This window comes from Pseudoalteromonas sp. L1 (assembly GCF_021728095.1).
Taxonomy (GTDB): Bacteria; Pseudomonadota; Gammaproteobacteria; order Enterobacterales; family Alteromonadaceae; genus Pseudoalteromonas.
This window is the reverse complement of record NZ_JAKKCT010000008.1, coordinates 56,195-112,727: the sequence shown is the minus strand read 5'-3', so window position 1 is coordinate 112,727 and position 56,533 is coordinate 56,195. Positions and strand designations below refer to the sequence as shown.

General features: G+C 42.0%; 59 protein-coding genes (2 of these 59 cut by a window edge). 37 read left to right on the top strand and 22 right to left on the bottom strand.

Features of this window, described 5'->3' with window-relative positions; translation table 11 throughout:
• Positions 1–1,421 carry the 5' portion of an ATP-binding cassette domain-containing protein gene (locus tag L3V38_RS18980; RefSeq protein ID WP_237120367.1) on the bottom strand. The gene continues 499 nt to the left of window position 1, outside the view, so 1,421 of the gene's 1,920 nt are visible here — the first part of the coding sequence; the start codon lies at positions 1,419–1,421; the stop codon falls past the left edge of the window.
• A gap of 129 nt (positions 1,422–1,550) precedes the next feature.
• Here L3V38_RS18980 and L3V38_RS18975 point away from each other — a divergent pair, with 129 nt between their 5' ends.
• Entirely contained in the window at positions 1,551–1,754 is a 204-nt protein-coding gene (locus tag L3V38_RS18975) for a YheV family putative zinc ribbon protein (protein ID WP_062568377.1), read from the top strand.
• 19 nt (positions 1,755–1,773) lie between these two features.
• On the opposite strand, the gene L3V38_RS18970 is transcribed toward L3V38_RS18975, so the two are convergent.
• A complete protein-coding gene (locus L3V38_RS18970; protein ID WP_062568376.1) occupies positions 1,774–1,986 on the bottom strand; it encodes a SlyX family protein in 213 nt (70 codons plus the stop codon).
• The gene (locus tag L3V38_RS18965; protein WP_062568375.1) at positions 1,973–2,971 is read right to left on the bottom strand and encodes a hypothetical protein; all 999 of its coding nucleotides are present in this window, start codon (positions 2,969–2,971) and stop codon (positions 1,973–1,975) included. Before L3V38_RS18965 ends, L3V38_RS18970 begins: the two co-directional genes overlap by 14 nt.
• A 203-nt stretch (positions 2,972–3,174) precedes the next feature.
• On the opposite strand from L3V38_RS18965, the gene fkpA reads away from it, so the two are divergent.
• Entirely contained in the window at positions 3,175–3,930 is a 756-nt protein-coding gene (gene fkpA, locus L3V38_RS18960; protein ID WP_062568374.1) for an FKBP-type peptidyl-prolyl cis-trans isomerase, read from the top strand.
• Between the two features lie 58 nt (positions 3,931–3,988).
• Here fkpA and L3V38_RS18955 read toward each other — a convergent pair whose 3' ends face one another.
• Both L3V38_RS18955 and L3V38_RS18950 read right to left on the bottom strand, forming a co-directional pair.
• Positions 3,989–5,035, bottom strand: coding sequence for an LD-carboxypeptidase (locus tag L3V38_RS18955; protein WP_237120365.1), 1,047 nt, complete (start codon positions 5,033–5,035; stop codon positions 3,989–3,991).
• A gap of 146 nt (positions 5,036–5,181) precedes the next feature.
• Complete coding sequence (locus tag L3V38_RS18950) at positions 5,182–5,652, bottom strand: Rsd/AlgQ family anti-sigma factor (protein ID WP_062568372.1); 471 nt, start codon at positions 5,650–5,652, stop codon at positions 5,182–5,184.
• 608 nt (positions 5,653–6,260) lie between these two features.
• On the opposite strand from L3V38_RS18950, the gene hemE reads away from it, so the two are divergent.
• Positions 6,261–7,325 (top strand): uroporphyrinogen decarboxylase, encoded by a 1,065-nt coding sequence (gene hemE, locus L3V38_RS18945; protein ID WP_054562901.1) that lies wholly within the window; start codon positions 6,261–6,263, stop codon positions 7,323–7,325.
• A 50-nt stretch (positions 7,326–7,375) separates the two neighbouring features.
• Here the strand turns inward: hemE and sthA are convergent, their stop codons facing one another.
• Together sthA and L3V38_RS18935 are read right to left on the bottom strand one after the other, a co-directional pair.
• Entirely contained in the window at positions 7,376–8,806 is a 1,431-nt protein-coding gene (sthA, locus tag L3V38_RS18940) for a Si-specific NAD(P)(+) transhydrogenase (RefSeq protein ID WP_237120363.1), read from the bottom strand.
• Between the two features lie 13 nt (positions 8,807–8,819).
• Positions 8,820–9,953, bottom strand: a complete 1,134-nt coding sequence (locus tag L3V38_RS18935; RefSeq protein WP_062568369.1) for a fatty acid desaturase — start codon at positions 9,951–9,953, stop codon at positions 8,820–8,822.
• 116 nt (positions 9,954–10,069) lie between these two features.
• Between L3V38_RS18935 and fabR the strand changes: the two genes are divergently transcribed.
• The 5 genes from fabR (at position 10,070) to leuD (ending at position 15,738) form a co-directional block, all read left to right on the top strand.
• Positions 10,070–10,696 carry an HTH-type transcriptional repressor FabR gene (fabR, locus tag L3V38_RS18930; protein WP_062568368.1) on the top strand — a complete coding sequence of 209 codons (627 nt, stop codon included), beginning with the start codon at positions 10,070–10,072 and terminating at the stop codon, positions 10,694–10,696.
• Positions 10,697–11,058: 362 nt separating this feature from the next.
• Positions 11,059–12,606, top strand: a complete 1,548-nt coding sequence (gene leuA / locus L3V38_RS18925) for a 2-isopropylmalate synthase (protein WP_130149199.1) — start codon at positions 11,059–11,061, stop codon at positions 12,604–12,606.
• On the top strand, positions 12,603–13,679 hold the full coding sequence (gene leuB, locus L3V38_RS18920) for a 3-isopropylmalate dehydrogenase (protein ID WP_063702500.1): 1,077 nt from the start codon (positions 12,603–12,605) through the stop codon (positions 13,677–13,679). Before leuA ends, leuB begins: the two co-directional genes overlap by 4 nt.
• Before the next feature lie 59 nt (positions 13,680–13,738).
• The gene (gene leuC, locus L3V38_RS18915; RefSeq protein WP_237120362.1) at positions 13,739–15,139 is read left to right on the top strand and encodes a 3-isopropylmalate dehydratase large subunit; all 1,401 of its coding nucleotides are present in this window, start codon (positions 13,739–13,741) and stop codon (positions 15,137–15,139) included.
• Positions 15,139–15,738 (top strand): 3-isopropylmalate dehydratase small subunit, encoded by a 600-nt coding sequence (gene leuD / locus L3V38_RS18910; RefSeq protein ID WP_237120361.1) that lies wholly within the window; start codon positions 15,139–15,141, stop codon positions 15,736–15,738. Before leuC ends, leuD begins: the two co-directional genes overlap by 1 nt.
• A 48-nt stretch (positions 15,739–15,786) precedes the next feature.
• Here the strand turns inward: leuD and L3V38_RS18905 are convergent, their stop codons facing one another.
• Positions 15,787–16,215 carry a hypothetical protein gene (locus L3V38_RS18905; protein ID WP_237120360.1) on the bottom strand — a complete coding sequence of 143 codons (429 nt, stop codon included), beginning with the start codon at positions 16,213–16,215 and terminating at the stop codon, positions 15,787–15,789.
• A gap of 206 nt (positions 16,216–16,421) precedes the next feature.
• Between L3V38_RS18905 and L3V38_RS18900 the strand changes: the two genes are divergently transcribed.
• A complete protein-coding gene (locus L3V38_RS18900; RefSeq protein WP_237120359.1) occupies positions 16,422–17,015 on the top strand; it encodes a hypothetical protein in 594 nt (197 codons plus the stop codon).
• Between the two features lie 2 nt (positions 17,016–17,017).
• Here L3V38_RS18900 and L3V38_RS18895 read toward each other — a convergent pair whose 3' ends face one another.
• On the bottom strand, positions 17,018–17,383 hold the full coding sequence (locus tag L3V38_RS18895) for a hypothetical protein (RefSeq protein ID WP_237120358.1): 366 nt from the start codon (positions 17,381–17,383) through the stop codon (positions 17,018–17,020).
• A 136-nt stretch (positions 17,384–17,519) separates the two neighbouring features.
• On the opposite strand from L3V38_RS18895, the gene L3V38_RS18890 reads away from it, so the two are divergent.
• On the top strand, positions 17,520–17,966 hold the full coding sequence (locus tag L3V38_RS18890) for a TerB family tellurite resistance protein (RefSeq protein ID WP_130149208.1): 447 nt from the start codon (positions 17,520–17,522) through the stop codon (positions 17,964–17,966).
• A 17-nt stretch (positions 17,967–17,983) separates the two neighbouring features.
• On the opposite strand, the gene L3V38_RS18885 is transcribed toward L3V38_RS18890, so the two are convergent.
• Entirely contained in the window at positions 17,984–18,553 is a 570-nt protein-coding gene (locus L3V38_RS18885) for an NAD(P)H-dependent oxidoreductase (RefSeq protein WP_237120357.1), read from the bottom strand.
• Positions 18,554–18,668: 115 nt separating this feature from the next.
• On the opposite strand from L3V38_RS18885, the gene L3V38_RS18880 reads away from it, so the two are divergent.
• A complete protein-coding gene (locus tag L3V38_RS18880; RefSeq protein WP_237120356.1) occupies positions 18,669–19,562 on the top strand; it encodes a LysR family transcriptional regulator in 894 nt (297 codons plus the stop codon).
• Here the strand turns inward: L3V38_RS18880 and norR are convergent, their stop codons facing one another.
• Positions 19,563–21,125 (bottom strand): nitric oxide reductase transcriptional regulator NorR, encoded by a 1,563-nt coding sequence (gene norR / locus L3V38_RS18875; RefSeq protein WP_237120354.1) that lies wholly within the window; start codon positions 21,123–21,125, stop codon positions 19,563–19,565.
• Positions 21,126–21,281: 156 nt separating this feature from the next.
• Between norR and L3V38_RS18870 the strand changes: the two genes are divergently transcribed.
• Both L3V38_RS18870 and hmpA read left to right on the top strand, forming a co-directional pair.
• On the top strand, positions 21,282–22,514 hold the full coding sequence (locus L3V38_RS18870) for an NnrS family protein (protein WP_237120352.1): 1,233 nt from the start codon (positions 21,282–21,284) through the stop codon (positions 22,512–22,514).
• 29 nt (positions 22,515–22,543) lie between these two features.
• Positions 22,544–23,707, top strand: coding sequence for an NO-inducible flavohemoprotein (gene hmpA / locus L3V38_RS18865; RefSeq protein WP_237120351.1), 1,164 nt, complete (start codon positions 22,544–22,546; stop codon positions 23,705–23,707).
• A gap of 33 nt (positions 23,708–23,740) precedes the next feature.
• Here the strand turns inward: hmpA and L3V38_RS18860 are convergent, their stop codons facing one another.
• The 4 genes from L3V38_RS18860 to L3V38_RS18845 form a co-directional block, all read right to left on the bottom strand.
• On the bottom strand, positions 23,741–24,115 hold the full coding sequence (locus L3V38_RS18860) for a hypothetical protein (RefSeq protein WP_237120350.1): 375 nt from the start codon (positions 24,113–24,115) through the stop codon (positions 23,741–23,743).
• Positions 24,108–25,733 carry a S41 family peptidase gene (locus tag L3V38_RS18855; RefSeq protein ID WP_237120349.1) on the bottom strand — a complete coding sequence of 542 codons (1,626 nt, stop codon included), beginning with the start codon at positions 25,731–25,733 and terminating at the stop codon, positions 24,108–24,110. Before L3V38_RS18855 ends, L3V38_RS18860 begins: the two co-directional genes overlap by 8 nt.
• Before the next feature lie 112 nt (positions 25,734–25,845).
• A complete protein-coding gene (locus L3V38_RS18850; protein WP_237120348.1) occupies positions 25,846–26,478 on the bottom strand; it encodes an endonuclease in 633 nt (210 codons plus the stop codon).
• Positions 26,479–26,634: 156 nt separating this feature from the next.
• A complete protein-coding gene (locus L3V38_RS18845) occupies positions 26,635–27,354 on the bottom strand; it encodes a hypothetical protein (RefSeq protein WP_237120347.1) in 720 nt (239 codons plus the stop codon).
• Positions 27,355–27,511: 157 nt separating this feature from the next.
• Between L3V38_RS18845 and L3V38_RS18840 the strand changes: the two genes are divergently transcribed.
• Positions 27,512–27,892, top strand: coding sequence for a hypothetical protein (locus L3V38_RS18840; RefSeq protein ID WP_062568350.1), 381 nt, complete (start codon positions 27,512–27,514; stop codon positions 27,890–27,892).
• Between the two features lie 5 nt (positions 27,893–27,897).
• Here the strand turns inward: L3V38_RS18840 and L3V38_RS18835 are convergent, their stop codons facing one another.
• Positions 27,898–28,338, bottom strand: a complete 441-nt coding sequence (locus L3V38_RS18835) for a hotdog fold thioesterase (protein ID WP_062568349.1) — start codon at positions 28,336–28,338, stop codon at positions 27,898–27,900.
• Between the two features lie 161 nt (positions 28,339–28,499).
• Here L3V38_RS18835 and lexA point away from each other — a divergent pair, with 161 nt between their 5' ends.
• The 5 genes from lexA (at position 28,500) to L3V38_RS18810 (ending at position 33,806) form a co-directional block, all read left to right on the top strand.
• Positions 28,500–29,117 carry a transcriptional repressor LexA gene (lexA, locus tag L3V38_RS18830; protein WP_062568348.1) on the top strand — a complete coding sequence of 206 codons (618 nt, stop codon included), beginning with the start codon at positions 28,500–28,502 and terminating at the stop codon, positions 29,115–29,117.
• A 513-nt stretch (positions 29,118–29,630) separates the two neighbouring features.
• Complete coding sequence (coxB, locus tag L3V38_RS18825; protein ID WP_237120345.1) at positions 29,631–30,773, top strand: cytochrome c oxidase subunit II; 1,143 nt, start codon at positions 29,631–29,633, stop codon at positions 30,771–30,773.
• Positions 30,773–32,365, top strand: coding sequence for a cytochrome c oxidase subunit I (gene ctaD, locus L3V38_RS18820; protein WP_130149182.1), 1,593 nt, complete (start codon positions 30,773–30,775; stop codon positions 32,363–32,365). Before coxB ends, ctaD begins: the two co-directional genes overlap by 1 nt.
• A complete protein-coding gene (locus L3V38_RS18815; RefSeq protein ID WP_237120344.1) occupies positions 32,365–32,919 on the top strand; it encodes a cytochrome c oxidase assembly protein in 555 nt (184 codons plus the stop codon). Before ctaD ends, L3V38_RS18815 begins: the two co-directional genes overlap by 1 nt.
• 11 nt (positions 32,920–32,930) lie before the next feature.
• A complete protein-coding gene (locus L3V38_RS18810; RefSeq protein ID WP_130149180.1) occupies positions 32,931–33,806 on the top strand; it encodes a cytochrome c oxidase subunit 3 in 876 nt (291 codons plus the stop codon).
• Here the strand turns inward: L3V38_RS18810 and L3V38_RS20285 are convergent.
• Positions 33,706–34,017 carry a DUF2909 domain-containing protein gene (locus tag L3V38_RS20285; protein ID WP_341803478.1) on the bottom strand — a complete coding sequence of 104 codons (312 nt, stop codon included), beginning with the start codon at positions 34,015–34,017 and terminating at the stop codon, positions 33,706–33,708. The two genes, L3V38_RS18810 and L3V38_RS20285, sit on opposite strands and share 101 nt — an antisense overlap.
• 14 nt (positions 34,018–34,031) lie before the next feature.
• Here L3V38_RS20285 and L3V38_RS18800 point away from each other — a divergent pair, with 14 nt between their 5' ends.
• The 13 genes from L3V38_RS18800 (at position 34,032) to L3V38_RS18740 (ending at position 46,088) form a co-directional block, all read left to right on the top strand.
• Positions 34,032–34,781 (top strand): SURF1 family protein, encoded by a 750-nt coding sequence (locus L3V38_RS18800; protein ID WP_237120343.1) that lies wholly within the window; start codon positions 34,032–34,034, stop codon positions 34,779–34,781.
• Positions 34,762–35,256 carry a transmembrane cytochrome oxidase associated protein gene (locus L3V38_RS18795; protein ID WP_130149177.1) on the top strand — a complete coding sequence of 165 codons (495 nt, stop codon included), beginning with the start codon at positions 34,762–34,764 and terminating at the stop codon, positions 35,254–35,256. Before L3V38_RS18800 ends, L3V38_RS18795 begins: the two co-directional genes overlap by 20 nt.
• Before the next feature lie 19 nt (positions 35,257–35,275).
• Positions 35,276–36,265 carry a COX15/CtaA family protein gene (locus L3V38_RS18790; protein ID WP_062568341.1) on the top strand — a complete coding sequence of 330 codons (990 nt, stop codon included), beginning with the start codon at positions 35,276–35,278 and terminating at the stop codon, positions 36,263–36,265.
• A 9-nt stretch (positions 36,266–36,274) separates the two neighbouring features.
• Entirely contained in the window at positions 36,275–37,183 is a 909-nt protein-coding gene (gene cyoE, locus L3V38_RS18785) for a heme o synthase (protein ID WP_237120342.1), read from the top strand.
• The gene (locus tag L3V38_RS18780) at positions 37,180–37,797 is read left to right on the top strand and encodes an SCO family protein (RefSeq protein WP_237120341.1); all 618 of its coding nucleotides are present in this window, start codon (positions 37,180–37,182) and stop codon (positions 37,795–37,797) included. Before cyoE ends, L3V38_RS18780 begins: the two co-directional genes overlap by 4 nt.
• Before the next feature lie 169 nt (positions 37,798–37,966).
• A complete protein-coding gene (locus L3V38_RS18775; protein WP_237120339.1) occupies positions 37,967–38,239 on the top strand; it encodes an STAS domain-containing protein in 273 nt (90 codons plus the stop codon).
• 9 nt (positions 38,240–38,248) lie between these two features.
• Complete coding sequence (locus L3V38_RS18770; protein ID WP_130149168.1) at positions 38,249–38,611, top strand: response regulator; 363 nt, start codon at positions 38,249–38,251, stop codon at positions 38,609–38,611.
• A 15-nt stretch (positions 38,612–38,626) separates the two neighbouring features.
• Positions 38,627–40,714 (top strand): chemotaxis protein CheA, encoded by a 2,088-nt coding sequence (locus L3V38_RS18765; RefSeq protein WP_130149167.1) that lies wholly within the window; start codon positions 38,627–38,629, stop codon positions 40,712–40,714.
• Positions 40,711–41,196, top strand: coding sequence for a chemotaxis protein CheW (locus tag L3V38_RS18760; protein ID WP_130149166.1), 486 nt, complete (start codon positions 40,711–40,713; stop codon positions 41,194–41,196). Before L3V38_RS18765 ends, L3V38_RS18760 begins: the two co-directional genes overlap by 4 nt.
• Before the next feature lie 29 nt (positions 41,197–41,225).
• Positions 41,226–43,553, top strand: coding sequence for a methyl-accepting chemotaxis protein (locus tag L3V38_RS18755; protein WP_237120337.1), 2,328 nt, complete (start codon positions 41,226–41,228; stop codon positions 43,551–43,553).
• Between the two features lie 63 nt (positions 43,554–43,616).
• On the top strand, positions 43,617–44,438 hold the full coding sequence (locus tag L3V38_RS18750; RefSeq protein ID WP_237120336.1) for a protein-glutamate O-methyltransferase CheR: 822 nt from the start codon (positions 43,617–43,619) through the stop codon (positions 44,436–44,438).
• Positions 44,431–45,048, top strand: coding sequence for a chemoreceptor glutamine deamidase CheD (gene cheD / locus L3V38_RS18745; protein ID WP_237120335.1), 618 nt, complete (start codon positions 44,431–44,433; stop codon positions 45,046–45,048). Before L3V38_RS18750 ends, cheD begins: the two co-directional genes overlap by 8 nt.
• An 8-nt stretch (positions 45,049–45,056) precedes the next feature.
• Entirely contained in the window at positions 45,057–46,088 is a 1,032-nt protein-coding gene (locus L3V38_RS18740) for a chemotaxis response regulator protein-glutamate methylesterase (RefSeq protein WP_237120334.1), read from the top strand.
• On the opposite strand, the gene L3V38_RS18735 is transcribed toward L3V38_RS18740, so the two are convergent.
• Complete coding sequence (locus L3V38_RS18735; RefSeq protein ID WP_237120333.1) at positions 46,078–47,109, bottom strand: polysaccharide deacetylase family protein; 1,032 nt, start codon at positions 47,107–47,109, stop codon at positions 46,078–46,080. The genes L3V38_RS18740 and L3V38_RS18735 overlap by 11 nt on opposite strands.
• Between L3V38_RS18735 and dinF the strand changes: the two genes are divergently transcribed.
• Positions 47,086–48,420, top strand: a complete 1,335-nt coding sequence (dinF, locus tag L3V38_RS18730; RefSeq protein ID WP_237120332.1) for an MATE family efflux transporter DinF — start codon at positions 47,086–47,088, stop codon at positions 48,418–48,420. The genes L3V38_RS18735 and dinF overlap by 24 nt on opposite strands.
• Before the next feature lie 4 nt (positions 48,421–48,424).
• On the opposite strand, the gene L3V38_RS18725 is transcribed toward dinF, so the two are convergent.
• Entirely contained in the window at positions 48,425–48,694 is a 270-nt protein-coding gene (locus tag L3V38_RS18725) for a hypothetical protein (protein ID WP_237120331.1), read from the bottom strand.
• A 14-nt stretch (positions 48,695–48,708) separates the two neighbouring features.
• Entirely contained in the window at positions 48,709–49,284 is a 576-nt protein-coding gene (gene nfuA, locus L3V38_RS18720) for a Fe-S biogenesis protein NfuA (RefSeq protein ID WP_062568328.1), read from the bottom strand.
• A 144-nt stretch (positions 49,285–49,428) separates the two neighbouring features.
• Here nfuA and L3V38_RS18715 point away from each other — a divergent pair, with 144 nt between their 5' ends.
• Positions 49,429–51,978 (top strand): M14 metallopeptidase family protein, encoded by a 2,550-nt coding sequence (locus L3V38_RS18715; protein WP_237120330.1) that lies wholly within the window; start codon positions 49,429–49,431, stop codon positions 51,976–51,978.
• 6 nt (positions 51,979–51,984) lie between these two features.
• On the opposite strand, the gene L3V38_RS18710 is transcribed toward L3V38_RS18715, so the two are convergent.
• The gene (locus L3V38_RS18710; RefSeq protein WP_237120329.1) at positions 51,985–52,692 is read right to left on the bottom strand and encodes a phosphoribosyltransferase family protein; all 708 of its coding nucleotides are present in this window, start codon (positions 52,690–52,692) and stop codon (positions 51,985–51,987) included.
• A 58-nt stretch (positions 52,693–52,750) separates the two neighbouring features.
• Between L3V38_RS18710 and bioH the strand changes: the two genes are divergently transcribed.
• From bioH to L3V38_RS18695, 3 genes are all read left to right on the top strand, one after another.
• Positions 52,751–53,488, top strand: coding sequence for a pimeloyl-ACP methyl ester esterase BioH (bioH, locus tag L3V38_RS18705; protein WP_237120328.1), 738 nt, complete (start codon positions 52,751–52,753; stop codon positions 53,486–53,488).
• Positions 53,489–53,590: 102 nt separating this feature from the next.
• Positions 53,591–53,899, top strand: a complete 309-nt coding sequence (locus L3V38_RS18700) for a hypothetical protein (RefSeq protein WP_062568324.1) — start codon at positions 53,591–53,593, stop codon at positions 53,897–53,899.
• A 2-nt stretch (positions 53,900–53,901) separates the two neighbouring features.
• Positions 53,902–54,765: a putative metalloprotease CJM1_0395 family protein gene (locus L3V38_RS18695; RefSeq protein WP_237120326.1), complete on the top strand. Its 864-nt coding sequence runs from the start codon at positions 53,902–53,904 to the stop codon at positions 54,763–54,765.
• Between the two features lie 60 nt (positions 54,766–54,825).
• Here L3V38_RS18695 and L3V38_RS18690 read toward each other — a convergent pair whose 3' ends face one another.
• Positions 54,826–56,533 carry the 3' portion of a Tex family protein gene (locus L3V38_RS18690; protein WP_237120325.1) on the bottom strand. It continues 608 nt past the right edge of the window, so only the last 1,708 of its 2,316 coding nucleotides appear in the window; its start codon lies beyond the right edge, outside the window; its stop codon occupies positions 54,826–54,828.

Here is a 56,533-nt window from a genome sequence, read left to right as displayed (position 1 = left end):
TGCAGTGCCATGACAAGAGCATGTCGCATTTCTAAATCAAGGTGGTTGGTAGGCTCATCCAGTAAGAGTAAGTTGGGTTTTTGATATACCAACATCGCCAGCACTAAACGTGCTTTTTCACCCCCCGAAAATGGAGCAACTGGCTCAAGGGCTTTATCACCAATGAAGGCAAAGCCTCCTAAAAAGTCGCGCAGTGATTGCTCTGTTGCTTGCGGATTTAAACGTTGTAAATGCGTAACAGCACTGGCTGTTAAATCAAGAGACTCCAGTTGGTGCTGCGCAAAGTAACCAATATTTAAGCCTTGATGCTGGAACACTTCGCCCGCTTGTGGGTCAAGTTCACCTGCTAACAGCTTGATAAGTGTAGACTTACCTGCACCATTTCGGCCAAGCAGGGCAATACGGCTACCAGGTACTAGGTTTAGCTTAATACTATGTAAAATAGTGATGTCGCCATAGCCCGCTTTGGCTTGGTCGAGTGTCATTAACGGGTTTGGCAGCGCAGTGGGTTCTGCAAATTCAAAATCGAAAGGAGAATCGGCATGCGCAGGCGCTAGTTTTTCCATTCGCTCTAAGGCTTTTACGCGGCTTTGTGCTTGTTTTGCTTTACTGGCTTTGGCCTTAAAGCGTGTAATAAATTTTTCTAGATGGGCTATTTGTTCTTGTTGCTTTTCGAACATAGCTTGCTGTTGCAGTAAACGCTCCGCTTTTTGGCGTTCGAATTGCGAGTAGTGGCCCTTGTAAACATTAATTTTTTGCTGATCGATGTGCCAAATTTGATCAACCACCGCGTCTAAGAATTCACGGTCGTGAGAAATCAGTACTAGGGTGCCAGTATAGGCGCGTAAAAAGCGCTCTAACCAGTATACGGCATCGAGATCTAAGTGGTTGGTTGGTTCATCTAACAGCAATAAGTCAGCGTCACGAATAAGCGCTTGAGCCAAGTTTAGGCGCATACGCCACCCACCTGAAAAGGCACTGACAGGGTTGTCTATTTGCTCATTACTAAAGCCTAAGCCATGTAGCAGTTCACCAGCTTTGGCTTCGATGCTATAACCTTGAATATGTTCAAGGCCGATATGCGCTTTGGCTTGTGCTGCGCCATCGTCATTTTTTTCAGCTTCGCGGAGTGCGATTCTGAGCGCATAATACTCAGGGTGGCCTTGCAAAACATAATCAAGCGCACTTATTTCCAGTGCCGGTGTTTCTTGTTTAACAGAGGCGATGGACCAATCTTTAGGGATGCTGCACTCACCCGCATCGAGCTGCAACTCAGACTTTAGCAAACTAAACAGTGTTGATTTACCACAACCATTAGCCCCAACAAGACCAACTTTATGTTCAGGGAAAAGTGTGGCGCTGGCTCCTTTAAGGAGTGCTTTACCACCACGAAGTAGTTCGATTTCTGAGATTTGGATCATTGAAAAATACTATGCTGAGTCCTAGTTAAGTTGCGTTATCATAACACGGATCCTATAAGGCTTCGCAATCGTATCAAACAGAGAATTATTAGGCTAAAATAGCGGCCTACATGCCACGGGAGATCACTTATGAGACAAAAAAAACGCTTTATTGCTGGTGCGTCATGCCCAGAATGTGGGGCTATGGATACCATGATGCTTTATAAAGAGCATGATGTCGAAAAAGTGGAGTGCGTACAGTGTGGCCATAAAATGACCCAGCCAGAGAAGGCTGTGCAAGCTTCAACACGTCAATTTGAGCAGGTAATTGGGGTATTTAAGCCGGGTGATTAACCCGGCCATTATTGTATGCTTAGTAATGTGGCGGAGGTGGCTCTTGTAACTGTGACATAAGAGAAGGCTGTTGCGCCTCTTTAATTTTTTCTGCGAGCAACTCGGTTTGGCGCTTCATTTTTGCCAATTGCTGTTGGTGCGCTTTAAGCTCATCATTCAATATTTCAATTGTTTCATCTTGAAACGCGACTTTCGCTTCAAGTTCCATGAGACGATCTTCAATTGTATTCATTCGATTCTCTTAAATTAAAACTTTCAGCGAATCCGCTGGAGCTTTCGGTTAATAACGCTTGGTTGTTATCAGTAAACGCAACATCTAACACCACGGCTGATTTCGGGCGACTTCCTTCACGAGGGAGTACTTGCCACGTTTGTAATTTTTTACCTGAGTCCAGTTGCCATAAATCCACGAGTCGATTCGGTGAACCGGTTGCAATTAAGGTGCCTTGATCATTAAAACGCACAGCGGTAAAAATTTTCTGACGCGCAATATACGCCAGTTTGCTAACAAGATCACCTGTAGTCAGTTGCCATACATTTGCTTGCTTCATACTATCTGCTGTAAATGCATATCGACCCTGTGGATCAAGCGCAACCTGAGTGACACGAGTTGGGTGATTAAAGCGGTGGATTACTTGCCCTGTGCGAGTATCCCAAAAGTAAGCTACGTAATCATTTGAGCCACTAATTGCATAGTGGCCATTGGGAGATAGATCAACAACGTTGACTTTTTCTTGATGACCGAGGAACTCTATACGCCTTCCGGTTTCTAAGTCGAGGTAAACGACTACACCGTCGGCGCGGCCATATAAAACGCTACGCCCTTGGTTACTTATGGCGATATCTCTAATAGTTGAGGCATGTATCTTATAGTAGCCCGTGTTTTCACCAGTGCTAATGTCCCACACTGCAAATGTGGACTTTTCAGCGGTGACTGCATGGCTATTGTCGTAAGAGATTGCCACTGTATGCACAAGACTATCTTGAGCTTGTTGTTGAAACCATTGGTATTTTAATACCTGCTGTTGATTATCCCACAGCGCGACCCCATGGTGTATTGATGAGATCAAGCTGTATTTGCCATCATGCGAAAGAGCAGATGCAAACGCACCTTTAGCCGCATGTTCATATCGTTCAGCGGATTGCTCATGTTGCTCAGTGCACGCAACAACTAAGCCAAAGCTTAGTAGATATAAAAAAGTACGAAATATCGACATATTACAGGTATTTCCCCTTAACTCTTAGTGATTGAGAGGTTAGACTAGGGCTCGTTAAAAGCCAAGGTTGTTAGTCTAATCACTAGATTATGCGTTTGCATAAAGTTTAGTTATTAGACAAGCAGCCTACCATAATAGGTCGTTAACCTTTAACTAGTAATAATACAATAATTGACAACTGCAAAGTGTGTCGGAGATATAAAATGAGAAAGACGATTAAATTGTCATTGATTGCAGCGTCAGTTTTAGCGCTAACAGCTTGTAATCAAGAAGCAAAAAAAGAACAGCAAGCTGAAGTTAAACTAGAGACTGAAGCACAACAACAAGCCTACGGTATCGGTGCATCTGTTGGTAACTTCTTAAACCAAGATTTAGCTGATAAAAAAGAGCTAGGTATTGAGTTAGACGAAGCGCTATTAAAGCGTGGCTTTGAAGATGCCCTTGCTGGTAACGCTAAACTAGACGATGAAAAAATTCGTGAAGTGTTAACTGCACTTGATCAAAGCATGCGTACTAAGCAAGAAGAAAAAGCAAAAGTAGAAGCTGAAAAAAGCAAAGCTGAAGGTGAAAAGTTCTTAGCTGAAAACGCGAAGAAAGAAGGTGTTACTGTTACTGAGTCTGGCTTACAGTACGAAGTGATCACCGAAGGTGAAGGCGAAAAGCCAGTAGCAACTGACGTTGTAAAAGTACATTACAAAGGTACTTTACTTGATGGCACTGAGTTCGATAGCTCATACTCACGTAACGAACCAACAACTTTCCCACTTAATCGTGTGATCCCAGGTTGGACTGAAGGTTTACAATTAATGCCAGTTGGCTCTAAGTACAAGTTCACAATCCCATCTGAACTTGCATACGGCGAGCGTGATCTTGGTAAGATTCCTGCTAATTCAACATTGGTTTTTGAAGTAGAATTACTTGAAATCCAAGACGAAGAAAAAGCAGCTGCTGCAGAGTAATTTATTACTCAGAAGAAAGAAAAGGGCCTCATGGCCCTTTTTTTGTACTTTCACTCATCTAGCTAAATGCAGTTTCCCTCATTTTAAGCGTACCTTTGTTAGCATCAAGTTCAATTAACGCACCCACAGGTAAAATAAATTGGCGTTTAATATGGCCTATCATTGCACCGCGATAAGCGGGAATGCCTAATGGTTTAATATAATCTGCAAAAATATCACCAAGTGTTAACGAGCCATAACCACGACCAGGCTTGCACTCATTACAATCACCAAATACAAAACCCGCAATCTTATCAAGTGCACCCATGAGCTTTAATGTGCTCATCATACGGTCAATTCGATACGGTGCTTCATCAATATCTTCTAAAAACAAAATGGCCCCGTTAAAGTCGGGAAGGTAATCAGAACCCGCCAAAGCGGTGAGTACTGTCAAGTTTCCACCGATTAAGCGACCCGTCGCCTTACCTGCTGTGATAGTTTGAGTCAGGTACTTGGTATTTACTAGCTCATCGTCTGCTTTGGGTAAATTTTGATAATGCATGCGCTTTCGTGCTTCGAACAGGCTTTTAAATTGCTCTACATGAAATGGATTCCATTCACTAGATGCGTTTGGACCATGAAAACTAATCATGCCAGTTTTGGCAAGCAGTGCGTTATGTAAAGCGGTGATATCTGAGTAGCCCATGAGTGGCTTAGGGTTGTTGCGGATCATGGTGTAGTCGAGCAAAGGTAAAATACGGGCTGCGCCTGAACCACCACGCAAACAAAAAATAGCACCGATATCCGTATCGCTAAACAAGTTATTTAGATCGTTGGCTCGCATAGCATCTGTTCCAGCTAAATGCCCTCGTCTTGCTAGAATATTAGGTGCCAGCCTTGCTTTATAACCCAGTGCTTCAATCACCCCTTTTGCTAGTATGATATCAGTATGTTCGGCGGTTGCCGCAGAAGGACTACAGACACCGATAGTGCCTCCCTTTGTGAGTGCTTTTGGCTTAATTAAAGTGTGGCCACTGTTATTCTGTGCGGCAATTAAGGGAGCTGATGTTAGGCTTGCACCTGCTGCAAGAATTGAAAGTGACTTTAAAAATGACCGTTTATGCATGGCGAACCTCATGTTTTTATAGTATGAGTATCGCATCTAAATATTTATTTCAAATATTTTTATTTGAATGGAATAATTGATTCTTTAAAGAAAGGCAAAAAGTGGCATTCAGCAGAGAATTTACTCTCTGCTGCTATGAAGTTGCACTAGCTAGTATGATTTGAATATAAGTTATCGATTAACTCATCTTCTAATTCAAAGCGTAGCTCAAGTGCTTCGCCTAGGGCAGATAAGTCTTTATCAAACTCATCCAGTAAATCATCTTTATCTACTTCAGCATATTTATCGTTAAAGTCGAGAGCAATGTCAGTTGTTTCTGAAATACGTGGGTAAAGTGCACTGGCAAGCTTTTGGCTTTCTGGGCCTTTCTCTTCACATGCTTTTGCAATGTCATCGTAAATTTCAAAATGACCAGCAGATAAATAGTCCATTAAAATTTGACAAAAATTTTGGATTTGTAGTTGATCTGGAAGGGCATGATCTTTCTTTTCATACGGTGAAAAGCCCGCTATACGGCAGAACAGCACAAGTAGCTCTTGGCGCTCTGTGAGCCACTTATCGATAACAGAGTGGCTTCCACCCCATTTTTGTTGAGCTTTTTCCAAACGCGTCAGCATATTTCATCTCCTCGCTGAGTTGGTTTCCTTTCTATATAAAAAGGAAATATGACACAAAGATCAACTAATTCTTCGTGTTTAGTTACAACAAACTGTTAAAAGCCAACCTAGAAACATAAGGCAGCATGTTGCTATATGAAATGCGTGCCGTAATAGGTTAGGTTAATTTTTACTTTAACAGCAGTGTATGGGAAATAATTAAAAACTACTAGTGTTAATTTTTAACGTTGAAAATACTGAGGTGATTGTATAAATCAATGATTAAGAAAAGAAAAAACCACCAAAATTGGTGGTTTAATTCTTTTTCTAGACTTGTTAAAACAAGCTTTCTTATTGTTATGGGAAGATTTTTGTTCTTATTGTTATAAGATTTTTATTATTGTTTTTGTTAACGCGGGATAAGTTATACCAAGCTTTTTTCTTTGTTGCAAATTTATTAATGAAAAGTTTTAAAAATATTTTGTTTTCGTATAAAACCTGCTCTATTTGTTGGGCAGAGCCTAAAAATCGTGATCTATATCTAGGCTTGGTTATCTATCCATAGTGGGGCGCGTAATATGGTGATACAATCACCAGCAAAATTTCATTCAGTTCTAGGATCTATACGCATGAGCGAATTAAAAAACGACCGTTATTTACGTGCATTACAAAAACAACCTGTTGATGTCACTCCGGTATGGATGATGCGCCAAGCTGGCCGTTATTTACCTGAGTACCGTGCTACACGTGCCCAAGCAGGCGACTTTATGAGTTTATGTAAAAACGCTGAACTTGCTTGTGAAGTAACGTTACAGCCTTTACGTCGTTATCCGCTTGATGCTGCAATTCTATTTAGTGATATTTTAACTATTCCAGATGCAATGGGTTTAGGTCTGTATTTTGAAACGGGTGAAGGTCCTAAATTTGAACGTCCGATCTCTTCATTAGCTGATGTTAAAAAAATCCCAAATATCGATCCAACTGATGAGCTTGGTTATGTGATGAATGCGGTAAGTACGATTCGTCGCGAATTAAAAGGTGAAGTACCGCTAATTGGTTTCTCTGGGTCACCTTGGACACTTGCCACTTACATGGTTGAAGGTGGAAGCAGCAAAACATTCGGTAAAATCAAAAAAATGGCGTTTGCTGAGCCACAAACACTGCACCTATTACTTGATAAATTAGCTGACTCAGTCATTGACTATTTAAACGCGCAAGTTAAAGCGGGTGCGCAATCGTTAATGGTATTTGACTCATGGGGTGGAGTATTAAGCCCACGTGATTACAATGAGTTTTCATTACAATACATGCACAAGATTGTTGATGGCTTAATTCGCGAGCATGATGGTCGCAAAGTACCTGTAACACTGTTTACTAAAAATGGCGGTCAGTGGATTGAAGCAATCGCGGCGACGGGCTGTGATGCTGTAGGTCTAGATTGGACAATTAATATTGGTGATGCAAAGCGTCGTGTTGGTGATAAAGTAGCACTACAAGGTAACATGGACCCTGCCATGCTACATGGTACGCCTGAGCGTATTCGCCAAGAAGTAGCGACTATTCTTGAAGACTTTGGTACAGGCTCTGGCCATGTATTTAACCTAGGTCATGGTATTACACCTGATGTTGACCCAGAAAACGCAGGTGTATTTATCAACGCGGTTCATGAATTCAGTGGTAAATACCACAAATAAGCAAAAGCTAATGACGAAAAAGCCCGCGTTATTAAGCGGGCTTTTTTTATTTACTTAAACAAACGATTTAAACCATTTAATGCAGCTACGCGATAGGCTTCAGCCATAGTTGGGTAGTTAAACGTGGTATTCACAAAGTAATCAATGTTATTGCCGCCGTTCTTTTGCTCCATAATCGCTTGGCCGATGTGAACAATTTCAGAGGCACGCTCGCCAAAGCAATGCACACCGAGCACTTCTTTGGTATCAACATGGAATAAAATCTTTAAACTACCTACCTCAGTGCCTGCTATTTGTGCCCGCGCTAAATGTTTAAATTGGGCACGACCCACTTCGTATGGAATTTTAGCTGCGGTGAGCTCTTGCTCGGTTTTACCCACTGAGCTCATTTCAGGAATAGTATAAATCCCTGCCGGTATATCAATAATCAATTTTTCTTCGCAGTTACCACAGGCAATAGCATCAGCGGCGATTCGCCCTTGATCAAATGCCGCACTAGCAAGGCTTGGATAGCCAATAACATCACCAACAGCATAAATGTTATCGACTTCTGTTTGGTAAGTTTCATTCACTTTAAGCTGGCCACGACCATCTGCTTTTAGGCCAACAGCATCAAGGTTTAATGTATCGGTGTTACCCGTACGACCATTAGCAAACAAAATACAGTCTGCTTTAACTCGCTTGCCTGATTTTAAGTGCATCACAACACAATCATCGCGAGTTTCTACTCTATCAAATTCTTCGTTATGACGAATAACAATACCGCTGTTCCAAAAGTGATAGCTTAGTGCATCTGAAATTTCTGCATCCATAAAGGCAAGTAGGCGGTCGCGGGTATTTACTAGATCAACTTTTGCGCCTAAGCCTTTAAAAATAGAAGCGTATTCACAGCCAATCACACCTGCACCATAAATCAGTACGCGATGTGGGTCATGTTCAAGGCCTAAAATCGTGTCACTGTCGTAAATACGTGCATGATTAAAGTCAACGCCAGGTGGACGATATGGGCGAGAGCCTGTAGCAATGACAATTGTTTGCGCGGTGAGTGTTTCGTGCGAACCATCAAGGTGTGTAATTTTAATTGTGTGCTTGTCAACAAACTCAGCATCACCCTGATACATATGAATGCGGTTACGGTCATAAAAGCTACTACGTAAACTTGACTGCTTAGATATGACATTACTAGCGTGACGCAAAATATCAGGGAAAGTTAAGCGGTTCGGACGTTCGCTAATATTAAATAGCGGGTTTGCTTTATATTCAATGTAACGGCTTACAGAATGACGTAATGCTTTTGACGGAATAGTGCCCCAGTGCACACAGCCGCCGCCTACTGCTTCTTGGCGCTCAATGACAGCGACTTTCTTATTACTTTTAGATAGGTTCATGGCGGTACCTTCACCGCCAGGACCTGTCCCTATGATGATCGCATCATATTGATAAGATGGAGTATCTTTTTGCTTTACTTGTTGTTTGGCCACAGCCGCTCCTATATTAACTAAAAGAGGCTTTTAATAACCTCGCATTTAGTGCAAGCCAAGCCTGCTTTTGGTTTTCCCAAGCGGCTTCAAGCTCATGATATTGTGTCATTAATGCTGATTTTTCGCATTGTTTCATCATGTTATTCTTTTTGATTTCTAACACGCGTTTTTGCAGGGCACAGAAGTGTTGCAGTTTTTTCAGCAGTAAATCGTACTCAGATTGTAATAATGTAAGCTTATCTTGCGCTAAAGGCAATTTTGCAAGGCGGCCTTGGGTTTTATTCATCAAGGTTTCTGCTTTGGCTTTTTCAATGCGCTCGACTGGTGTACGTTTTAATTTTGATGCAAGACCGACAGATGCGAGCGTGCGGATCATCCATTTGGTTGGATCATAGTGATACCATTTAATACCATTACGATAGTCACTGGCAAAAATATGGTGGAAATTATGATAGCCCTCACCATAAGTGAATAACGCTAAAAAACCATTATCGCGTGCGGTATTTTTTTCGGTGTATGGACGAGACCCCCATATATGGGCAACTGAATTTATAAAAAAGGTAAAATGCTGGCTTAATACTAAACGTAACAACCCTGCAAGTAGTAACATCCCCCACACATCACCGACCATTAACCCAAGTAAAAGAGGAATACCAATATTGGTCGCTAATACTAATTTCATGTAGTGGCGGTGTTGCCACATAACGACTTTATTTTTCTGTAAGTCACGGCAATTACTATAATTTCCGTATTCCTCTCCTTGATAGTCTCGCAGCATCCAACCTATATGGCTGTACCAAAAGCCATTTGTTGCGGCATAAGGGTCTTTGATTGGATCATCAACTTGACCATGATGAATACGGTGGTCGCTACTCCAGTGAAGCGCACTATTTTGCAGCGCAAATGCACCACCAAGGGCGAATATAAATTCAATCACAGGGTGTGCATCATAGGCTTTGTGTGCCCATAAGCGGTGGTAACCTGCGGTGATAGATAATCCTGCGTAAAACATGCAAGCAACAAAAGCTATCCATTGCACAGTGGTGTATCCGTAACTAAATCCATACCAAGGAACAAGTGTAATTGCGGCCAAAAATGTCAGGCTAAAAAATAACACATTGGTCCAAATAATCGGTGGTTTCTTCATCATAATAAATCTCGGCGTACAGTTGTACGCTAAAATAGTGTTTCAAACTCTTCGCGTCAAGTATTAGACTGTCTCATTAACTTAAAAATCATTAAAAGTTCACCTTGGGAGTTTTCATGTCGGGTGTTAGAGCGCAACAGAAACAAAAAACACGACAAGCACTAATCGAAGCTGCATTTAATCAATTGAGTGCCGATCATAGCTTTTCTAATTTAAGTTTACGTGAAGTTGCTCGTGAAGCAGGGATTGCGCCAACCTCTTTTTATCGCCATTTTAAAGATATGAATGAACTTGGCTTGACCATGGTTGATGAAGCGGGGTTAACGCTTCGCCAGTTAATGCGCCAAGCCCGTCGGCGTATCGAAAGTGGTGGCAGTGTCATTACTACATCGATTGTCACTTTCATGGAATTTATTGATAACTCAAGTAATCAATTCAGGTTGTTATTGCGTGAACGCTCAGGTACTTCAAAAGCGTTTCGTGCCGCTGTTGCTCGCGAGATAAAACATTTCATCTTGGAGCTTGCACATTACCTTGAAAGTGAAACGCCATGCGATGCCACCCATGCCTATATACAAGCGGAAGCGATGGTCACTTTAGTATTTAACGCAGGGGCAGAGGCGCTTGATATTGAAGGGCAGCAACGTGAAGAGTTGGTAGAACGTGTTATTTGGCAATTACGTTATATAGCGCGTGGTGCATTATTGTATGTTAGGGATAACGGTGGAAATGAAAAAAGTTAATCTAAGCAGGCCGTAAGCGTTAAGTACTTTTTCTAACGACAACTAACCATTAAATTGTCATTTTTATCCTTTTTTTGTTTGTTTTGTGAATTTTTATTTCTATATTTGCGTCTTTATATTGTGCTTAGTGAAAAAAATATGCTTGCAAGAGTGTGTGCTGGGTGTTAAAAATACAGCTCACTGAACACACATTTAGAAAATTAAGATGCAAATGACACGTTTAATTACATTAACACTGAACCTCTTACTGCTTAAGCAAGTAGGTGGGGCTTAGTGTATTTGCATTTGTAAATATTATAAAACCCCGCAAACGCGGGGTTTTTTTTATCTCGCTAATGGGTCATTGGGAACGAGGACAATTTATGAAAGATAAAGTTTGGATTTTTGATACAACGTTACGCGATGGTGAGCAAGCATTAAAAGCAAGCCTAACCGAAGATGACAAAATTCAGCTTGCGCATACCATTAGCCGCTTAAATGTGGATGTAATGGAAGTCGGTTTTCCGGTATCTAGCCCCGCAGACTTTCGCTCAGTACAGCGTATTGCAACTGAGGTGAAAGGGCCGATTATTTGTGGTTTAGCACGTGCTGTAGCAAAAGATATTGAAGCCTGTGGTGAGGCACTTCGCCCTGCTGAGCAAGGCCGTATTCACACCTTTATCGCAACTAGTCCATTACACCTTGAACACAAATTACGAATGAGCTTAGACGATGCAACAGCGATGGCTGTTAAGTCGATTAAGCTTGCGCGTAACTACACGGATGACGTTGAGTTTTCGTGTGAAGATGCTGGTCGTACACCGCATTGGGATTTATGCCGTATCGTTGAAAGTGCTATTGATGCGGGTGCATCAACAATTAACTTACCTGACACCGTAGGTTATGTAACGCCAGACGAATACGCTGCGATGATCCATCACTTAATGAATAATGTGCCAAACATCGACAAGGCACGTTTAAGTGTGCATTGCCACAACGATTTAGGTTTAGCGGTTGCTAACTCAATCGCTGCGGTACAAGCCGGTGCTCGCCAAATCGAATGTACCATTAATGGTATTGGTGAGCGCGCAGGTAACTGTTCGCTTGAAGAAGTGTCGATGATCATGAAGATGCGTGAAGACCACTTAAAAGTGCATACCGATATTCGCAGTGAAGAAATTTACCGTGCTTCGCGTCAAGTCGCGAAGATTTGTAATATGCCAGTACAACCAAACAAAGCAATCGTTGGTGAAAATGCCTTTGCACACAGCTCAGGGATCCACCAAGACGGCGTATTAAAAGCGCAAAACACTTACGAGATTATGTCGCCAGAAAGTGTCGGTGTACCCAATAACCAATTAAACATGACTTCGCGTTCAGGTCGTCATGTTATTGAGCACCGTTTAGAAGAGTTAGGCTATCAAAAATCTGATTACGATATGGATAGCTTGTACACCAGCTTCTTAGCATTAGCAGACCAAAAAGGCACTGTGTATGACTACGACTTAGAAGCGATGATTTACTTTAATCAAATCAAAGATAAAGACGAGAAGTACCAACTTGAGTTTGTTAACTCTACGTCTAACTCGCAATCAGTGGCGAGCTCAACAATCGGCATGACAATTGATGGCGAGTCTAAGCAGGAGGCAGCAACAGGTAATGGCCCTGTAGAAGCATCTTTCTTAGCAATTGAGCGCTTAACGGGTATGTCGGTTGAGATGATTGAATACAACCTAGAAGCAACAGGACAAGGTGCCAGCTCGCTAGGGCAAGTGAATATTATCGCTAAATACGATGGTCGCCCATATCACGGCGCGGGCATTGCAGCGGATGTGGTAGAAGCGTCAGTACGCGCCATGATCCGCGTTTATAACTTAATTTATCGTGCACAAAAAGTGTCTGATTTAAAACAACAGAGGAAAGCAGGATGAGTCAATCGAATTACAGTATCGCAGTATTAGCAGGCGACGGGATTGGTCCAGAAGTTATGGCAGCAGCAGAAACCGTCTTGGATGCTGTAAGCGAAAAATTTGGTTTTACTTTGACTCGTCATCACCACGCGATTGGTGGTGCTGCCATTGATGAGTTTGGTCAGGCGTTGCCGCAAAGCACACTGAGTGCCTGCGAAAATGCCGATGCGATTTTATTTGGCTCTGTTGGTGGCCCTAAGTGGGAAAACTTACCACCGAACGAACAGCCAGAGCGAGCGTCTTTGTTGCCATTGCGTAAGCATTTTGGTTTGTTCTGTAATTTACGCCCAGCACAATTATTACCTGCACTAAGTGCTGCGTCACCGCTGCGTGCAGATATCAGCGCACAAGGCTTTGATATCTTATGTGTGCGTGAGCTAACAGGCGGTATTTATTTCGGTGAAAAAGGTCGTAGTGGCGAAGGTGAGCAAGAAGTTGCTTTCGATACCCAAACATATTCACGTAAAGAAATTGAGCGTATCGCTCGTTTTGCCTTTGAAGCCGCTAAGCTGCGTAGTAATCATGTTACCTCGGTTGATAAAGCGAATGTGTTAGCGTCAAGTGTACTTTGGCGAGAGGTAGTCACTGAAGTCAGTAAAGACTACCCAGAAGTAAGCCTAGACTACATTTATGTTGATAACGCGGCAATGCAGTTAGTGAAACAGCCAAGTCAGTTTGATGTATTACTTTGCGATAATTTATTTGGCGACATTTTGTCTGATGAGTGCGCGATGATCACAGGCTCTATGGGCTTATTACCATCAGCGAGTTTAAATCAGTCTGGCTTTGGCTTATATGAGCCAGCTGGTGGCTCAGCACCTGATATCGCCGGTAAAGGGGTTGCAAACCCGATCGCGCAAATTTTAAGTGCTGCGCTTATGCTGCGTTACTCACTAGGTCAAGATGAAGCGGCGCGTACTATTGAAAAAGCGGTAGCAGAAGCGGTTGAAGCCGGTGTTGGTACGCCAGATATCTACCCAAATGCAGGGTACACCACCAGTGATGTTGCTGCGGCAATTGTGGCACGTATTTAATTAAAAAGTTGTTTGCGCTGAGCTCGTCACTCAGCGTAACTAAAATGAGGGAATAGCAAGTGGCCCAAACCTTATACGATAAAATCTGGCAAGCTCATGTAGTCGCCAACATTAACGATCAAACCGATTTACTTTATATCGACCGTCATCTAGTTCATGAAGTTACCTCACCGCAAGCCTTTGCTGGTTTACGTGAGAAAAACCGTAAAGTACGTTGCCCAGAAAAAACCTTTGCGACCATGGACCATAACGTTTCAACGAAAAGTCGCTCATTAGATGCTGCGAGTGAAGTGTCGAAAAATCAATTAATGGCACTGGATGCAAACTGTAAAGAGTTTGGTATTCAACTTTATGATTTAAATTCGATTAATCAAGGTATTGTGCATGTAATGGGGCCTGAGCAGGGCATTACCTTACCGGGCACAACCATAGTGTGTGGTGACAGCCACACCTCTACCCATGGCGCATTTGGTGCACTAGCGCACGGTATTGGTACGTCAGAAGTTGAGCATGTTCTAGCCACTCAAACGCTACAGCAGAAAAAAGCCAAGTCGTTAAAAATTCAAATTAATGGTCGCCTACGCCCAACTGTTACTGCAAAAGATTTAATCATGGCGGTGATTGGTAAATTAGGCACTGCGGGTGGTACTGGCTATGTTGCTGAATTTTGTGGTGAAGGAATTGAAGCGCTGTCTATGGAAGCGCGTATGACGCTTTGTAATATGAGTATTGAAATGGGCGCAAAAGCGGGTTTAATCGCGCCAGATCAAACAACTTATGATTATTTAAAAGGTCGCCCATTTGCACCACAAGGTGCTGACTTTGATGATGCCGTTGCCTACTGGCAAACACTAAAAACTGATGAAGGCGCGCAGTTTGATCATGTTGTTGAATTGGAGGCTGCTGATATTCAACCGCAAATTACTTGGGGTACCAGCCCAGAGCAAGTGATTGGCGTCGATGAATTCATTCCAGACCCTGAGCAAGAACCAGATCTAATCAAAGCTGATGCGATTCGTAGCGCACTAAAATATATGGGCTTAAAAGCCGGTGATAAATTGTCTTCAGCAACTGTTGATACCGTGTTTATTGGCTCATGTACCAATAGCCGAATTGAAGACTTACGTGCTGCCGCGCAGATTGTCGAAGGTAAGCAGGTTGCCGCGGGTGTTGAAGCACTGATTGTTCCAGGTTCTGGCCTTGTTAAAAAACAAGCCGAAGACGAAGGCCTTGCAGATATCTTCAAAGCAGCTGGTTTTGAATGGCGTGAGCCAGGTTGTTCAATGTGCTTAGCAATGAATGACGACAGATTAGAAGCCGGTAAACGCTGTGCGTCGACATCAAATCGTAACTTTGAAGGACGCCAAGGTCGCGGTGGTCGCACTCACTTAGTGAGCCCTGCAATGGCAGCTGCAGCGGCAATTCATGGTCGTTTTGTTGATATCAGAGGAGAAGCCTAATGAGTGTATTTTTTAGTGGCTTAATGGCCCCATTAGATAAAAACAATGTTGATACTGACCAAATTATTCCAAAGCAGTTTTTAACGTCGACCAGCCGTGATGGTTTTGATGCGGCGCTTTTTTACGATTGGCGTTATTTAGATAACGGCGAGCCAAACCCTGAATTTATTTTGAACCGCCCTTGTTACCAAGGTGCGCAAATTCTGTTAACTCGCGACAACTTTGGTTGTGGTTCATCGCGTGAGCACGCGCCATGGGCATTAAAGCAATATGGTTTTGAAGTTATCTTAGCACAAAGCTTTGCCGATATTTTCTTTAATAACTGCGGCAATAACCAAATGCTTGCTATCGCATTACCAGCAGAAACGCTTGAGCAATTATTTGTGTTGAGTGAACAGCATGACGATATTCATATCGAAGTTGATTTAGAAAACCAACAACTTCGTAGCGATAAGTTTGACACTATTGACTTTGATATTCGTCATGACATTAAAGAGCGTTTATTAAGCGGCTTGGACTTTATCGGTGTGACTGAAACACTTAACAGCCAAATTGATGCCTTTGAGCAGCAACTTGCAGCAGAACGCCCTTGGCAATAACCTGTTTTTTCCATGTGAACCTAAACGCGGCCAAGGCCGCGTTTTTATTTATTTTTTGCAGGATATGATTGCTTGTTTGAGCTCATGTCCATCATCACATCTAAAAACATCATATTTTTTACCATGTTCACATATAATAGTTTCACGATAATATAAATGTTTACGACAGACTCTTTGTCGTGAAGGAAGCTTGAAACTACAGAGTTTTGTTGTTCCTCTTGAAGCCTTAGCTCCTTTATTTACGAGTCTATTATTAATCCAAACTCCTGTAACGAAGGGCACAACGACTTTGCCCATTTCATAAAGAGCTTGGATCTCTTCAGGCCCAAATAAAAGACTAGCCCCACGATACGGACCTCTTTTAAATCGACCCTCATTGCCTTTTAATACAATATTTTTTCTGCTAACAGTAAGTCGAAAGTTATTTTCAGCCTTTTTAGGAGCGGAACTAATTTTATTTGGATTAATCTTTTTCATGTAATTTTTATTTTAGATTTGGATAAATGAATATTTATTCTGCTTGATGGCGTTTGAACTTATAAAAAAGACAATATTAGCATGAAGCAGTAATTTTACTAATATTGCGAGTGTTCTGACATGAAAGCTCAATATTCATCTATTTTATTTTCTTTCTAAGCTTTAAACCATTAGCCTAAACTGAAATTTTATTTAGGGAACACACCATGAAATACTTAGTGGCATCGATGCTCGTAGCAGCATCATCAGTAGCGGCTGCGCGTCCAGCGCCGTTAGTATCTATTCCAAGCCATGATGGCTTTTTTGATAATATTGCTGCCCATTGTGGTAAAGCTTACGAAGGTAAAGTTAGCGTTGATAATGCGACAGGCCCCAGTTCATTTGCGGGTAAAAAGTTAGTGATGCATGTGCGTCGTTGTAATGAACGTGAATTGCAAGTGCCATTTCATGTAGGTGACGATGCGTCTCGTACTTGGATCATCACAAAAACAGGCAGTGGACTGAGTTTAAAGCACGATCATCGCCATAAAGATGGTAGCGATGATAAATCAACCATGTATGGGGGCCATACCCTTGATGCTGGTTTTGCTAATGCGCAGTCGTTCCCAGCTGATCAATATTCAAAAGAGTTGTTTGTGAACCAAGGTATTCCACAATCAATGGGTAATACGTGGCAAATGTATATTTATCCAAAGCAATTTACGTATCGTTTAGTGCGTGAAGGGCGTGAATTTCGCGTTGATTTTGATTTAACCAAACCTATTACGCCGCCAAGCGCACCTTGGGGGTATGAGGACTAATACTATTTAGTATCGTCTTCGCACTGTAAAACAACCGTTAAAGGTGGCTGATAGGCACGTGGTTTAGTGGGAAAGCGTTCATACTCCTGTACGCCATCAGTCACTCTAAGCATAAACGGTTTATCTCTACACAAGCGACTTGCATGGCGCAGTAAGAATACGCTTTGATTGCGAAAGTGCTTATAGTCATCAGACTGAATTTCGAGGTGGTAGCGGCCATCGGCTAATTTAGTTTGGTAGTAGTGGACTTCTTCATCAAAGTCGAAAAGTTTTTCTGTTTTGGTTTCTTCGGCGTATGCAGCGGGAAAACCAGCGGTAAGTAAAAGGGCGCTGATTGATAATGCGAATATCGAACGGGGTTTGTTCATAAACACCTAACTCCATGTGATTGATGCAATAATTCTAGCGCGTGTTGTTGAACCATGAATTAGCTTCGACAGTCAAACTAGGGTAACGTTAGTTTATATCTTATACCTAGTCTAACACTCAAAAGGTAAAAATGTGATGCTCAATAAAATAAAACAGCTATTTTCAGCGATGGACGATACTCAATCAAATATTAGTGAGCATGACCTAAAAACAGCGGTTGCCGCTTTATTAATCGAGGTTATGCGCGCCGACAGTGAGCTACAAGATGATGAGCAACAAACACTGAATGACACCTTAAAGAAGTATTTTTCTTTAACAGATGATGAAGTTCAGGAGCTCGTTGATAGTGCTGCTAAGAATTTAGATGAAGCGATTGATTATTTTCAGTTTTCTAAGCAAATAAATGCGCAGTGTAGTGCCGAGCAGCGTATTGATATTATCGAGCTGTTATGGCGCTTAGCCTATGCTGATGGCGAATTAGATAAACATGAAGAGGTTGTGATTCGCCGTGTCGCTAGCCTCTTGTATGTGACTCATGAAGATTTTATCGCTGCGAAACTGGCAGCGACAAAACTCAACTAAGGGCTATTAAATTAGGCTTACTTATTTAATTTACTTGCCACACTAACAAGTTGTTGAGCTAGGCTGGCAACTTGTTCGGCTGTATCGGCATCATTAATGCGGCCTTGTTCATCTAATTTAGTGTGGATGGCAGGTACGGCTAACTGATCCGCAAGTACTAAGCTGCCAATACCTGATAAAATATCACGCACGTGGTTTAGACCGCGTAAGCCACCTAACCCACCTGGCGAAGAAGCATACAAAGCGGTTACTTTATTACGAAATGCCGGTACTGCACCTTGCTCAGTGCGAGATGCCCAATCGATAGCGTTTTTAAGTGGTGCCGTAATTGAGCCATTATATTCTGGGCTTGCTAATAAAATACCATTAGCAGCACGAAGCTTATCTTTTAACAATTGTGCGCCAGTAGGCGTACCTTGCGCTTCAATATCTTCATCAAATAAAGGTAAGTCTAAATCACTTAATTTAATCACTTCTACTTCAGCACCACTTTCGAGGGCGAAGCGTGCAGCTTCATTAATCAGTTTTTGATTAAAGCTGTCTTTACGTAGGCTGCCTGCTAGGGCAATAATTTTTGGTGCTGTCATGATGGCTTCCTTTTTTAAGCTTCACTGTTGATATACTCACTGTAGCAAAAAACAGCTTGCAGAAAAGCCAAATAAACGCAAAACTTATGTGCGTATATGCACACAAGGAGCTGTTATGGCAATTCAATTTGGTGATTGGCAAGATGTAAAAGTCGCTTATGAGGTGGCAAGGCTCGGCACGTTAACCGCTGCTGCCGAATCGTTAGGTGTTCACCACAGCACAGTACTAAGAAGAATCAACAATTTAGAAGATAACCTTGATGCACGGTTATTTCACCGCCATGCCCGTGGTTATACAGTGACAGAAATTGGCGCTAAGTTGTTTGCGACTGCAAAATCGATTAACGCTGAACTTGAAAAACTTCACAACGATATCATTGCTGCTGATAGCCAACTGCGAGGCAGCTTATTATTAACTACGGTGAGTGGTTTTATTGATGTGCTCAGTGATGTTTGTGAGCAGTTCCAAAGTTTACACCCACAAGTGCAGCTTGAGGTTATTCTTGACCAAAATCGTCTACGACTCGACCATGGTCAAGCGCATATTGCTGTCAGAGCGGGCCCGCGCCCTGATGAAGGTGACTATATTGCCCAGCACTTAGCGGAGCTATCATCTGGGTTTTATGCCTCAAAAAGCTATATTGAAAAATATGGTATGCCAAAGAGTATTCAGCAGCTAGAGCAGCATAGTTTTGTTTCTGGGGTGGCTGGCTACAACGGTAAAGTGCCTTATTTTGCTTGGGTCGATGAGCACATAGCATCAGCACAAATCAAACTTAGAGTATCAGAAACATCAGAAGCAACCCGGGCTATTGTTAGGGGGCTTGGTATTGGTGGTTTGCAGCACGAAGTGGCAGAGCAGTACTCTGATTTAGTGCCAGTGCTTCATAAAGAACTAAACTGGCCAACAGATCTTTGGCTGGTGACACATCATTTGGTGCACCGTACTGCCAAAGTGCAAGCTTTTAGTCAGCTACTAAAAGCGTACTTTAAAAAGACAACAGGCTAGCTAGAGTGACTTTTTAACACTAATGCCTAGCCGTTTGGCTAGGCGCACAAGGTTGGCCCTATCAACACTTAAGCTGCGTGCTGTGGCTGCCCAGTTTAGGTTGTGTAGTTCAAGTTGTTGCATTATCAACTGATAACTAAAAGCGTCAGTTGCCTCTTTGAGTGATAAGCGAGAGGCTTTTTGTTCGTTAACTGCAACAGGGCTTGGTGCCGCAACGGCCGTTTTAGCAATATCACAATGCTCAGGCTCGATTGTGACAATGCTTTGTTGCCATTGCTGCTGCTTGGCTTTGAGTGCTGCGCGACTAATAACGTGTTCAAGCTCTCTCACATTGCCAGGCCAATTATATTGACGCAGTAGTAATTGTGTATCGCTACTAAGCTTAAGTTGTTTAATTGCCAATTTTTTAGATGTTTGCTCAATAAAAAAGCCTGCCAATAAAATAACATCGTTATCGCGCTCTTTTAACGGTGCAACATGCAATGGGTAAACGCTTAAGCGGTGATAAAGGTCTGCACGAAAGCGCCCCGCAGCGACTTCTTGTTTTAAATCGCGGTTGGTTGCTGCAATCACTCTGACATCAACATAACGGCTTTGATCTTCCCCCACCGTTTGTACTTCACCACTTTGTAATACGCGTAGTAGTTTACTTTGCATCGCAAGGGGTAACTCGCCAATCTCATCTAAAAATAGCGTACCACCATCGGCGAGTTGAAACTTACCCTGGCGCGCAGTATGTGCGCCAGTAAATGCGCCTTTACTGTGGCCGAAAAACTCGCTCTCAGCCAAGTTCTCTGGTAATGAAGCACAGTTGAGATGGATAAGAGGCTGTTCGCGGCGTTTTGAGTTTAAATGGATATTGCGCGCAACAAGCTCTTTACCCACGCCGGTTTCACCTTGGATCAATACGCTGAATTCTGAGGCAGCCACCAGCTGGATATCATTTTTAAGGGTCAGCATTGCTTGGCTATTACCAATAATTTCGACACCTTCTCGCGTCAGCGCTTCAAGATTAAGCTGTTGTGCAACTTGATGGCTGTGCTGTGCATGTTGCATAAGATGCTGCAAGGTTAGGGCATGCTCAACATAACCTGCTGCTAGCTGTTTTAGTTGATTGAGCTCGTTCATTGCTAAAGCGTCAAAGGCATGTTCATCTAAACTATCAAAGGTTAAAACACCGAGTAGTTCGCTGTTGTCTTTACTGCTCTGCAGCGGCACACCCATGCAGGCATGAACAGGAAAGTCGCCATGCTGGCTTTGTAATAAACCATCGTAGGGGTCGGGTAGGCCACAATCTTTGGCAAATTTTAGCGGTTCACTGCCACGGCATATTTCAAATAAGCGCGGATGCTCCGCTATTTTAAAGCGCCTTCCTAACGTATCGTCCGACAATCCATGTAGGGCTACAGGTTTTAACACATCACCTTGTTTCAATAATAAGGCAACTGCATCACATTCAAGCCAATCATTAATGCAATTCAATAAATAGTTGAAATTGTAATCAACACTGCTTGCTTTGGTAAGGGCAAGAGCAACATCAAGAAGGGATTTTTTGATCGCCATGTCAATTTGACCTGAAAGTGTTTTATTGATGTTTTTAATGGTGTGTCATTTTGACTTTTTTATCAAGTGGTTAAATATAATTGACTGATATTTAATGGCTTTTATTTTTGGCTTGAACTGTGCAATAGCTGGGGAAATTAAACGCTGAGAGTGGTAATGAAAGTCATTAATTTAACAGAGCCAATGCCAAAAAAAGTAAAGGCTCATCAAGTCAGTCAATGGCCTATTTGGGCATTGGCGTTTAGGCCTTACTTTTTGGTTGCTGGTGTATTAGCCGTGGGTTCTATGAGTTATTGGTTACTCATGCTAAGCGGTTATGCCAACTGGCATTTAACTGTACCAGCTACGCTTTGGCATGCCCATGAAATGCTATTTGGTTTTTCAGGTGTTGTTGCTATGGGGTTTTTACTGACAGCAGCGCAAACCTGGACTGGTGTTCCTAGTGTCAGTGGCAGCAAGCTTTGTCTAATGACTGCTGTGTGGTTATTAGCACGTTTGAGTTTCTTTTTACCTGCCATAATAACAGCGAATTTTAATTTATATGTGGTGGGAGTGTTTCAGCTTATATGGTGGTTAGCCGGCATTATTACCCTTAGTAATATGTTGCTCAAAGCAAGTAGTAAGCAGAATTACGTGTTTATCGCTATTGCCTCCATGCTATGTGCTCTTAATATTATTTTTTTGGCATTGGTGATTGCTGAAAATATGCTCTTTGCGCTCAGTGTTGTGGATACAGCGGTGATTGTGATGACTTTATTGGTTGGTATTGTTGCAGGCCGTGTTGTGCCATTTTTCACCGCGCGAGGGTTGAATCTTACCGAGCAAGTTCGCCTACCAAGGCTTGATAAACTGGTTGTTGTAAGTTCTTTATTTGCTATTGCTTGGTTCTTCTTTAGTCAATTATTCTTTAATCAAATGAGCGTAGGTTGGGTTTTTGCTTGGCTTGCTTGTTTGCATTTTTATCGCAGTGTCGCTTGGTGGCAAAAGGGGATACTAAAAGTACCTCTGTTATGGTCACTACACCTTTCATATTGGGCTTTGAGCATAGGTTTACTCCTAATTGCACTGAGCAACTATAGTTCGTTCATTTTATTTAAAGATGCGCTGCATTTTATCACTGTAGGTACGATTGGCTTAATGATCTTAGCTATGATGGTTCGTGTGTCTCATGGTCATACCGGCCGCCCCCTAAAAGTGCCATTTATCATTACCTTAGCATTTGTGTGTATTGCCATTGCTGCGATTATACGCGCTCTCCTTGTATCTTTGATAGGTCACCACTTGGCATGGCAACTGAGTGCAATGCTGTGGATAGCTGGCTTTTTATTGTTCTTATTTCATTGCGTGCCCATTTTAGTTAAACGTCGTGTAGATGGCCGCGTGGGTTAATTACTCCCTTTATAAATAGAGGAAACTATATGTTGTCTGAAAAAACGATCGAGATTGTTAAAAGTACAGTACCGTTGCTAGCAGAGGCGGGCCCTCAGGTTACTGAATACTTTTATGATCGTATGTTTAGTTATAATCCAGAGTTAAAAAATATTTTTAATATGACCCATCAGCAATCAGGCTCTCAGCAATTTGCGTTGTTTAATGCGTTAGCTGCCTATGCTACAAATATTGATAATCTTGCTGTTTTGAAAGACGCTTTAGCGCGTATAAATCATAAGCATACTAGTTATCACATTTTACCTGAGCACTATCCGATTGTAGGTGGTCACTTAATTGCAACGCTTAAGGCGTTGCTGCCTGAGCAGTTTACCCCTGAGGTTGAATATGCATGGCGAGAAGCGTATGCACTGCTTGCAGATGTCTGTATTACAGAAGAAATGGCACTATACAACAAAACTAAGCAAGCCCAAGGTGGTTGGTTTGGTACACGTTTATTTACTATTTCACATAAGCATATCGAGTCAGAGCATATTTGTAGTTTTACTCTGACTCCTTGTGACGGTAAAGCGGTGGTGTCACATCTACCTGGGCAATATTTGGGTATTAAAGTTAAACCTGAAAACAGTGATAATACTCAAATTCGCCAATACTCTATTTCGCAGCAAAGTAATGGCGAAAACTACCGTATTAGCGTAAAGCAAGAAGGTTTAGTCTCCTACCATTTACATAGCTTACGTGAAGGCGAGGTAATTGAAGTTTATCCTCCAGCAGGCGACTTTGTACTTCGCGAAATCGACTCGCCTGTCGTATTGATTTCAGCGGGTGTTGGTCAAACCCCAATGATGGCGATGCTAGAAACACTATTAGGTAATCAACCTAATCAGTCAATCCATTACCTACATGCTTGCGACAGTGAGGCGCAGTTTGCCTTTAAAGAGTATTTAATAAAGCAACAACAAGCGCACGCTTCATTGCATTGTGTTACGTGGTTAAAAGATGGCAAGGGGGGAGATTTTGCGGGCTTGATGGATGTAAACCACATCGCTGATAGCTTACCAATTAGCAAAGGTGACTTTTACCTGTGTGGTCCAATCGCCTTTATGGCAATGATAAAAGAGCAGCTGCTAAGTATTGGGGTTGCAAGTGAGCGCATTCACTATGAGGTGTTTGGCCCTCATCAAAGCCTATGATGACAAGGGCGCAGCCTCTGCTGCGCCTGATTGTTAGTTAACTTCGCACTCTACATTAGGAAGTGGAATACGGCGCTCTTTTTTGGGGTAGTAAAGCAGGCATTGCTCGCCTGCTTTTTGCAACAGAAACTTCTCAGAAGGAATTGAATGAGCGCCCATTATTGGCAATCCATCAGGTCCTTTTCCTGTACCATGATCAATTAAAAGCACAGCACTTTTGGTGAACACATCATCAGCTAAGGTCACTAAAGCCCCCCCTTTAGCTGATTGAATGGCCTGTTGTAACTCGGTAATCACGCCTGGGTTGATGCGAGTTAACGTCGCATCTAGCGGTTGTTTTGCTTGGGTACTTTGACACGCAGTTAAACTCATCAGTAATGATGAAATAAAGAAGTATTTTTTACTCATCGCTATTTCCTTTTGTTGGTAAGGGGCGTGTTAAGTCCATATTCTCTTTATATAGCGGTTGTTTAGGAACGAGTGGTAAGCCTGTATCCGCTAACGCATTGACTGAGGTGTTGGGCTGTTTGATTTTTGCTGTTTGAGTTGAAATAGGGCAGCGATTATTCGCGATATGGAAAAGTGCTGTAGATAATAAACCTTCGTTTTTATCGCCCAACTGATGGTTAAAATCGTCTGCAGCCAGACAACCTTGCACGTCGGCGTCAAACTGCGGAGTAGGAGTCGGTTTTAAGCCATCTGAATATTCACCGAACCCCTTTTCATTCACTCCTGAAAATTGAATAGTAAAGTAGGTTGTTGCACAGTTATGAGTTGGATTAAACCCGTACGGTTTACCACAAGTCTTATCACCAATTAGAATAACCTCTGCGTTGATGCCTTTGAGCCCATTAATAAATGCTTCTGATGCCGAGCAAGTTCCTTCAGTGCTAAGCACATACACTTTTGATAAGTTTAAATCGGGGAGTGTGTTGTTAGTCGCTTGAAAAGTTGAATAATCAATTTCAAAGTCAATAAATGGAAAGGGCGTATCATTGGGTTGTTTGTCGTTTCTAATGGTTTGATAATAGTCAAAACCTCTACTATTGGCAGGGCCTGCAACCATGTAAGCAAGTTGTGCAGAAAGAGCCAATACGCCACCACCGTTGTATCTAAAGTCAATCACAAGCTCATCGATCATATCGGTTTTGAACTTATTAACAGCATTAATAAGCTCAGGCTGGGCGATGCTTATGTGACTATTAAACTGCATATAACCAACTTTGGTGCCATTTTCAGTGATCAGTGTATTCACATTTTGCACAGGGGTTTGGGTTATATTACCTGCTACCACATTGATTGATTTGTCAGTACCATCATTGCTTCGTAGTTTAAGGTTATGGGTGCTGCCAGCTGTGGGGTTGAACAGTACTTCATTCAAAATTTCAATGCCAGCTTCGGTGTTGTCGTTAATACTTATATTATCCGCCGATAAAACCGTATCGCCGCGTTGTAAACCCGCATTGGCGGCAGGTGAGCCATCCTCTAAATAGGCAATGCGTAGTATTCGAGGTGGTGTGTTACTAAGAAAAGCCCAGTTGATTCCGTAGCCCGATACAACACCAGATTGCGACTCTTTGAAAAAATCTTCAGTTGGCTGACTAAAATGAAAGTTGTCTTTGTTAGCGCCTGAGTCTGTCGTTTGAAATGTTTTCAGTTGAGCGTAGTAGGCTGCAACTGAGCTAAAGTCATTAGGGTTGTTGTCTTCGATTTCATCGTACCAAAGGTATGTTTCATCACTCCATGAGCGTAACCACATTTTTTCTGTAAACTCAGAACCAGCAGTGTCGGGGTAAGGCTGATTTTCATTGAATGGATCATTTCCTGTGCGAGGGACGGCGCATTGATCTTTAAACTCGCTGGATGGCGCAAATGTACCGGCTGTCCAAACAGTGGAAGAGTTAGCGGGAGGTGGAGTTACTGTATCTGTGTCAGAGTCTAACGAACTGCCCCCACCGCAAGCCGTTAAATAAAGGCTTGAAAAGAGAAAAAAAGTCGCCTGCGCGAGTTTGTTACTTTTAAACATGAGATTACTTTCCTGTAAACAGTTGTTGAAAAAGTATCAGTAAGTATACGCGATGACAATAAAGGGCGATCTAAATAGTGTAAATAAGTGTATAAATTTTCAGCGCATCATGTCAGTCTGCAGGTTCAAGTTTTTGCCATGCTTCAAAGAGCTTCTGTTGTTTGTTTGAAATAGCGAGTCCATAGGTTTTTTGCATATAGAAGTAAGTATCTGCAATGCGCTTTCGAGCATAAACTGGCGGTTCAACAACACGCTGTTTAAAGTCAACCTTAACAGGACATGCTCCGTACTGTTTGATGTTATTGGCTACCATACCAAAACGATAGTTAGAGCGATCAGCATTAATTTCACCGATGGCTGGTGCTAAGTTATTTATGTCAGCTTCCATTTGACGAAACTTTTTACTCACTTTTCGGCAATTTTTTCTACCACCCTCTTGCCAGCACTGCAGTTGATGACCAAACTCCCAAGCAGGTACAATATGCTCCCACTCAATACGGTGTGCCCGTATATTTTGTTTACCAGAACGAGTGACAGCATTTCGCGGCAGGTAGCCGCATCGCGTTGGATCAGGCACTAACTTTTTACCCTCACGTTTTATATCACAATCACAATATAGGCTCTTAGTGTCGTTTGGTAAGGTTTTTATTAGATATTTTTTGGCACTAGAAAAGCTAGAAAATTGCTCCGCAGAGGCAGAAAAACAAACCCCAAGGCAAAATAGTAAAGAGAAAAATAAACGCATATCCATCACATGTGTGAACTACAGGATTTGCTATTGTAGAGTGATAGCTCTAAAAGAAAAAGAGTTTGATTGTTATCGAGATAATCAGTCCGGACAATTCAAACTTCGACAAGTTATAAGCAAGGCACCAAAACAGTGGTGCCGATGCTGGTAGGATTATTTACTGATAATTGAAATTGACTTACGGCGTTTTATACGTAGGTTTTGTAGTAATAATAAAATGCCAGAAAGACAAAACAGTACGCTGGTGGCTGCAAAGCTTATAAGTAAGGGGTTATTAAAGTCCTCGCGCTCGTCGTAATCCATAATATGCAACATCCAGAAAAAGTCGAAAATACGCCAAATAGTGCTGCGTACTGTAATGACCTTACCTGTAGCGCTATCTAAATACAGGGTAGTTGTCAGCCAGTCATCAAAGCTGACTTGCCAAACATTCGCTTTGTATGCAATTTCTCTGGGTCCTTTTGCTAAAAGCTGTACTTGAGAGGTCTTTGCACTAATGAGTAGGTGTGCTTTAGCATTTTCAATAATCTCAGATTCACTTGGCCTAGCCATTGCCTCACCCGTTATACCATCAAAGGTAAATGTACCGTTTAAAGTGGCAATTTCAATAGTGGGTTTTGTGAGTAAGTGGCTGTATTTTATATCACTAATTTGCTCAAACTGAGTTGTTATTGCATCAATTGATGCCATGTAATCATGTACTTTAAATGGATTACTGAGGCTGCGTTTAGCTAAGTGTTTGCCATGTACTTTTTCAAGAGGAATGGCGCTCATTACCAAGCCACCCAGCAGCCAAAAAAAGATTTGTATGGCGAGCAAGTAACCTAACCATTTATGCACTTTGCGGGCATATTTGAACATACGTTTATTCATAGAAAACCACTTGTTATTTTTGTATAGGCGCTATTGTAAAAGCTTAAATTAGGCTGCCAATGCGGCATAATGTCGCATTAACTGTATTCTAGATTTGGTATATAGACAAAACTGCGTTAAAGTTCCAATCGCTATTAATAGAGGGTAAAACGAAGGTATGTCGGAAATTCAATTTTTAAATGTAGACTTGGAGCTTGAATCAAAACACGATATAAGTGCACTGGTGGCTGATTTAAAGAAAAACGCCATGGTCTTACATTATGACAAAGATGAATATCGTCAACTTGCTCGTATTGAAGCAACAGCTGACATTAGCACGCCAGATAAAGCAATTAATCAATTATGCGAATTAATTGAGTCATGTTCACGCAATGCATTGAAACAGTGGCTTTCGTGTTCAAAACGAACATTTGATATTGGTTTTGAGTCAGGTGACTCGCCAAAATGTTTTAATCAAGCCCTGCACGCAGATACCTTATTACGTATTTCAGCCATTGGCGCAGGGATCGAAATTACCATCTACCCGGTTCAGAGCTAAGCTCGCTATCTTCGTTCTACCACTGCTGCGGTCATACGTGATACGCAGCACAGTTCACCTGCCGCATTACTAATTTTAATTTCCCAAACCGATGTTCTTTTCCCTAGATGAATAGGGCGTGTAATTGCTGTAAGTACGCCTTTGCGTGATGCTTTGAGGTGATTGGCATTTATCTCTTGGCCGACACAATAAAACTTTTCGAAGTCAACAACAAAATTTGCCGCATAACTGGCCACAGTCTCAGCTAGCACAACATTTGCGCCTCCGTGTACCATCCCCATTGGATTATGGTGGGCTGGTATAGCGGGCATGGTGGCAACTAGGTAGTCATCACCAATTTCGGTTATTTCAATGCCCATGGTTTTCATTAAAGTTCCTTCACCTGTAATGCCTTGTGCAAATTGCTGGCATTGCTCTAAAGTGATTGGCTGGTGCCAAATGCTCATGGTATTTCCTTAGCAAGCTAATTAAAGCTACTACCATATTGCATATAACTGTGCTGTTCAATGTTAGTTTTGTAGCAAAATGAGGTGGCTAATTTAAATTTGCGATTTTCAGATAACTGTATATACTCACAGTTAAATGTACTGTATGGAAAACCAGTTGTATGCGCCCATTAACGAAACGCCAATCGCAAATATTAGAACTTATTAAAGTATTTATTAAAGATACGGGCATGCCGCCAACTCGTGCCGAAATAGCTCAAACGCTTGGTTTTAAAAGTGCCAATGCTGCTGAAGAACATCTTAAAGCGCTGGCTAAAAAAGGTATGATAAAAATGAAGCCTGGTGCGAGTCGTGGTATTCAGTTAGTTGAAGAAGATGAGCCAGAACAACTAGGACTCCCTTTAATTGGTCGTGTTGCCGCAGGTGAGCCAATTTTAGCGCAGGAACATGTAGAGAGCCATTGTCAGGTTGATCCATCTTTGTTTAAGCCCGCTGCAGATTTTTTACTACGTGTTAATGGCATGAGTATGAAAGATATAGGCATTATGGATGGTGATTTACTGGCAGTACACAGAACACAAGTGGCTGAAAATGGTCAAGTTGTCGTTGCGCGTGTTGATGAAGATGTGACTGTAAAACGCTTAGAAAAAGCAGGTCGAAAAGTCCTCCTACATGCAGAAAATGACGAGTTTGCACCGATTGAAGTTGATCTCGAACACGAATCTTTCAATATTGAAGGATTGGCAGTTGGCGTTATTCGTAATGCTGATTGGATGTAACGCTAATATACTTAAGTAACTTTAGTGTTCTCAGTCATGCTCGTTTTTTGTTTTGATGTATTGTACTGAGTAAGATGTTTCCAAAATGGTGCGTCAAACTGATTTAATTTGGTGCGACGCCGCTTTTTACCTATTTAGCATCGATTTGTGACCCCTTAGCGTTGCTGGGAGTCCATGTATAGCGCAGTTTTCCTTTCTTTTTGAGTTTTTGCTCTTCTCCTTTTTTTACAAATAACGCTCTGATTATAGTTGTTATTTTTGCACCAAAATAAACATTTCTTAGATTAAAAACTTGCTTATTGTTCATTTTTTAACTAATTGGTTAATACATTGTGTTAACACCGTTTTACTAAAAAGACACAAAATAATGTGCTGTGGTGTTAAACGATGAGCTTGTATCAGATTTCTGTCGTGTTGGTACGTGTTTGCTCTTAACAATAAAAATACGAATGGGCACCTAGCTGTACGCCTTTTCGCTTTGCGTCTTGCAATAGCATCTAAAGGAGCTGTCACATGGGTAAAATGCGTTATGCCTTGTGGCTTATATTAGTGTCTCTACCGCAGTTAGCATTGGCAAATAGTCAATTTAATATGCGTAAAGGGGTAACTGATATAAGTAATAATGTTTATGAGTTACACATGACGATATTTATTATCTGTTGTGTAATCGGCGTCATCGTTTTTGCGGTGATGTTTTGGGCTTTAATACATCATAGAAAATCAAAAGGGGTAAAGCCTGCCCAATTTCATGAAAGCACAAAAGTTGAAATTCTTTGGACTGCCATTCCGTTTGTGATTTTAATTGCCATGGCTGTGCCTGCCACAAAAACCTTAATCGCCATGGAAGATGCCTCTAAGGCGGACATCACCATTAAGGTCACGGGCTCTCAATGGAAATGGCATTACGAATATATGGGTGAAGATATTGCCTATTACTCGATTTTATCGACACCAAAAGATCAAATAGATAACCAAGCTGAAAAGACAGCAAATTACTTACTTGAAGTCGACAAGCCGCTGGTTCTTCCTATCAATAAAAAAGTACGCTTTTTGATGACTTCTGACGATGTTATTCACTCTTGGTGGGTTCCTGATTTTGCGGTGAAAAAAGATGCAAATCCGGGCTTTATCAATGAAGCATGGACACGAATTAACGAACCTGGTGTTTACCGGGGCCAATGTGCTGAACTGTGTGGTAAAGATCATGGTTTTATGCCTGTTGTGGTTCAAGCATTACCTGAAGATGAGTTTGCAACTTGGTTAGCTGATGCCAAACAAGAAAAAGCGAATGCGGCAGCAGCGGATGCTGCATTACTTGATCAAACACTTGCGAAAGAAGAGTTAATGACACTAGGTGAGCAAGTCTACATGGCTAGCTGTGCAGCATGTCATCAGCCAACAGGTATGGGGCTACCGGGCGTATTTCCTGCGCTTAAAGGCAGCCCTATTGTACTAGGTGATGTTAAAGATCACATTGATATTGTGCTTCATGGCAAGCCTGGTACAGCAATGCAAGCATTCGATAAACAGCTTTCAATTAAGCAGCTTGCAGCTGTCATTACGTATAAACGAAATGCTTGGGGCAATGATACGGGTGATGTTATCCAGCCGAGTCAAATTCAAGCAGCGATTGATGCAGCAGCGGAGGCGAACTAATGAGTAACGTTATTAATGAGCAAGCCACTGAGCATGCGCATCACGACCATCACCCTGCTAAGGGTTTCAAGCGTTGGTTATATACAACAAACCATAAAGATATTGGTAGTTTATACCTCATTTTCTCACTAACCATGTTTCTAATTGGTGGTGCGATGGCAATGGTGATCCGCGCAGAGCTTTTCCAGCCGGGTCTGCAACTTGTTGATCCACACTTTTTTAATCAAATGACGACAGTACATGGTTTGATCATGGTATTTGGGGCTGTTATGCCTGCCTTTACTGGATTGGCCAACTGGATGGTGCCAATGATGATTGGTGCACCTGATATGGCTTTGCCAAGGATGAATAACTGGAGTTTCTGGATTCTACCTTTCGCCTTTTTAATCCTGTTAGCTTCATTGCTTATGCCTGGTGGTGGCCCTGCATTCGGTTGGACTTTTTATGCGCCACTGTCGACTACTTATAGTAACGATAACACCGCACTCTTTGTCTTCGCTGTGCATATCATGGGCATTAGTTCAATCATGGGGGCGATTAACGTTATCGTGACCATTGTGAACTTAAGAGCCCCTGGCATGACATGGATGAAGCTGCCATTGTTTGTTTGGACATGGTTGATCACCGCATTCTTATTGATTGCTGTGATGCCTGTGCTTGCCGGTGCGGTGACCATGGTGCTCACTGATAAATACTTTGCGACCAGCTTTTTTGATGCCGCAGGGGGGGGCGACCCTGTGATGTTCCAGCATATCTTTTGGTTCTTTGGGCACCCTGAGGTGTATATCATGATTTTGCCGGCGTTCGGTATTATCTCTACTATCGTGCCGACTTTCTCACGTAAAAAGCTATTTGGTTATGCCTCTATGGTGTATGCAACTTCATCGATTGCGCTACTTAGCTTTATCGTATGGGCACATCACATGTTCACCACAGGCATGCCAGTTGCGGGTGAGCTGTTCTTTATGTACGCCACTATGTTGATTTCGGTACCGACAGGCGTAAAAGTGTTTAATTGGGTCGCTACCATGTGGCGAGGGTCAATTAGTTTTGAAATCCCCATGATGTTTGCCATTGCTTTTATCGTATTGTTCACCTTGGGAGGTTTCTCTGGCTTGATGCTCGCGATCACACCTGCTGATTTCCAATATCATGATACTTATTTTGTGGTCGCACACTTCCACTATGTACTCGTTACAGGCGCCGTATTTTCTATTATGGCGGGAGCCTATTACTGGCTGCCAAAATGGACTGGCAATATGTATAACGAAACCTTGGCGAAATGGCATTTCTGGTTATCACTGATTAGTGTCAATGTGCTGTTTTTCCCAATGCATTTTGTTGGCCTTGCTGGCATGCCGCGCCGTATCCCTGATTATGCTCTGCAATTTGCAGACTTTAACGCCATTATTAGTATTGGTGGGTTTGCGTTTGGTTTATCACAGCTGCTGTTTGTGCTGGTGGTATTTAAATGTGCCAGAGGCGGCGAAAAAGCACCTGCTAAGGTATGGGACGGTGCAGAGGGATTAGAGTGGGAAGTTGATTCGCCCGCACCTTACCACACCTTTGAGACACCGCCGGAGATTAAGTAATGAATCATGCACCTTTGCTCAAAAAGCTCCTGCTAGCATGCCTTGGTATGTTTGCATTTGCCTTTGCATTGGTGCCGCTTTACGACGTGTTTTGTGATGTTACGGGCTTAAATGGCAAACCTTCTCTTGAGAAGGCTGTAGTGAGTGACACAGTTAATACTGAACGCTCGGTAGATGTAAGCTTTACAACACATGCACAAAGCGGAGCACCATTTAAAGTTGAGTCTCAGCAGTACAGTGTCGCTGTGCAGCCAGGCGCTATGCGTGAAGTTAAGTTTAGTGCTAAGAATACCAGCAGCACAGACAAAATAATGCAAGCAATCCCCTCGGTATCACCAGGAAAAGCAGCTAAATACTTACACAAAATAGCCTGTTTTTGCTTCGATCAACAGCCAATGAAAGCAGGTGAAGAAATCGAGTTTACCTTATTATTTTATGTCGATACTGAGCTACCGGATGATGTTGAAGAACTGACATTGTCCTATACCGTGTTTGATATTAGCGGGCAGGTTGTGGCTAAAAACGATGAAGCCGCCAAGCTAATTGCTAATTAGGAGCAAACAAAATGAGTCAGAATTACGAAAAATATTATGTACCAACTGAAAGTCCGTGGCCGATTGTCGGTGCAATTGCGATGTTTTTAATTGCTGTTGGTGCTGGCTTAACTGTAATGCAAGTCAGTGGCGAAGGCAGCAGTGGTCAATATGTACTGTATTTAGGCATTGCGATATTAATTTATATGGTTTTCAGCTGGTTTAGGAACGTTATTGAAGAGTCGCATAAGGGGCTTTACTCAGCACAAATGGACCGTTCATTCAGGCAAGGCATGAGCTGGTTTATATTCTCTGAAGTAATGTTTTTTATGGCGTTTTTCGGTGCACTTTTTTATGCCCGTATGATTTCTGTACCTTGGTTGGGGGGGGCTGGTAACAATGCCATGACCAACGAAGTACTTTGGCCAACCTTTGAAGCCGTATGGCCTCTTTTGACCACACCAAGTGGTGACACAACACAGGCTATGGGCTGGCAAGGGCTCCCATTAATTAACACCCTTATTTTACTTACCTCTTCGGTCACTATTCACTTTGCTCATGTGGCAATGGAAAACAATAAGCGTGGTGCGCTAAAAGTATTCTTATCGCTCACCGTGTTATTAGGTGTCGTTTTTTTAGGCTTACAAGTATATGAATATATGCATGCTTATCAGGATCTCGGTTTAACCCTAGATGCGGGGGTATATGGCAACACGTTCTTTTTATTAACTGGTTTTCACGGTATGCACGTGACCTTGGGGACGGTAATTCTGTTTGTCGTACTGTTGCGTATATTCAAAGGTCATTTTAGTAGTGAAAAGCATTTTGCGTTTCAGGCCGCAGCTTGGTATTGGCATTTTGTTGATGTGGTTTGGCTGTGTTTATTTGTATTTGTGTATGTGCTGTAGCGTGACGAAGAGGTGATGGGTTGGTGTGAATAAAGCCCAATTTCATTGCGGCAATAATGATCACCAACACAACAACAGAGAAAAGTACTCTGCGTCCTAAATAGTGTGACATAGGTCGTGTGGTCTGTTTTGCTGACATCATTACAAACAGTGCTCGAAAAAGGTTAAACACAATATATAACAATAACAACACAATGATGATTTTTATCATTTTAGGTTTCCTTGATGCAGTTAATTTTATGGCGTAAACAAAAGCTTAGTTCAATTATCGCAATTTGCGTTGTGGTGTTTGCGGTGCTGATTTGTTTGCGTTTAAGTGTTTGGCAGTATCAACGCGGTGAACTAAAACAGCAGCAATTAAGTCAGCTCGCTGTATCAAGCCAACAAGGTGTTATGGATTGGCAAGCACTGCAAAGCTTACCCGATGGTGTTAACAAAACGGGCTTACAGGTCAAAGTCTCTGGGGTGGTTAATAAACAACATTACTGGCTACTTGATAATCAAATATATCAAGGGCAAGTAGGTTATGACTTACTTGCAGCTGTAAGCATCGAAGGAGAAGTAGCCCCTTTAATTGTTAATTTTGGTTGGCTCAAAGCCCCCGCTGATCGCAATCAATTGCCAGCAGTGGCTTGGCCTAGCAGTGCGCTTATTACAGCGACAGTTCAAATAAAACAAGGCCAGCTTCAAGGCTTTACTTTAGCGGATGAGATTGGTGCAGAAAGTGGCTGGCCTAAACGTATTCAGGGAGTCGATTTAGCCATTTTTAGTCGTCAATTAGAGCAGCCGTTACACGCCTTTATTGGTTATCGTAAAGAAGCAGACGGCTTAGCAACACCCCATTACAAAAGTGTTGTGATGGGTCCTGATAAACATTACGCCTATGCAGTGCAATGGCTGCTAATTGGCTTGGCCTGTGTTGTTATTGCGTATTTTGCGATGAGAAGGAGACATCATGAAAATAAATCCACTTAGTTTGTTTGCTCTGTGTTGTTTTGTGCCCCTTATTCTGGCCTTTGCAGCATTAAAGCTTGAGTGGTTGCCAAGTGGCTCTAGTAACCATGGTGAGCTGTTAAAGACCGAAGTAAAACTCGCTGATTGGCAGCAAGGTGATCCTAAGCAATGGACAATTGCACTTAACTATCCAGATGATTGCCAATCAAGGTGTGAAAAGCAGCTTGCGAGTCTTGAAAACTTATACGTTGCTCTAGGAAAAAATCAGCAAAAAGTGGATGTTGCTGTGTTAAGTCGGCAGCAAAAAACAGCAGCGAATTGGCGCCATTTAGAAGAAAACGCAGATCTTCAAGCGGGGGACTTATATTTAGTCGATCATATGGGACTGGTTGTTTTGCATTACCCCTATAAAAACGAACCTGAAGAGAATCGGTTAATTCAAAAAGGCTTACTGAAAGATTTAAAAAAACTACTCAACTACGCACGTTCAAGTTAATACTCGGTAAGGGGCAATAATGTATAAAAATTATAAATATTTAGTCTTATTTACGTGTTTTCTATCTGTTTTAGTGGTGGGGCTTGGGGCATATACGCGGTTAAGTGATGCAGGGCTTGGTTGCCCTGATTGGCCTGGATGTTACGGATTTTTAACTGTGCCAAAGCATGAAACTGCACTTTTGCATGTTGAGCAGAATTATCCAGATATGATGTTTGAAGCAGCAAAAGCATGGAAAGAAATGATTCATCGCTATTTTGCAGGAGCATTAGGCCTATTTATATTGGCGTTGTTTGTATTTGCTTGGCTGAAACGTCAATACCCTACTACCCCAGTGAAACTACCGCTAGCACTTTTATTGCTGGTGGTTTTTCAAGCGGCCCTAGGAATGTGGACAGTGACCATGAATCTGCAACCTTTGGTTGTTATGGGGCATTTATTGGGTGGGTTTAGCATCTTATCTTTAGTGTTTTTACTATATTTGCGGCTGACCTCTAAGCCTATTACTGGCGGTGATGCAGGGGCGAGGCCTTATTACAGATTAGCGCTGATAGGGTTAGTGGTGTTGGTATTACAGATAGCTTTAGGCGGTTGGCTTGCGGCTAATTATGCAGCCCCGCACTGTAATGGTTTACCACTATGTAGTTACGGGCAGCCGTTTTCACTCTCAAGTGTGTTTCAACTGCCGCTCGAGCACAGTACCTATGAGTATGGCGTGTTATCTCAACAGGCACGCATGTCTATACATTTGCTACATCGCATATGGGCACTGGTAACGTGTGTGGTGCTTGCGTTGATTATGTGGCGAATCTTTTCGAAATCCTATTCTCGAAAGATCAAGCACTGCACTGTAACAGTACTGGTGGCCTTGTTATGCCAGATTTGCTTGGGTCTTGCCGTCGTGCATTGGCATTTTCCATTAGGCGTCGCACTTGCTCATAACTTAATGGCGGCATTGTTGCTTTTGAGCATGGTTAGACTTTGTTTTCATCTAAAAGCAAGAACTTAGGGGGCTGGGATGGCACTTATTTTAACAACTGAAAAATCAGTAACAGCGCAGATCACTGAATTACTGAAGGACTATCTAGCAATAAGTAAATTTAAAGTTGTTGCGATGTTAGTACTCACGGCTTGGGTAGGATTAGCACTTGCACCTGATATGGGAAGAGATGTATTTGTTCAATTAGCAAGTCTACTAGGCATAGGTTTATTATCTGCAGCTGCGGCAGTAATAAATCATGTCGTTGATAGCGAAATTGATAGCAAAATGGCACGCACACGACATCGTCCTGTGGCAAAAGGCCGCTTAAGTAAGCTGCACGCTCTTAGTTTTGCCGCCACCATTGGCGTACTTGGGTTTATTATGTTGATGATCTGGGCGAATACGCTAACTGCTGTGCTTACGCTGTTTGCTTTGGTTGGCTATGCTTTTATCTATACTTCTTTTTTAAAACGAGCAACCCCACAAAATATTGTCATCGGTGGACTTGCTGGTGCGATGCCACCTTTATTAGGGTGGGTATCAGAAACAGGGCACATGGCAGCTGCGCCCTGGTTATTAGTGATGATTATTTTTACTTGGACACCGCCACACTTCTGGGCGCTGGCTATTGCGCGTAAAAGTGATTATGAGCGGGCAAAAATCCCTATGTTACCTGTCACTCACGGCATTGAGTTTTGCAAAACATGTGTAGTGGCATACTCAATTTTATTGGCCTTAGTATGTGTATTGCCTTACCTAATAGGCATGTCGGGGATTATTTATTTATTTGCTGCAAGTGCCTTAAATGCGGTTTTTATCTATAAAGCGCTAAAACTTAAGTTTGCGCCTAAAGAGGGTACGGCAATGGACTTATTTCGTTTTTCAATCGTACATTTAATGCTACTCTTTATCGCCCTATTTATTGATAAGTGGTTTCTTGTATGAAGCATTTTTTAGCTGTGCTAATGGTATGCCTTAGCCTTATTATCATCGGTTGCGGTAGTGAGAAGTCTGCCCCTGATGTTTCTGCGCTTGTGTATGAGAAGGCAAAGCCAATAAGCCCTTTTTTATTAACTGACCAACATGGAAATCCTGCTGATAATAGTCAATTAAAGGGGCATTGGAATTTACTGTTTTTAGGTTACACCAGCTGTCCTGATATTTGCCCTATGACATTGGCAAAACTTACAAGTGTACAAAAGCAATTGAGCAACAATTATGACGTACAGGTGTGGTTTGTTGCTGTCGATCCAAAGCGAGATACAACGGCTAAACGCAAAGCTTATATTGATTATTTTAATACTGATTTTTTAGCTGTATCAGGGTCGCATAAACAGCTATTTCCTTTTGTGCGGGAGCTTGGCTTAATTTATGCGATTAATGATAGCGATGAGCAAGAGTATGCTGTCGACCATAGTGCTTCGGTGGTGATGGTTGATCAGGCAGGGGCTGTGCGAGCGATTTTTAAACCTGAATTTAAGCAAGGTAGTGTGCCTTTGATTAATGCCAAAACATTAACGCAAGAGTTTAAGGAAATTGCTGACTATTATGCTCTATAACTTGTATAGAGAAGTTAAGTATTTTAAAAGAGAGCAGATGCTCTCTTTTTTTATTTTTCCTCTAACCTACTAAAAAAATTTACTATTTTTTAATTTAAAAAATGGCAATTTTATTAACTCAGTCTAAGCTTTTGTTATGAATTATTAAAAGCTGTGTAAGAGCGCGTTAATGATAAAGCTTCCTACTGAACTCGCAATTACTCATGTTGAGTCACTACACCAAGATTTACTACAAGAATTATCGTCAAATGATGATATATGTCTTGATATCAGTGAAGTAACGAGAGCCGATACTGCGTCAGTACAGCTACTGTGTGCATTGCAAAAACATTTGCTTTCGGTTCAGCATAAAATTATTTGGGTTGGACAAAGCGAGCCGTTGCAACAGGCAATTAATAGTTTGGGATTAAGTCATTACCTTGTGCTTGAAAATGCCAATTAAGAGGTTTTTATGAAAAAAATTTTAGCAGTCGATGACTCAGCATCAATGCGACAAATGGTTGGTTTTACCCTTAAAAAAGCGGGCTTTGATGTGACCGAAGCAAAGGATGGCAGCGAAGCATTGAGTATTGCAAAACAGCAGGGCTTTGATGCGGTTATTTCTGATGTCAACATGCCGGTAATGGATGGTATTACACTGATAAGAGAGTTACGCACTCTACCAAACTACAAATTTACTCCCTTACTTATGCTGACTACAGAATCGGGTCTAGATAAGAAATCAGAGGGTAAAGCTGCTGGCGCAACAGGCTGGATAGTGAAGCCTTTTAACCCAGAGCAATTGTTAGCGGTATTAAAAAAAGTGATTCGCTAACAATAGGAGCGGGGCATGAGTATAGATCTAAGCCAATTTTTTGAAGTGTTCTTCGAAGAAAGCTTTGAAGGACTCGATGCAATGGAAGCTGAGTTATTAAACCTAGTTCCAGGCGAAGAAGACTTAGAAACAATCAATACTATTTTTCGCGCTGCACATTCTATCAAAGGAGGTAGCGGAACATTTGGATTTACATCGGTAGCTGATTTTACCCACGTTCTAGAAACCCTTTTAGACCAAATTCGTGAAGGCTCACGAGACTTAACTGCTGAGCATGTAAACCTACTTTTAAAGTCAGTTGATTGTTTGCGGGCATTATTACGTTCACTGCAGGCTGAGCAACAGCCCGATTTAGCGGAGGCTGATGAACTACGTATAAAATTTGAAGAAATTTTAGGTATGCGTGCAGCAACAAAAGCCGTGGCAAGTGATACAAATAGCGAAGAGCCCGTCACAGAAAGTAGTCGCAATACCTTTCAGATAGACTTTAAGCCTCACCACCATTTATTTAAAACAGGTAACGAACCGCTTTATATGATCAGCGAGCTCGCTGAGCTAGGTGATCTTGAAACTCAGGCATTTCAAGATGATGTGCCAGATATTACTGACTTTGCACCTGAAGAGTGTTTTTTATCTTGGCGCTTCTTTTTAACCACAGATAAAGAGCAAAGCTGCATCGAAGAGATTTTTGAATGGGTCGAAGATGATGCTGACATCACCATTACGCTATGCGGTGGATTATTTGGTGATGAACTAGAAGAAACAAAAGTAGCACAAGCAGCCACAGATACAGAGATCAAAGAGGCAGAAACTGCGGCTAAGCCAACGGCGGAAGTGAAGAAATCAGCTCCTGTTAAATCAGCCGCGGCCAATACAGAGTCTACTTCGATTCGTGTTGGAATCGATAAGGTGGACTCACTAATTAACATGGTCGGTGAGCTCGTTATTACACAAGCCATGCTTAGCCAGTTGGGTGAGCAAGAGATAACTGAAGCAACCATTGCCTCTTTACAAGAAGGGCTTGCTCAACTCGCTCACAACACTCGGGATTTACAAGAAAATGTGATGCGTATAAGAATGTTGCCGATTAGCTTCGTTTTTAGCCGTTTTCCACGTTTGGTGCGTGATATTTCTCAAAAACTCGACAAGCAAGTTGAGCTAAAGCTTTTAGGTGAACAAACCGAGCTGGATAAAACTGTGATGGAGAAAATCTCTGATCCTATGGTGCATCTAGTCAGAAATTCACTTGATCATGGTCTAGAGACAGTCGAAAAACGAGTCGCAGCAGGTAAAGATCCGGTAGGTACCGTTACGTTGAATGCTTTTCATCAAGGCGGCAACATTGTTATTGAGATCATGGATGATGGACAGGGTTTAAATACCACGAAAATCCGTGAGAAAGCGATAAAAAATGGCTTAATTTCCGAGTCTGATGATCTTAGTGATAATGAAATCAACGAACTCATTTTCTTACCTGGCTTTTCGACCGCAGATCAAGTGAGCGATCTATCCGGACGAGGCGTCGGCATGGATGTGGTAAGAAGAAATATTGAAGCACTGAGCGGGTCAGTCGAAGTATCTTCAGCCCCCGGGGTAGGCTCAACCTTTACTATTCGTTTGCCACTGACATTAGCGATTCTTGATGGCCAGTTAGTTCGTATTGCTGAGCATACTTACATCATTCCACTCATTTCGATAATTGAATCTCTCCAAATAGATATCAGTAAAGTAAGTCGGGTAGGCAAGGATTTAGACGTATTGCGCCTACGTGATGAATATATTCCTATCTTACGTTTATACACTATTTTTAATCACCAAGGTGCGATAGAGACGCTTGATAAGACCTTGTTAGTTGTTGTTGAAAGCGACAACCAAAAAGTGGGTCTATTGGTGGATGACTTACTGTCTCAGCAACAAGTGGTTATCAAAAGCTTAGAAGCCAATTATCAAAAAGTAGATGGTGTGTCTGGCGCAACAATATTAGGTGACGGTCGGGTTTCGTTGATTGTTGATATTAGTGGATTGATTAAATTATCAGGCCTGAAAAAACCGGGAAGCCAAGAGCTTATCATCGAGTCTAAAGCTAGTTTGGAGGCGTCATGATTACACCGCAAGACGACCTACATAACAAATTAACTTTAGAACAAGATCAGGATGTGAAACAGTTTCTAACGTTCATTATGGCAGATGAAGAATATGGCGTTGATATTTTAACCGTTCAAGAAATTCGCAGCTGGGAAGAGATAACCGTCATTCCAAATGCGCCAGATTTTGTTAAAGGGGTAATAAATCTGCGAGGAACCATAGTGCCTATTATTGATTTGCGGCGTCGCTTTGCGATTCCTGCTATTGAGTATGGGCCGCTTACGGTGGTGATTGTTCTTAAGGTGAAATTAGAAAGCACAAGTAAAATTATGGGTATCGTTGTCGATGCCGTCTCGGATGTCTATAGCATTGCTGAGCATGAAGCAAAAGCAGTGCCCCACTTATCAGATTCGGAGCATGCGCAATTTGTGGCAGGTTTGGTGAATGTGGGTGAAAAAATGGTCGCATTATTAGACCTACAAAAAACGATGGACATTTAATTGGGTTGATTAACAAGAAGGTGAAGGGTATGGGATGGTTTAGCAGTCCTAAAAGTGTTGAGTCAAATAATGATTTAATTGTTACTGCATTGAATAAATCACTTGCAGTGATTGAATTTCAACCATCGGGAACAATCTTGACAGCCAATGCAAATTTCTTAAGCGTCATGGGTTACCGGCTTGAGGAGATTCAAGGCCAGCATCACGCGATGTTTGTTGCTGAAGAAGAGTCTCAAAGCACCGAATACCAGCAGTTCTGGCAGCGTTTGCGAAGTGGCGAATTTATCTCTGATGAGTTCAAGCGCATCGGCAAAAATGGCCAAGAGATTTGGATCCAAGCGACCTATAACCCAATTATTGATAGTAACGGTCAAGTCGTTAAAGTCATTAAGTTTGCCAGTGATATATCAGCACAAAAAGAACGAGACAAACAATCACAACGTGATGCAGATTTATCTAACGCGTTACGTGTTTGCCAAGCAAACGTGATGATTGCGAACAATGATCTTGAAATTATTTTTGTTAATGAGCAGGTAAAACAAATGCTAAAGGCGCGTGAAAGTGACTTGCAGTCAGTATTACCTAACTTCTCGGTAGCAAATTTAGTGGGTACCTGTGTTGACGATTTTCATAAAAAACCAAGTCATCAGCGTGAATTGTTAAAGGCACTGACAGAGCCTTATAAAACTACCTTGCGACTTGCAGGTTTAATTTTTAGTTTGATTGCTACTCCTTGGGTGAATAGTGCTGGCAAGCGCTTAGGAACCATCGTTGAGTGGCAAGATATTACTGACAGTGTTAATAAAGCTGAGGCTGAAAAGCGTGAAGCTGAAGAAAACCTGCGAGTACGTCGTGCGCTTGATAGGGTCGCAACAAATACCATGATAGCTGATGCGGGTAATAATATTATCTACATGAATGAAGCTGTATTGAACATGATGAAAATTGCTGAAAGTGACTTGCGTAAAGACTTGCCTAACTTTAATAGCAACAACTTAATCGGTCAAAATATCGATGTATTTCATAAAAACCCTGCCCATCAACGCAATATGCTGGCAAAACTTAGCAGTACCTACAGTACGGAGATTGTTGTTGGCGGACGTACCTTTGGTCTTGTGGCAAATCCTATTTTTACACCAGATAATGAGCGCATTGGTACAGTGGTGGAATGGGAAGACAGAACAGCCGAGGTTGCAATTGAAAAAGAAATTGCTGGTTTAGTCGCTGCCGCAGGTAAGGGGGACTTAGAAGCCCGTGTCGAAGAGACAGGTAAAACAGGCTTTTTCCTACGCTTAGCGCAAGGTTTAAATAGCATGGTGGCTATTGTTGACGATGCAGTTAAAGACACTGGTAATATGCTTGATGCTATGGCGAACGGCGACTTATCAAAACGTATTGAACAAGAATACCAAGGGTCATTTGAGAAATTAAAACGTGATGCCAATGCCACGGCTGATAAATTAACGGAAGTGATTAACCGTATTAATAGCTCTGCGACATTAGTTGCTAGTGGTGCTGAAGAAATCTCGCAAGGCAATGCTGACTTGAGTCAACGCACTGAAGAGCAAGCATCTTCACTTGAAGAAACAGCATCAAGTATGGAAGAAATGACCAGTACAGTTCGTCAAAATGCTGATAATGCCAAAGAAGTGAACGAACTTGCCGAGGAAACACGTGCTAAGGCGCAAAAAGGTGGTGAAGTTGTTAATCGCGCAGTAACGAGTATGTCGGCCATTAATGAGTCGAGTAAGAAGATTGCCGATATTATTAGTGTGATTGATGAAATAGCTTTCCAAACGAACTTACTTGCATTAAATGCCGCTGTTGAGGCTGCAAGAGCGGGTGAACAAGGTCGAGGATTTGCTGTGGTTGCAGGGGAAGTGCGTAATCTTGCACAGCGCTCTGCGGCAGCTGCAAAAGAAATTAAAGAGTTGATCCGCGATAGTGTGGGTAAAGTCGAAGACGGTACTCTACTGGTTAATGAATCTGGCTCAACACTACAAGAAATTGTGACTGCCGTACAAAGAGTCACAGCCATGATCTCTGATATTGCCCAAGCATCAGAAGAGCAAAGTTCAGGTATTGAACAAGTCAATAAAGCAATTGCACAAATGGATGAAATGACTCAACAAAATGCAGCATTAGTTGAAGAGGCATCTGCGGCTGGTGAGTCAATGGCTGAGCAAGCAAATGATATGCGACGTTTATTGAACTTCTTCTCGCTCTCAGCGCAAGAAGAAACAGACATAACCAGCCGTGCTTCGAGTGTATCCGTTAAGCGACCAAGCCAATCGGCGACAGTCTCGCCTAAAGGTAATAATTTTGTAGACCCAAGTGACGAGTGGGAAGAGTTTTAAAACTCTTCCCACTCTACATCGCTAATACAATGTGTATTCCCTCTAAGGCTGGTGGGTCAAATTATGAAAGAGTTTTTACTAACGGATAGTGACTTCAAAAACATTTCATCTCAGGTGTACGATGCTTGCGGTATCGTACTTGCTGAGCATAAGCGTGAAATGGTGTATTCACGCTTGGCAAGGCGACTTAGGTTACTTAAGTTAAAGAGCTTTAAGGACTATTTAGCTTTTTTAGAAGAACATAAAGAGCGAGAATTTAGTGAGTTTATCAATGCGATTACCACAAATTTGACGTCATTTTTTCGTGAACCACATCACTTTAACTATCTAAAAAATACTATAGTGCCGAGGCTATTGACTACAAATGCAAAGCAAAAGCGAGTGCGCGTTTGGTCCGCAGGCTGCTCCACAGGGGAAGAACCCTATACAATAGCAATGACCCTAAGTGGTTTGTTCCCGACTAATTGGGATGTAAAAATTCTGGCCACTGACCTTGATTCAAACGTACTTGCTAAGGCGCAAGCTGGTACTTATACAGCGGCCAATGTAAATGGGCTCGATAAAAGTCAGCTAAAACGTTGGTTTTTAAAAAGTCATGATGGTCAGCTCTATAAAGTAAAACCACAGTTACAAGAGAATATCTTTTTTAAGAGATTGAATTTACTTGAGCAGTGGCCGATGAAGGGATCATTTGATGTCATTTTTTGTCGCAACGTGGTTATTTACTTTGACAAGCCGACAAAAGATACGCTTTTTCATCGTTACTTTGACTTATTGAGTAACGCGGGGCATTTGTTTTTAGGGCATTCAGAAACCATGGGCAAAGACCATAAAGAATTTAAAAACTTAGGCCAGACGATTTATCAAAAGGTGGTCAATGAATAGTCATTTCAAACCAGTATTATCAGGGTTTGAGCACGTAAAGCGTTTTTGGGACAGTCACAGACAAAAGGTTGTCGCAAAAGTGTTACCGGGTGAATTCTATGTTTCTAAAAATGATGAACTGATCACCACCGTACTTGGCTCATGTATTGCTGCATGTATCTATGATCAAGGGTTAGGGATTGGTGGTATGAACCACTTTATGCTGCCAATGCAAAAAGGCGTGGATCCGAGTAATGCTCACAGTTTAAATTGCCGTTATGGTAACTGGGCCATGGAGTTTTTAATTAATGAAATCCTTAAAAATGGTGCATCAAAACGTAATTTAAAAGTGAAGCTATTTGGTGGTGGTAAAATTATTCGCTCAATGACAGATATAGGTGTCGGTAATATTCGCTTTGCAAATGCATATGTACTTGAGGAAGGTTTAGATTTAATATCACATGACGTCGGTGGGCCTTGGCCTCGTAAAATAATTTTTAATCCTCAGACGGGTCAAGCACAAGTGAAAAAGCTGCGTGATCTGCATACTGATAAACTAGAGAAACGTGAAGTTAAATACTTACACGAAATCGAGCAGCAAGATGCTGGAACAGACATTGAGCTATTTTAGGAGAGTGTATGATCAAGGTACTTATTGTTGATGATTCTCCCTTGATCCGTGGTTTACTGAAAGAGGTACTTGAGCAAGCGGATGATATGCATGTTGTCGGTGCAGCTGAAGACCCTTACCAAGCACGTGATCTCATTAAGCGTTTAAACCCTGATGTGCTGACGCTTGATATTGAAATGCCAAAAATGGATGGGTTAAGCTTTTTGAAGAATTTAATGCGCTTGCGACCTATGCCGGTTGTTATGGTTTCGACATTGACTCAAAAAGGCTCACCTATTACCCTCGAAGCGCTAGAACTCGGGGCTGTGGATTTTATCGCAAAACCAACGGCTAATGTGTCTGAAAACTTGCAACGCTATGCGCACTTAGTACAACAAAAAGTCCGTACAGCAGCAGGTGCAAGGATCCGAGCATTTAAAGAGCAGAAACTAGAAAAAGATAGCTCACTCGACAGTCTGCAATTTAAAAGTAATGCAGTTATGGCCATAGGTGCTTCAACGGGGGGAACAGAGGCAATCAAAGAAGTGCTTATCCGTATGCCCAAACACTGCCCACCCATTGTCATAACGCAACATATTCCACCTGTGTTTAGCACTTCATTTGCGATGCGGATGGACCGAATCTGTGCGATAAATGTTAAAGAGGCAGAGCAAGGTGACAAGTTAGAAGCCGGCTGGGCTTATATTGCCCCAGGCGATCAGCATTTAAGTGTGGTGAAAAAGGGAGCTGCGCTGTATTGCCAATTAGACTCAGGCGAGCCCGTTAATCGTCATCGACCTGCTGTGGATGTGTTATTTAACTCTTTAGCGGTTTTAAATTGCAAAACAACGGTAGCGTCTTTATTAACCGGCATGGGAAGTGATGGTGCAAAAGGGTTGTTAGCTTTACATCAAGCTGGTGCCTATACCATGGCACAGGATGAGTTATCGTCTGTGGTATGGGGGATGCCAAAAGCCGCAATCGAATTGAATGCGGCTAATGAAATTGTCAGGCTTGATAAAGTAGCAGCACACATGCTTAAACAGGCTGCTAAGGTGTAATTACCCAAGGTTGTGAAAACCAATAATAACTGCCTTTTTTATTGATAGAAGGGGCTGTACAGTTGAACCGAGAGCGGCCTTTTTTCAATTTATTAGGCGAGGTAATGTGTACTGTATCTTTGCTTACCCACTCAAGGTTAGCTTGACCAACACCCGATACATAGCATGCGAACTGACTTTTGTGGAAATCTTGCATATCGAATTGAATGCTTAAACTTGGCGGGTTTTCGCTGGTGACACTATCGGCGTAATTTAATGCTTTAATTGTAAAAGCTTGTGAGTCAAGTTTCGTCGACAGGGTATCAAGTTTAGAATAAAAGCCTGACGCAGGAAAACGCGGTAATCGCGTAAAATCAGAGTGAACTCCTACTGCACCTGAATGTTGACCAATACCAACAAAACCCAATGACTTAATTAATGCTTGTAACTCGTTATTGAACTCACCATAAGGGTAAGCAAGGTATTTATAATCATGACCTATTTCATCTTTAATGCGCTTTTGGGCATTTAAAATATCTTTTTTAGTACGAGACTGCCACTGAGCATCAGTCTCACCTTCTTGTTTTAAATGCATGTAATTGTGCACTTGCGTATGATTGCTTATTAAGGCTCCTTTATTAGCCAGCTCTTTTAATTGCTGCCAAGTCATGACATAGCTTTTACCACTATCAATAAGTTCAGGGTTTACAAAAATAGTATAGGGGTAGCCATACTTTTCGAGGATAGGGGCGGCTTGTTCATAATTATTTTTATAACCATCATCAAACGTGATTGCGACAGTTTTATCGGCTAACTCTTGACCTGTCTGCAGTTGAGAAATCAACTCATTCAATGGGATAACATTAAATTGCTGGTCTTTTAAATATTGCATGTGCTTGGTAAACGTCTCGCTGCTGACGCTTGTAACAGCCGGAAGGGTTTCACTCACGTGGTGATACTGTAAAATAACGGCGCCGTGGGCACGCACTGATAAACCTAACAGGACTGCAAATACTACATGAAACATTTTCTTAAACGTCATAAGGCACACCATAAAAGTTTGCTGTTATTAGCCGGTCCAATGATCTTATCAAATATTACTGTTCCATTGTTAGGATTAGTTGATACTGCTGTCATCGGTCATTTAGGCAGTGCTCACTACTTAGCCGGTATTGCACTGGGCTCAGCAGTTATCTCCCTATTATTTTGGCTAGCAGGATTTTTACGTATGAGCACCACGGGGCTTGTAGCACAAGCTTACGGTCGAGACGATCATACTTTGCTAGCTGAGTTATTAAAGCGCAGTTTATTGTTAGCGACTTTCGTTGCGCTTATATTAATCGCGCTTAGTGTACCTATTCAATCCTTAATGGCATATTTATCGGGCGCAAATCAAGCAGTGTTGGAGCAAGCACATAGCTATTTTTCAATCCGTATTTTTAGTGCGCCAGCTGCTTTGTGTAATTTAGTGCTATTAGGGTGGATGTTGGGGGTACATTACGGCAGAGGGCCGTTCTATTTATTACTCATCACCAATATTACCAATATCGTGCTTGATATCTATTTTGTTGTTTTTCTTGATTGGAAAGTGGCTGGAGCGGCTTGGGCATCGTTAATTGCAGATTACATCGCTTTAGCCTTTGCACTTTGTTTAGTTTATCAGTTGGCTAAAAAGCAGGGCATTAACTTAGCGGTAAAGGCGTGGTTTAACATGGCTAAATTGCTCGAATTAGTTAATTTAAACCGTGATATCTTCATACGTTCACTGGCGTTGCAATTGTGTTTTAGCTTTATGACCTTCTATGGCGCAAGAATTGGCGAAACGACACTCGCAGCGAATGCAGTACTGCTGAACTTTTTAATGCTCGTAAGTTTTGCGCTTGATGGTATTGCATATGCAAGTGAAGCTAAAGTAGGTAAAGCAAAAGGCGAAAAGAGCACTGAGCACATACACCTGTGGGTTAATTTGAGTTTGTTCTGGGGGGGACTTTTTGCATTATTTTACAGCTTAATCTTTTTAATTTTTGGTAATGCAATTATTCGTTTATTAACCGATGTGCCAGAAGTGATTACGATGGCTGCAGATTATTTACCATGGGTGATTATCTTGCCTATTGCAGCAATGGCATGCTTTTTATTCGATGGTGTTTTTGTTGGTTTAACGCGTGCAAAAGATATGCGAAATACGATGCTGATTAGTGCAGCGTTCGGCTTTTTTGGACTGTTTTGGTTGGTAAGTGATTGGCAAAACCATGGCCTTTGGTTCGCAATGACCATTTTTATGCTGATGCGCGGTATAACGTTATGGTTGCGCTATCGTTATATTGTTAAACAAAATGGCTTGTTGAAATAAGCGTTTATTTCCAAAGGTCAGGATCATCATCTTTGGGAGATGCTCGCTCAAGAACCTGTGCAAAACGGTTGGCAAAAATACCTAAATAACCCCAAGCGGCAAAAAATAACGCGATGGCCAAAATAAGTAAGCCAATCAGTTGCAAGATTGCAGGGCCATAATAACCAATGGCAATAAAAATCACGGCCAGCATAAACAGTGCTAGGCCGCAAAGAAAGCGTTTTAAGCTTAATTTGGGGTCGCTACCTAAGCGAAATACCCATTGTTTAAGCATGCTTTAGATACCGATTAGTAGTAAGAGTGCTCACCAGATTGGTGATCGGTAATGTCTCTCACACCATTGATTTCATCAAACTTAGCGATCATTTCTTTCTCGATGCCCTCTTTCAACGTGACATCAATCATCGAACAACCGTTACAGCCACCACCAAATTGCAGAACAGCAATACCGTCAGCGGTAATTTCAACTAAACCAACTTGACCACCGTGGTTTGCAAGTTGTGGATTGACTTCAGTTTCAAGCATGTGTTGTACACGCTCTTGTAACGTCGCGTCGTCGCTAAGCTTACGTGCTTTGGCATTAGGCGCTTTTAGAGTTAACTGAGTGCCCATTTTGTCAGTTACAAAATCGATTTCAGCTTCTTCTAAAAAAGGCGCACTTTCTGCGTCAACAACGGCATCAAAGCCATTAAAAGGTAGACGAATATCAGTCGCTTCAACCGCGTCTTCTGGGCAGTAAGAAACACCACACTCCGCCTGCGAAGTACCTGGATTTACAACAAAAACACGAATGTTTGTTTGTTCAGCTTGGTCTGCTAAAAGTTTAGCAAAATGAGATTGTGCAGATTCAGAAATAGAGATCATAAAACGGACTATACTTGACTAAATTACTCGGATACTGTGTATCATACTCCGCTCATCGTATTGTCGCCAGTGTTGAGCGTAAAAAGTTGCATCTATTTTGTCTAGTGGTAGCGTGAAAACATCAATTAAGTACAGGTGCTATCTATGCGTTTAATAATAACAATATTAACCATGCTAGTGAGCGTTAGCGCATTAGCGAAACCCCTTTCTTATTACTTTGAACAAGATGTGAAATTTGATCCAACCATTCCAACACCTGAACAGGTGTTAGGTTACGAAGTAGGTGAGTGGCATGTTCGCCATGATCAGCTTGTGCAGTATATGCAAATTCTTGCCGATAAAAGTGACCGAATGAACTTTCAAGTGATCGGTCGTACTCATGAACAACGCCCATTGGTTATGTTAACTATCACTGCGCCAGAAAAATTAGGGCAAGTTGAGGCTATTCGTAAAGCCCACCTAGCACGTTTGGACGGTGAATCATCAGACTCAAGCAAACAGCCGGCGGTTGTATGGATGGGGTATAGCGTGCATGGTAATGAGTCATCAGGGAGTAATGCTTCATTATTAGTGGCTTATTACTTAGCTGCTGCGCAAGGCCCAGAAATTGATACTTTACTGAACAATACCGTTATCTTACTGGACCCATCTTTAAATCCTGATGGTTTAGCGCGTTTCGCGAACTGGGCAAACAGTAATCGCGGTATGAATTTATCGTCAGATCCAGAAACTCGCGAGCATCGAGAAAACTGGCCTAGTAGCCGTACTAATCATTATTTATTTGACTTAAACCGCGACTGGTTATTACTACAACACCCTGAATCACGAGCACGTATAGCTCAGTTCCATCAATGGAAGCCGAATATTCTTACTGACTTCCACGAGATGGGACCAAACAGCACTTTCTTTTTTCAACCCGGTATTCCGACACGTAAGCACCCGATTACACCAGAAGAAAATGTGACTTTGACTAAAGCTATTGCTAACTATCATGCGAAGACGCTTGATGAGCATAATGCTTTGTACTTCACCGAAGAAAGTTTTGATGATTTTTACTACGGAAAAGGTTCAACTTACCCTGACGTGAATGGTGGGGTGGGTATTTTATTTGAGCAAGCCAGCTCACGTGGTCATTTACAAGATACAATCAACGGCCCGTTAAGCTTTCCGTTTACGATTAAAAATCAATTACTAACTAGTTTATCTACATTTCAGGCTGCAATTGAAAACCGCCAAGATTTGCTTGATTACCAAGCTGAGTTTTATAACAAAGCGATTGACCTTGCTGGTGATGAAGACTTTAAAGGGTATGTTGTTAAAGGCGGTGCAGATAACAGCCGCATGCAGTACTTTTTAGCGTTATTAAAGCAACACCAAATCAATGCGTATATGCTTGAAGAGCCATTAAAAGTGAATGGTCAAAGCTTCTCTGAAAACAGCTATTTCGTACCATTAGCACAACCACAGTTTCGCTTAGTGAAAGCCGTTTTTAGTGAACAACAACGCTTTGTTGATAACACATTCTATGATGTATCTGGCTGGACACTCGCGCATGCATTTAATTTAGAGTTTGCAAAAGTAAGTAGTAAATGGGGGCTTGATGTTGCAAAAATGCCTTGGCAAAAAGGAGTTAAGTCAAGTTACGCAACATTGCCACAAAGCTATGCTTACGCATTCAAGTGGGATGATTATCTTGCACCAAAAATGTTGAATACTTTGCTAAAGCAAGGTGTTAAAGCGCGTGTTGCATTGAGCCCTCTTACCGCTAAAACGCCCAGTGGTGAGGTTGCATTTGAACCCGGTAGTATTTTGCTCCCCGCAGGTTTGCAAACAGACAGCAATTGGGTTGATTACTTAAATCAAGCACAGACTGAGTTCGGTATTGAAATTACGCCAATTAGCTCAGGTTTAACGGTGAAAGGTGCTGATTTAGGCTCTCGCTCTATGGCAGTTGTAAAAGCGCCTAAAGTTTTACTCGTGGGTGGTGCCGGAACCAGCCAATATGAATTGGGTGAAGTATGGTATTACCTCGACCGTTTTGTAGGCACTGCGCCAACTATTGTTGAAATGCCTCGTCTTAGCAGCCTTGACCTTGAAAATTACAGCCATATTATTTTGGCTCATGGTAATTACAATGCACTTGATGATGCGACCAAGGTTGCGATCAAAGCTTGGGTACGTAAAGGTGGTGTTATTTGGGGTCATAAAGGAGGTGCCAAGTTCCTCGCTGACCAACAATTATTAAAGGCCAGTTACTTATCTCGTCGTGATGTAGCGAGCGCATTTAATACGCAAGGACTTACTTATGCCGATAAAGATCACTTAGCGGGCCGTCAACGTATTGCCGGAGCAATTTTTAATACGTCAGTTGATTTATCACACCCGCTAACATTTTCACTTAACCGTAATACCCTGCCAGTATTTAAAAATAGCACTTGGTTGCTTGAAAAGTCAGATGCACCGTTTGTAAATGTTTTGACATACACAGATAAGCCATTATTAGCGGGCTTTACTGATGATGTTAATGTAGAGCAAGTTGCCGGTGCTGCGGGCTTAATTGCCCACTCATATGGAAAAGGCAGTGTTATTGGTATGACGGATAACCCTGTGTTTCGTGGTTATTGGTATGGTACTAGCCGATTATTGAGCAATGCTTTATTCTTTGGTAATGCCTTTCATGCAGCGGGCGATTAACCTATTTTAAGGTTCTCCTAAAGGGGTCAAACACGTCAGCATTGCCCATACGTGTTTGGCACCTGCTTTTTTTAGCTCATCGGTTGCTGCATTCAATGTTGCCCCTGATGTCATTACATCATCAATAATGGCGACCGACTTACCCTGCAAATTTGCTTGGCACATAAATGCATTACGCATATTTTTAATTCGTTTAGCTTTACTGAGAGAAGATTGTGCAATCGTTGCTTTTTGTTTAACAAGCGGCTCTGTTACAACTAAGTTCATTGCTTTTAACACCGGTAGCCAAGTTTGGCTTACCTGATTGTACCCTCGTTTTATAAAGCGTTTATTATGCAGCGGCATAATAATAAACTCATCAGGCCAAGATTCATTGACTGCTTTAGCGTGCTGTAACTGCAAATAAATAACCTGTTGTAGGGCTATTTTATAGTACTGTTTATCACTAAACTTCAGTTGTTTAAGCCACTGTTTCATAGGGGCTTCATACCATGCACAGGCTATGAGGTGATCAAAATGACAATCGGGGAATGCATCACAAATATCAGGGCGGTGAAGTAAATTAGCATGTTTGCTTAGATCAAATAACCTTAAGTCGTTTAAACAATGCTCGCAAAGTGCATCGTTACTTTTTATATGCGTTTGACACGTAACACAAAAGTTAGGAAACAGCGCATGTAGGCTATGTTTTAATATCTTCGTTAAGTGAGCCATTGCATTCAATCCTTTAAACGCTATCATGAGCCATCAGTGTGCTTGAGAGTTTAAAAATATGCAAAATGAAATGGTGTTATTACATGGCTGGGGAATGAATCAAGGGGTCTGGCAAGTGATTTTACCAGAGCTTGAGTTTTCATATGAGGGCACTATTCGCTGCCTTGATTTACCAGGCTTTGGTGAAGCGCAGTCATTACCCAATACCTATAATTTGCATGAAGCAGCCAAGATGCTGAGTGAACAATTGCATAACGACTCAATACTAGTTGGGTGGTCGCTTGGCGGATTATTTTCACTTTACATTGCCGCTCACTGGCCAGAAAAAGTATCCAAGGTTATTTTAGTGGCATCGAGCCCTTTTTTTGCTCAAGCTGATAATTGGGCGGGTATTAAGCCTGAAGTGCTTGATGCGTTTAAAGAGCAACTAGTGACTCACACAGACAAAACTATCGAGCGATTCCTAGCGATTCAAGCCATGGGCAGCGAATCAGCTCGTGACGATATTAAAGCGTTAAAAAGATTATTAAAACAGTATCCAGCACCGCAAGAGCGAGCCCTCAGTGCAGGCCTAGATATCCTACAGCAAGAAGATTTACGTCAGTTATTTAGCAAAATAACGTTCCCTATTCGCGGTATATTTGGGCGTTTAGATGCGCTAGTTCCTTACCGTGCAATTAAGGGTATGCAGGCTTTGCAGCCTAACTTTGAATATGAGGTGATCGATAAGGCATCTCACGCTCCTTTTATTTCTCATAAAACTGAATTTATAAGCGCTCTGAAATCAATGTGTTAATTAAATATTGCTCTGCAGAGCCCAAAAATAGGGGGATTTTACTTTATTTTGATTGTTTTGTGAGCGATACTTGTAGGGAAGATCTCACTGTTGGAGGATATGATGCCAATCAGTTCTGTATTTAATAATGGCGTAGAAGGTTACAACCGCGCAAGTCAAGGCATTGAAAAAGCAAGTGCGCAAATTAGCCGCGCGTCTATTGACCAGCAAGACGACGCTCAACTTGCTCAGCAAAGACAATTACAAGGTGCAAGACCAGAGGAAGCGGTTACGCCACCTGTGTCTCAGCCTGCTCGTATTGATGAAGCATTGGTGAACCTGAAAGTTGAAGAGTTCAATGCTAAGGCTAACGTTAATACGATTCAAACTGCCGATGAAGTATTAGGCACGCTAATTGATATAAAAGCTTAGCTATGAATATCGTTACTCCCTTTCCCGCAATCAACATTAACACGGCGAACGTACATACCGAAAGTGCACGCCGTGATAACCAGTTGCGTGAAGTCATTCCACCTCCTGTGGCAACTAGTTCGAGTAACGCAGAAAATAAAGCACTGAGTGATGGCGAAAAAGCAAGACAGCCAAGTGGCGATGTAAGTACTTATGATGCTAAAGGTCGTCTTGAAGACGATAGAGCGATTCAAGAGCGAGAGCAAAGCGAACAAGGTAGTGACGAGAAATCAGAGCAGCAGCAACAAGAAGAGCAAAAACAAGAGCAAAAAGTTGCACAGCAAGAACAGTTAGAGCTTGAACAAATTAAAGAGCTGAAAGCGCGAGACACTGAAGTGCGTGTACATGAACAGGCGCATGCTTCGGTGGGGGGTAAATACGCAGGCTCGCCAAGTTATGAGTATCAACGAGGCCCCGACGGCACAAACTACGCGGTTGGTGGGGAAGTACAAATTGATGTGGCTGAGGTAAGTGGTGACCCTCAGGCAACAATCGATAAAATGCAAACGGTAAGAGCGGCAGCGCTTGCACCTCAAGAGCCATCCAGTGCAGACCGTGCTATTGCAGCCGATGCGACACAGAAGCTTGCCGCAGCGCAGGCTGAACTCGCCATGCAGTCGCGCGAAAAAGCACAGGGCGGTGATGAATCGTCGTCATTAAGAATTGACCGTGAAGGTGCTGAAGACGAAAGCGAAGCGGTGAGCACTTCTCAGACCAAGACAGCCAAACGAGATGTGGAAGTTGATGAGCGAGCCACACGAATAGCCAACTTTTATCAAATGGCTACATCTCCTGGGGAACAAAATAATTTTTCGGCGGTTATATAATTATCAGATTTATAAGAGGCGCGGTTCAATTTGAACCGCGTTTTTGTTTTTAAGCTAAAACTATTTTTTTACTTTAGCATTTGCAAATGCATCGGCAAATGCGTTACCCATTGCCGCATTACCAAAGTCACGCTTTTGCTTAGGTGCACTTTTCGCTTTAGCCGCAGGCTTTGATTTGCCTGCAGGTGCTGTTTTATTGCTTGTATCTACATCATCATCTAAACGCATTGTAAAACTAATACGTTTACGCGCTGCATCAACCTCAAGTACTTTTACTTTAACGATATCACCTGCTTTAACCACTTCGCGTGGATCAGAAATGAACTTGTTGGTTATTGCTGAAATATGAACTAAACCATCTTGGTGTACACCCACATCAACGAAGGCACCAAAGTTGGCTACATTGGAAACTACACCTTCTAGAATCATACCTGGTTTTAGATCGTTAATGGTTTCAACGCCCGCTTTAAATTCAGCAGTTTTAAACTCTGGGCGAGGGTCTCGACCTGGTTTATCAAGCTCTTTAATAATGTCGGTAACGGTTGGTAAACCAAATTTTTCATCTGTGTAGTCGTTGGCAACCAATTTATTCAAAATATCAGTGTTACCAATTAAGCTGTTTACATCTAAGCTGTTCTTTTCACAAATACGCTTAACAACAGGGTAGGCTTCAGGGTGAACTGATGAGTTATCAAGAGGATCTGAACCTGTGCTAATACGTAAGAAACCAGCAGCTTGTTCAAAGGCTTTGGGTCCTAGGCGCTCAACTTTTTTCAGCTCAGAGCGTTTGCTAAATGAGCCATTAGCATCACGATAGCTAACAATGTTTTGCGCCAGTGTTTTGTTTAAGCCAGATACACGAGTCAATAACGGCACTGAGGCCATATTTAAGTCAACACCGACTGAGTTTACACAGTCTTCGACAACCGAGGTCAGGGTTTGACCTAATTGGCTTTGTGAAACATCGTGTTGATATTGGCCTACACCAATTGATTTAGGTTCGATTTTTACAAGCTCGGCAAGCGGATCTTGCAAACGACGTGCAATTGACACTGCACCGCGCAATGATACATCAAGATTAGGGAATTCGTTGGCGGCAAATTCAGACGCTGAATAAACAGATGCACCCGCTTCACTGACCATTATTTTATTTAATTTAAGTTCACTGTTGGTTTTAATCAATTCAGCAACTAACTTATCAGACTCACGTGATGCAGTGCCATTACCAATCGCGATTAACTCAACTTTATATTGGCGACAAAGTTGCTCAAGTGTGCGAAGTGATTTTTCCCAATGATTTTGTGGGGCATGTGGGAAAATTGTTTGCGTTGTTAAAAGCTTACCAGTGCTGTCTACAACAGCAATTTTACAACCCGTACGTAAACCAGGATCAAGTCCTAAGGTTGTACGTGGCCCTGCAGGCGCAGCCATTAATAAGTCTTTTAGATTTTTTGCAAATACGTCAATCGCGCCGGTTTCCGCTTTTTCGCGCATTGCACCTAAAAATTCATTTTCTAAGTGTAGACTTAATTTAATCTTCCAAGACCACTGTACAACACTCATTAACCAGCTGCTTGCAGCGCTATTGCTCACATCTAACCGATAATAGTCAGCAATCATTTGTGCACATACCTGTGCTGGGTTTTCAGCACTAGGTTCTGGGTTGATGCTTAATTGTAAAACGCCTTCATTGCGGGCGCGAAGCATGGCTAGAGCACGGTGTGAGGGGACTTTTTTAAGCGGCTCTTGGTGCTCAAAGTAATCACGG

What these genes read in the sequence shown, in the direction of transcription:
- L3V38_RS18975 (WP_062568377.1), top strand. Translation starts at nt 1,551, where the DNA reads ATGAGACAAAAAAAACGCTTTATTGCTGGTGCGTCATGCCCAGAATGT.
- L3V38_RS18970 (WP_062568376.1), bottom strand. Translation starts at nt 1,986, where the DNA reads ATGAATACAATTGAAGATCGTCTCATGGAACTTGAAGCGAAAGTCGCG.
- L3V38_RS18965 (WP_062568375.1), bottom strand. Translation starts at nt 2,971, where the DNA reads ATGTCGATATTTCGTACTTTTTTATATCTACTAAGCTTTGGCTTAGTT.
- fkpA (WP_062568374.1), top strand. Translation starts at nt 3,175, where the DNA reads ATGAGAAAGACGATTAAATTGTCATTGATTGCAGCGTCAGTTTTAGCG.
- L3V38_RS18955 (WP_237120365.1), bottom strand. Translation starts at nt 5,035, where the DNA reads ATGCATAAACGGTCATTTTTAAAGTCACTTTCAATTCTTGCAGCAGGT.
- L3V38_RS18950 (WP_062568372.1), bottom strand. Translation starts at nt 5,652, where the DNA reads ATGCTGACGCGTTTGGAAAAAGCTCAACAAAAATGGGGTGGAAGCCAC.
- hemE (WP_054562901.1), top strand. Translation starts at nt 6,261, where the DNA reads ATGAGCGAATTAAAAAACGACCGTTATTTACGTGCATTACAAAAACAA.
- L3V38_RS18935 (WP_062568369.1), bottom strand. Translation starts at nt 9,953, where the DNA reads ATGAAGAAACCACCGATTATTTGGACCAATGTGTTATTTTTTAGCCTG.
- fabR (WP_062568368.1), top strand. Translation starts at nt 10,070, where the DNA reads ATGTCGGGTGTTAGAGCGCAACAGAAACAAAAAACACGACAAGCACTA.
- leuA (WP_130149199.1), top strand. Translation starts at nt 11,059, where the DNA reads ATGAAAGATAAAGTTTGGATTTTTGATACAACGTTACGCGATGGTGAG.
- leuB (WP_063702500.1), top strand. Translation starts at nt 12,603, where the DNA reads ATGAGTCAATCGAATTACAGTATCGCAGTATTAGCAGGCGACGGGATT.
- leuD (WP_237120361.1), top strand. Translation starts at nt 15,139, where the DNA reads ATGAGTGTATTTTTTAGTGGCTTAATGGCCCCATTAGATAAAAACAAT.
- L3V38_RS18905 (WP_237120360.1), bottom strand. Translation starts at nt 16,215, where the DNA reads ATGAAAAAGATTAATCCAAATAAAATTAGTTCCGCTCCTAAAAAGGCT.
- L3V38_RS18900 (WP_237120359.1), top strand. Translation starts at nt 16,422, where the DNA reads ATGAAATACTTAGTGGCATCGATGCTCGTAGCAGCATCATCAGTAGCG.
- L3V38_RS18895 (WP_237120358.1), bottom strand. Translation starts at nt 17,383, where the DNA reads ATGAACAAACCCCGTTCGATATTCGCATTATCAATCAGCGCCCTTTTA.
- L3V38_RS18890 (WP_130149208.1), top strand. Translation starts at nt 17,520, where the DNA reads ATGCTCAATAAAATAAAACAGCTATTTTCAGCGATGGACGATACTCAA.
- L3V38_RS18885 (WP_237120357.1), bottom strand. Translation starts at nt 18,553, where the DNA reads ATGACAGCACCAAAAATTATTGCCCTAGCAGGCAGCCTACGTAAAGAC.
- L3V38_RS18880 (WP_237120356.1), top strand. Translation starts at nt 18,669, where the DNA reads ATGGCAATTCAATTTGGTGATTGGCAAGATGTAAAAGTCGCTTATGAG.
- norR (WP_237120354.1), bottom strand. Translation starts at nt 21,125, where the DNA reads ATGGCGATCAAAAAATCCCTTCTTGATGTTGCTCTTGCCCTTACCAAA.
- L3V38_RS18870 (WP_237120352.1), top strand. Translation starts at nt 21,282, where the DNA reads ATGAAAGTCATTAATTTAACAGAGCCAATGCCAAAAAAAGTAAAGGCT.
- hmpA (WP_237120351.1), top strand. Translation starts at nt 22,544, where the DNA reads ATGTTGTCTGAAAAAACGATCGAGATTGTTAAAAGTACAGTACCGTTG.
- L3V38_RS18860 (WP_237120350.1), bottom strand. Translation starts at nt 24,115, where the DNA reads ATGAGTAAAAAATACTTCTTTATTTCATCATTACTGATGAGTTTAACT.
- L3V38_RS18855 (WP_237120349.1), bottom strand. Translation starts at nt 25,733, where the DNA reads ATGTTTAAAAGTAACAAACTCGCGCAGGCGACTTTTTTTCTCTTTTCA.
- L3V38_RS18850 (WP_237120348.1), bottom strand. Translation starts at nt 26,478, where the DNA reads ATGCGTTTATTTTTCTCTTTACTATTTTGCCTTGGGGTTTGTTTTTCT.
- L3V38_RS18845 (WP_237120347.1), bottom strand. Translation starts at nt 27,354, where the DNA reads ATGAATAAACGTATGTTCAAATATGCCCGCAAAGTGCATAAATGGTTA.
- L3V38_RS18840 (WP_062568350.1), top strand. Translation starts at nt 27,512, where the DNA reads ATGTCGGAAATTCAATTTTTAAATGTAGACTTGGAGCTTGAATCAAAA.
- L3V38_RS18835 (WP_062568349.1), bottom strand. Translation starts at nt 28,338, where the DNA reads ATGAGCATTTGGCACCAGCCAATCACTTTAGAGCAATGCCAGCAATTT.
- lexA (WP_062568348.1), top strand. Translation starts at nt 28,500, where the DNA reads ATGCGCCCATTAACGAAACGCCAATCGCAAATATTAGAACTTATTAAA.
- coxB (WP_237120345.1), top strand. Translation starts at nt 29,631, where the DNA reads ATGGGTAAAATGCGTTATGCCTTGTGGCTTATATTAGTGTCTCTACCG.
- ctaD (WP_130149182.1), top strand. Translation starts at nt 30,773, where the DNA reads ATGAGTAACGTTATTAATGAGCAAGCCACTGAGCATGCGCATCACGAC.
- L3V38_RS18815 (WP_237120344.1), top strand. Translation starts at nt 32,365, where the DNA reads ATGAATCATGCACCTTTGCTCAAAAAGCTCCTGCTAGCATGCCTTGGT.
- L3V38_RS18810 (WP_130149180.1), top strand. Translation starts at nt 32,931, where the DNA reads ATGAGTCAGAATTACGAAAAATATTATGTACCAACTGAAAGTCCGTGG.
- L3V38_RS20285 (WP_341803478.1), bottom strand. Translation starts at nt 34,017, where the DNA reads ATGATAAAAATCATCATTGTGTTGTTATTGTTATATATTGTGTTTAAC.
- L3V38_RS18800 (WP_237120343.1), top strand. Translation starts at nt 34,032, where the DNA reads ATGCAGTTAATTTTATGGCGTAAACAAAAGCTTAGTTCAATTATCGCA.
- L3V38_RS18795 (WP_130149177.1), top strand. Translation starts at nt 34,762, where the DNA reads ATGAAAATAAATCCACTTAGTTTGTTTGCTCTGTGTTGTTTTGTGCCC.
- L3V38_RS18790 (WP_062568341.1), top strand. Translation starts at nt 35,276, where the DNA reads ATGTATAAAAATTATAAATATTTAGTCTTATTTACGTGTTTTCTATCT.
- cyoE (WP_237120342.1), top strand. Translation starts at nt 36,275, where the DNA reads ATGGCACTTATTTTAACAACTGAAAAATCAGTAACAGCGCAGATCACT.
- L3V38_RS18780 (WP_237120341.1), top strand. Translation starts at nt 37,180, where the DNA reads ATGAAGCATTTTTTAGCTGTGCTAATGGTATGCCTTAGCCTTATTATC.
- L3V38_RS18775 (WP_237120339.1), top strand. Translation starts at nt 37,967, where the DNA reads ATGATAAAGCTTCCTACTGAACTCGCAATTACTCATGTTGAGTCACTA.
- L3V38_RS18770 (WP_130149168.1), top strand. Translation starts at nt 38,249, where the DNA reads ATGAAAAAAATTTTAGCAGTCGATGACTCAGCATCAATGCGACAAATG.
- L3V38_RS18765 (WP_130149167.1), top strand. Translation starts at nt 38,627, where the DNA reads ATGAGTATAGATCTAAGCCAATTTTTTGAAGTGTTCTTCGAAGAAAGC.
- L3V38_RS18760 (WP_130149166.1), top strand. Translation starts at nt 40,711, where the DNA reads ATGATTACACCGCAAGACGACCTACATAACAAATTAACTTTAGAACAA.
- L3V38_RS18755 (WP_237120337.1), top strand. Translation starts at nt 41,226, where the DNA reads ATGGGATGGTTTAGCAGTCCTAAAAGTGTTGAGTCAAATAATGATTTA.
- L3V38_RS18750 (WP_237120336.1), top strand. Translation starts at nt 43,617, where the DNA reads ATGAAAGAGTTTTTACTAACGGATAGTGACTTCAAAAACATTTCATCT.
- cheD (WP_237120335.1), top strand. Translation starts at nt 44,431, where the DNA reads ATGAATAGTCATTTCAAACCAGTATTATCAGGGTTTGAGCACGTAAAG.
- L3V38_RS18740 (WP_237120334.1), top strand. Translation starts at nt 45,057, where the DNA reads ATGATCAAGGTACTTATTGTTGATGATTCTCCCTTGATCCGTGGTTTA.
- dinF (WP_237120332.1), top strand. Translation starts at nt 47,086, where the DNA reads ATGAAACATTTTCTTAAACGTCATAAGGCACACCATAAAAGTTTGCTG.
- L3V38_RS18735 (WP_237120333.1), bottom strand. Translation starts at nt 47,109, where the DNA reads ATGACGTTTAAGAAAATGTTTCATGTAGTATTTGCAGTCCTGTTAGGT.
- L3V38_RS18725 (WP_237120331.1), bottom strand. Translation starts at nt 48,694, where the DNA reads ATGCTTAAACAATGGGTATTTCGCTTAGGTAGCGACCCCAAATTAAGC.
- nfuA (WP_062568328.1), bottom strand. Translation starts at nt 49,284, where the DNA reads ATGATCTCTATTTCTGAATCTGCACAATCTCATTTTGCTAAACTTTTA.
- L3V38_RS18715 (WP_237120330.1), top strand. Translation starts at nt 49,429, where the DNA reads ATGCGTTTAATAATAACAATATTAACCATGCTAGTGAGCGTTAGCGCA.
- L3V38_RS18710 (WP_237120329.1), bottom strand. Translation starts at nt 52,692, where the DNA reads ATGGCTCACTTAACGAAGATATTAAAACATAGCCTACATGCGCTGTTT.
- bioH (WP_237120328.1), top strand. Translation starts at nt 52,751, where the DNA reads ATGCAAAATGAAATGGTGTTATTACATGGCTGGGGAATGAATCAAGGG.
- L3V38_RS18700 (WP_062568324.1), top strand. Translation starts at nt 53,591, where the DNA reads ATGCCAATCAGTTCTGTATTTAATAATGGCGTAGAAGGTTACAACCGC.
- L3V38_RS18695 (WP_237120326.1), top strand. Translation starts at nt 53,902, where the DNA reads ATGAATATCGTTACTCCCTTTCCCGCAATCAACATTAACACGGCGAAC.